This window comes from Runella sp. CRIBMP, from assembly GCF_009905605.1.
Lineage (GTDB): Bacteria > Bacteroidota > Bacteroidia > Cytophagales > Spirosomataceae > Runella.
This window is the reverse complement of the sequence record NZ_JAAAKZ010000002.1, coordinates 345,284-402,954: the sequence shown is the minus strand read 5'-3', so window position 1 is coordinate 402,954 and position 57,671 is coordinate 345,284. Positions and strand designations below refer to the sequence as shown.

The 57,671-nt window shown below is 45.5% G+C and carries 42 protein-coding genes (2 of these 42 running past the window's edge); 18 read left to right on the top strand and 24 right to left on the bottom strand.

What is annotated here, in order from left to right:
- Together GVN20_RS06840 and GVN20_RS06835 are read right to left on the bottom strand one after the other, a co-directional pair.
- On the bottom strand, positions 1-934 hold the 5' portion of the coding sequence (locus tag GVN20_RS06840) for a sodium:solute symporter (protein WP_166557616.1). Its footprint begins 764 nt before the window's first position; only the first 934 of its 1,698 coding nucleotides appear in the window; the start codon lies at positions 932-934; its stop codon lies beyond the left edge, outside the window.
- Positions 935-1,022: 88 nt separating this feature from the next.
- A complete protein-coding gene (locus tag GVN20_RS06835) occupies positions 1,023-1,187 on the bottom strand; it encodes a hypothetical protein (protein ID WP_166557615.1) in 165 nt (54 codons plus the stop codon).
- Positions 1,188-1,403: 216 nt separating this feature from the next.
- Between GVN20_RS06835 and GVN20_RS06830 the strand changes: the two genes are divergently transcribed.
- The 3 genes from GVN20_RS06830 to GVN20_RS06820 all read left to right on the top strand — a co-directional run bounded on the left by GVN20_RS06830 (position 1,404) and on the right by GVN20_RS06820 (position 3,568).
- Complete coding sequence (locus GVN20_RS06830) at positions 1,404-2,162, top strand: SDR family NAD(P)-dependent oxidoreductase (protein ID WP_229598991.1); 759 nt, start codon at positions 1,404-1,406, stop codon at positions 2,160-2,162.
- 112 nt (positions 2,163-2,274) lie between these two features.
- Positions 2,275-2,751, top strand: a complete 477-nt coding sequence (locus tag GVN20_RS06825; protein WP_166557614.1) for a nuclear transport factor 2 family protein — start codon at positions 2,275-2,277, stop codon at positions 2,749-2,751.
- A 40-nt stretch (positions 2,752-2,791) separates the two neighbouring features.
- Positions 2,792-3,568, top strand: a complete 777-nt coding sequence (locus GVN20_RS06820) for an SDR family NAD(P)-dependent oxidoreductase (RefSeq protein WP_166557613.1) — start codon at positions 2,792-2,794, stop codon at positions 3,566-3,568.
- Between the two features lie 49 nt (positions 3,569-3,617).
- Here GVN20_RS06820 and GVN20_RS06815 read toward each other — a convergent pair whose 3' ends face one another.
- The 5 genes from GVN20_RS06815 to GVN20_RS06795 all read right to left on the bottom strand — a co-directional run bounded on the left by GVN20_RS06815 (position 3,618) and on the right by GVN20_RS06795 (position 13,013).
- Positions 3,618-4,118, bottom strand: a complete 501-nt coding sequence (locus GVN20_RS06815) for a dihydrofolate reductase (RefSeq protein WP_166557612.1) — start codon at positions 4,116-4,118, stop codon at positions 3,618-3,620.
- Between the two features lie 146 nt (positions 4,119-4,264).
- A complete protein-coding gene (locus tag GVN20_RS06810) occupies positions 4,265-6,592 on the bottom strand; it encodes an OmpA family protein (protein ID WP_166557611.1) in 2,328 nt (775 codons plus the stop codon).
- Positions 6,593-6,733: 141 nt separating this feature from the next.
- The gene (gene tilS, locus GVN20_RS06805; RefSeq protein WP_166557610.1) at positions 6,734-8,149 is read right to left on the bottom strand and encodes a tRNA lysidine(34) synthetase TilS; all 1,416 of its coding nucleotides are present in this window, start codon (positions 8,147-8,149) and stop codon (positions 6,734-6,736) included.
- Between the two features lie 42 nt (positions 8,150-8,191).
- Positions 8,192-9,187 (bottom strand): sugar phosphate isomerase/epimerase, encoded by a 996-nt coding sequence (locus tag GVN20_RS06800; protein WP_166557609.1) that lies wholly within the window; start codon positions 9,185-9,187, stop codon positions 8,192-8,194.
- Between the two features lie 76 nt (positions 9,188-9,263).
- Complete coding sequence (locus GVN20_RS06795) at positions 9,264-13,013, bottom strand: ThuA domain-containing protein (protein ID WP_166557608.1); 3,750 nt, start codon at positions 13,011-13,013, stop codon at positions 9,264-9,266.
- Between the two features lie 155 nt (positions 13,014-13,168).
- On the opposite strand from GVN20_RS06795, the gene GVN20_RS06790 reads away from it, so the two are divergent.
- The 3 genes from GVN20_RS06790 to GVN20_RS06780 all read left to right on the top strand — a co-directional run bounded on the left by GVN20_RS06790 (position 13,169) and on the right by GVN20_RS06780 (position 17,790).
- The gene (locus GVN20_RS06790; protein ID WP_166557607.1) at positions 13,169-13,897 is read left to right on the top strand and encodes an NrtR DNA-binding winged helix domain-containing protein; all 729 of its coding nucleotides are present in this window, start codon (positions 13,169-13,171) and stop codon (positions 13,895-13,897) included.
- A 112-nt stretch (positions 13,898-14,009) separates the two neighbouring features.
- Positions 14,010-15,257, top strand: coding sequence for a peptidase T (gene pepT, locus GVN20_RS06785; protein ID WP_166557606.1), 1,248 nt, complete (start codon positions 14,010-14,012; stop codon positions 15,255-15,257).
- A gap of 64 nt (positions 15,258-15,321) precedes the next feature.
- Positions 15,322-17,790: a TonB-dependent receptor plug domain-containing protein gene (locus tag GVN20_RS06780; RefSeq protein ID WP_166557605.1), complete on the top strand. Its 2,469-nt coding sequence runs from the start codon at positions 15,322-15,324 to the stop codon at positions 17,788-17,790.
- Between the two features lie 64 nt (positions 17,791-17,854).
- Here the strand turns inward: GVN20_RS06780 and GVN20_RS06775 are convergent, their stop codons facing one another.
- Entirely contained in the window at positions 17,855-18,835 is a 981-nt protein-coding gene (locus GVN20_RS06775; RefSeq protein ID WP_166557604.1) for a phytanoyl-CoA dioxygenase family protein, read from the bottom strand.
- Between the two features lie 228 nt (positions 18,836-19,063).
- Between GVN20_RS06775 and GVN20_RS06770 the strand changes: the two genes are divergently transcribed.
- Positions 19,064-19,915: an AraC family transcriptional regulator gene (locus GVN20_RS06770; protein ID WP_166557603.1), complete on the top strand. Its 852-nt coding sequence runs from the start codon at positions 19,064-19,066 to the stop codon at positions 19,913-19,915.
- 38 nt (positions 19,916-19,953) lie between these two features.
- Here the strand turns inward: GVN20_RS06770 and GVN20_RS06765 are convergent, their stop codons facing one another.
- The 6 genes from GVN20_RS06765 to GVN20_RS06740 form a co-directional block, all read right to left on the bottom strand.
- On the bottom strand, positions 19,954-22,551 hold the full coding sequence (locus tag GVN20_RS06765) for a penicillin-binding protein 1A (RefSeq protein ID WP_166557602.1): 2,598 nt from the start codon (positions 22,549-22,551) through the stop codon (positions 19,954-19,956).
- Between the two features lie 211 nt (positions 22,552-22,762).
- On the bottom strand, positions 22,763-23,641 hold the full coding sequence (locus tag GVN20_RS06760; protein WP_166557601.1) for a transglutaminase family protein: 879 nt from the start codon (positions 23,639-23,641) through the stop codon (positions 22,763-22,765).
- Positions 23,631-26,198 carry a circularly permuted type 2 ATP-grasp protein gene (locus GVN20_RS06755; RefSeq protein WP_166557600.1) on the bottom strand — a complete coding sequence of 856 codons (2,568 nt, stop codon included), beginning with the start codon at positions 26,196-26,198 and terminating at the stop codon, positions 23,631-23,633. The genes GVN20_RS06760 and GVN20_RS06755 overlap by 11 nt, the downstream gene beginning before the upstream one ends.
- Positions 26,199-26,247: 49 nt before the next feature.
- On the bottom strand, positions 26,248-29,661 hold the full coding sequence (locus tag GVN20_RS06750; RefSeq protein ID WP_166557599.1) for a DUF2126 domain-containing protein: 3,414 nt from the start codon (positions 29,659-29,661) through the stop codon (positions 26,248-26,250).
- Between the two features lie 172 nt (positions 29,662-29,833).
- Positions 29,834-30,538, bottom strand: coding sequence for a LytTR family DNA-binding domain-containing protein (locus tag GVN20_RS06745; protein WP_166557598.1), 705 nt, complete (start codon positions 30,536-30,538; stop codon positions 29,834-29,836).
- A 123-nt stretch (positions 30,539-30,661) separates the two neighbouring features.
- Positions 30,662-31,597, bottom strand: coding sequence for a sensor histidine kinase (locus GVN20_RS06740; RefSeq protein ID WP_166557597.1), 936 nt, complete (start codon positions 31,595-31,597; stop codon positions 30,662-30,664).
- A gap of 355 nt (positions 31,598-31,952) precedes the next feature.
- Between GVN20_RS06740 and GVN20_RS06735 the strand changes: the two genes are divergently transcribed.
- The 6 genes from GVN20_RS06735 to GVN20_RS06710 all read left to right on the top strand — a co-directional run bounded on the left by GVN20_RS06735 (position 31,953) and on the right by GVN20_RS06710 (position 40,959).
- Positions 31,953-34,388, top strand: coding sequence for a TonB-dependent receptor (locus GVN20_RS06735; protein WP_166557596.1), 2,436 nt, complete (start codon positions 31,953-31,955; stop codon positions 34,386-34,388).
- 60 nt (positions 34,389-34,448) lie between these two features.
- Positions 34,449-35,963 (top strand): glycoside hydrolase, encoded by a 1,515-nt coding sequence (locus tag GVN20_RS06730; RefSeq protein WP_166557595.1) that lies wholly within the window; start codon positions 34,449-34,451, stop codon positions 35,961-35,963.
- Positions 35,964-36,158: 195 nt separating this feature from the next.
- Positions 36,159-36,893 carry a hypothetical protein gene (locus tag GVN20_RS06725; protein ID WP_166557594.1) on the top strand — a complete coding sequence of 245 codons (735 nt, stop codon included), beginning with the start codon at positions 36,159-36,161 and terminating at the stop codon, positions 36,891-36,893.
- Positions 36,894-36,992: 99 nt separating this feature from the next.
- On the top strand, positions 36,993-37,499 hold the full coding sequence (locus GVN20_RS06720) for a DUF2911 domain-containing protein (RefSeq protein ID WP_114463142.1): 507 nt from the start codon (positions 36,993-36,995) through the stop codon (positions 37,497-37,499).
- Positions 37,500-37,741: 242 nt separating this feature from the next.
- Positions 37,742-38,677, top strand: coding sequence for a sugar phosphate isomerase/epimerase (locus GVN20_RS06715; RefSeq protein ID WP_166557593.1), 936 nt, complete (start codon positions 37,742-37,744; stop codon positions 38,675-38,677).
- A 224-nt stretch (positions 38,678-38,901) separates the two neighbouring features.
- Positions 38,902-40,959 carry a BatA domain-containing protein gene (locus GVN20_RS06710; protein ID WP_166557592.1) on the top strand — a complete coding sequence of 686 codons (2,058 nt, stop codon included), beginning with the start codon at positions 38,902-38,904 and terminating at the stop codon, positions 40,957-40,959.
- 102 nt (positions 40,960-41,061) lie between these two features.
- Here the strand turns inward: GVN20_RS06710 and GVN20_RS06705 are convergent, their stop codons facing one another.
- Together GVN20_RS06705 and GVN20_RS29660 are read right to left on the bottom strand one after the other, a co-directional pair.
- Positions 41,062-42,306 carry a hypothetical protein gene (locus tag GVN20_RS06705; protein WP_166557591.1) on the bottom strand — a complete coding sequence of 415 codons (1,245 nt, stop codon included), beginning with the start codon at positions 42,304-42,306 and terminating at the stop codon, positions 41,062-41,064.
- Positions 42,307-42,478: 172 nt separating this feature from the next.
- Complete coding sequence (locus GVN20_RS29660; protein ID WP_229598990.1) at positions 42,479-42,847, bottom strand: hypothetical protein; 369 nt, start codon at positions 42,845-42,847, stop codon at positions 42,479-42,481.
- A 127-nt stretch (positions 42,848-42,974) separates the two neighbouring features.
- On the opposite strand from GVN20_RS29660, the gene GVN20_RS06695 reads away from it, so the two are divergent.
- Positions 42,975-43,820, top strand: coding sequence for an MBL fold metallo-hydrolase (locus tag GVN20_RS06695; protein WP_166557590.1), 846 nt, complete (start codon positions 42,975-42,977; stop codon positions 43,818-43,820).
- A gap of 95 nt (positions 43,821-43,915) precedes the next feature.
- Here the strand turns inward: GVN20_RS06695 and GVN20_RS06690 are convergent, their stop codons facing one another.
- From GVN20_RS06690 to GVN20_RS06670, 5 genes are all read right to left on the bottom strand, one after another.
- Positions 43,916-44,251 (bottom strand): DUF2185 domain-containing protein, encoded by a 336-nt coding sequence (locus GVN20_RS06690; RefSeq protein WP_166557589.1) that lies wholly within the window; start codon positions 44,249-44,251, stop codon positions 43,916-43,918.
- A gap of 180 nt (positions 44,252-44,431) precedes the next feature.
- On the bottom strand, positions 44,432-45,055 hold the full coding sequence (locus GVN20_RS06685; RefSeq protein ID WP_166557588.1) for a CatB-related O-acetyltransferase: 624 nt from the start codon (positions 45,053-45,055) through the stop codon (positions 44,432-44,434).
- A gap of 63 nt (positions 45,056-45,118) precedes the next feature.
- A complete protein-coding gene (locus GVN20_RS06680) occupies positions 45,119-47,524 on the bottom strand; it encodes an outer membrane beta-barrel protein (RefSeq protein WP_166557587.1) in 2,406 nt (801 codons plus the stop codon).
- A 23-nt stretch (positions 47,525-47,547) separates the two neighbouring features.
- Positions 47,548-49,062, bottom strand: a complete 1,515-nt coding sequence (locus GVN20_RS06675; RefSeq protein WP_166557586.1) for a malate:quinone oxidoreductase — start codon at positions 49,060-49,062, stop codon at positions 47,548-47,550.
- Positions 49,063-49,141: 79 nt separating this feature from the next.
- Positions 49,142-51,265: a tetratricopeptide repeat protein gene (locus GVN20_RS06670; protein WP_166557585.1), complete on the bottom strand. Its 2,124-nt coding sequence runs from the start codon at positions 51,263-51,265 to the stop codon at positions 49,142-49,144.
- A 138-nt stretch (positions 51,266-51,403) separates the two neighbouring features.
- Here GVN20_RS06670 and GVN20_RS06665 point away from each other — a divergent pair, with 138 nt between their 5' ends.
- The 4 genes from GVN20_RS06665 to GVN20_RS06650 all read left to right on the top strand — a co-directional run bounded on the left by GVN20_RS06665 (position 51,404) and on the right by GVN20_RS06650 (position 54,516).
- Positions 51,404-52,084: a lipopolysaccharide assembly protein LapB gene (locus GVN20_RS06665; RefSeq protein WP_166557584.1), complete on the top strand. Its 681-nt coding sequence runs from the start codon at positions 51,404-51,406 to the stop codon at positions 52,082-52,084.
- A gap of 45 nt (positions 52,085-52,129) precedes the next feature.
- On the top strand, positions 52,130-53,071 hold the full coding sequence (locus GVN20_RS06660) for a phosphoribosylaminoimidazolesuccinocarboxamide synthase (protein ID WP_166557583.1): 942 nt from the start codon (positions 52,130-52,132) through the stop codon (positions 53,069-53,071).
- Between the two features lie 96 nt (positions 53,072-53,167).
- Positions 53,168-53,596, top strand: a complete 429-nt coding sequence (locus GVN20_RS06655; RefSeq protein ID WP_114065531.1) for an STAS domain-containing protein — start codon at positions 53,168-53,170, stop codon at positions 53,594-53,596.
- Entirely contained in the window at positions 53,596-54,516 is a 921-nt protein-coding gene (locus tag GVN20_RS06650; RefSeq protein ID WP_166557582.1) for a ribonuclease Z, read from the top strand. Before GVN20_RS06655 ends, GVN20_RS06650 begins: the two co-directional genes overlap by 1 nt.
- 241 nt (positions 54,517-54,757) lie before the next feature.
- On the opposite strand, the gene GVN20_RS06645 is transcribed toward GVN20_RS06650, so the two are convergent.
- The 3 genes from GVN20_RS06645 to GVN20_RS06635 all read right to left on the bottom strand — a co-directional run.
- Complete coding sequence (locus GVN20_RS06645) at positions 54,758-55,279, bottom strand: CHRD domain-containing protein (RefSeq protein ID WP_229598989.1); 522 nt, start codon at positions 55,277-55,279, stop codon at positions 54,758-54,760.
- A gap of 256 nt (positions 55,280-55,535) precedes the next feature.
- Complete coding sequence (locus tag GVN20_RS06640) at positions 55,536-56,129, bottom strand: hypothetical protein (RefSeq protein WP_166557581.1); 594 nt, start codon at positions 56,127-56,129, stop codon at positions 55,536-55,538.
- Between the two features lie 196 nt (positions 56,130-56,325).
- Positions 56,326-57,671, bottom strand: partial view of a glutamate synthase subunit beta gene (locus GVN20_RS06635; RefSeq protein ID WP_166557580.1) — the 3' portion only. It continues 190 nt past the right edge of the window; 1,346 of the gene's 1,536 nt are visible here — the last part of the coding sequence; its start codon lies beyond the right edge, outside the window; the stop codon is at positions 56,326-56,328.

The window sequence follows — 57,671 nt, the reverse complement described above, 5'->3', positions numbered from 1 at the left end:
TGTCGGTTTCTACTTTGTTGAAAAATAAAGGGGCAGGATTGTATTGGTAATACACAAAAACCAGCACGCCTACCAACAAAATCAGGAACTGCATTGGGATTTTGAGCAAACCATTCATCATCAGACCCAAGCGGCTTTGGCCGATGGATTCACCCGTCAGATAACGCCCTACCTGCGATTGATCGGTGCCGAAATAGGAAAGCTGTAAGAAAAAACCACCGATAATCCCTGACCAGATATTGTAGCGGCTATTGGGGTCAAAATGAAAATCAATGGTGTTGAGTCGGCCCGCTTTACCCGCTATTTTGAGGGCATCTACAAAACCTACATCGGCGGGTAGTAAATGCACCACCATGTAACCCGCCACGCACATTGCAATGGTTACAATCATCATCTGTTGTACGTGCGTGTGTGAAATGGCCTTCGTACCGCCCGAAACGGTGTAGATTAACACCACAGTTCCCATAAAAATATTGGTCCACATAATATCCCAACCCAAAATAGTGGCTAAAATGATGGAAGGGGCATAAATGGAAAGTCCAGTAGAAAGGCCTCGGGAGAGCAAAAATAGCGTTACGGTAAACATCCGTACGCGCATATCAAACCGCTTTTCTAAAAACTCGTAGGCGGTAAATACCTTGAGGCGGTGAAAAATAGGAATGAAAGTAATACTCAAAACGACCATGGCGAGCGGTAAGCCGAAGTAAAATTGAACGAAGCGCATTCCATCCGAAAATCCCTGCCCGGGCGCTGACAAAAATGTAATGGCGCTGGCTTGGGTTGCCATTACCGAAAAACAGACATGATACCACGGAAGCGACTGATTGGCAATGAGGTAATCTTCCATGTTTTGTGTGCCTCGGCTGCGATAAACTCCGTATAAAACGATAAAGCCAAGCGTACCAATCAGTACAATCCAGTCAATAGAACTCATTGAGAAAGTGGTGTTAAGACATGGCCCGAAAGCCCGTGCGGTTAAGAGTTAGGAACTATAAATGTTGGAATTTTATTCGGCAGAAAAATCAGTCAAAATAGTGCATCATTGCGTAAAATAATACGATGAGTACAATTAAAGTCCCAATCACAATCCCGTACATTTGGGGCCAAGTTTTTATGAAAGGCGGAAGGCCTTCGTACTTATTTTCGGGAGGGGGCGAGGAGTGCGGCGTTTGGTCAGTTATTTTCATAGGGGGTGGTTAGAGGTAATAGTCGATCAACTTTCGGGTATATTTGTTTTACAACGGAAAATTAACCAAAATGCGTGCCGTAAAATTAGTTCTAATCTACTGGTTTCGATTTTTTATGGTGTAGAAAGTCAAAAAATTAGACTAAATCGTAGTAAAAATGGATTCAATTGCATTTTTTTAGTTTTGAATATACGCATTCATTCATTTTCAACCCTCATGATGTTTAAAAACCAAGTAGTAATTATTACCGGCGGTTGCTCCGGAATCGGGCGGGCAGCGGCTTTTCGTTTTGCACAAGAAGGTGCGAAATTATTCATTGCCGACCTGTCTGAAAAAGCGGGCGATGTTTTGATGGAAGAACTTGAAAAAGTGGGAGCAGAAGCGGCTTTTGCCCGCATTGATGTGACGGATGCCGAAGATGTAGAGCGCATGATTACGGACTGTATTCAGCGTTTTGGGGGGATTCATGTGCTCGTCAACAGTGCGGGGATTTTGGGGCCGCGCGCCCGGACCGAACGGTATCCTGTTGAAGACTTTAAAAACGTAATGGAAATTAATGTTTTCGGCTTGTTTAATTGTATGCAGGCGGTTTTACCCCACTTTTTGGCGAAGAAAAGCGGGAATATCGTCAATCTCGCTTCGGTGGCAGGTTTGGGGGGCTTTGCGGGGCACGTGGGTTATTCGGCGAGCAAACACGCCGTGGTGGGCATGACCCGTACCGCCGCCCTTGAATACGCCAAACATGGGATTCGCATCAATGCCGTTTGCCCCTCGTTTACGATGACGCCCATGCTCGAAAACGCCATGACCAACGACGATACCAATTACCTGGATGCGCTTCAAAATGCCATTCCTATGAAACGATTCGGAAAGCCCGAAGAAATTGCCGACGCCATTATTTACGCGGCTTCTTCGGCGGCTTCTTTTATGACTGGGCACACGCTTGTGATGGACGGAGGGCTGCTGATAGCGTAGGGCCGTTGGTAATGTGTCGTTGGGTTCTCAAACCCAACAACCAACGATAGCGGTTTCTTAAAACCCTGAAATACGAGTACATCCTTTTTTTGCAAAATCCTATTTTAATACAATGCACCCAAATCAAGCCCTCATTGAACGTTTTTATACGGCTTTTCAGCAGAAAGATTTCCGTACCATGCAGGCCTGTTATCATCCAGATGTTCGTTTTTCTGATCCTGTTTTTCCTAAATTAAAGGGCGCAGAAGCAGGACTGATGTGGGAAATGCTCCTGACCAGAAGCGCTGATTTAACGATTACATTTGGGAATGTTCAGGCCGATTACCGAAGCGGAAGTTGCGACTGGGAAGCTACGTACACTTTTTCTGCTACGGGTCGTACCGTTCATAACGTAATACACGCCGAATTTTTATTCAAAAATGACCTCATTTCGCGCCACGACGACCGCTTTAGCTTTTATGAATGGTCGTCGCAAGCGTTGGGACTGACGGGAAAATTATTGGGCTGGAGCCGATTTTTGGAGAAAAAAATACAACGAAAAGCGGCGGATGGCCTCCGAAATTTTATCCAGAAAAAAGCCAAAAACTAAAAGTCGGATTTTATACCTTCATCTTACCTAAACCAAAGTTATGAACAGCGAATCAGCAAACAATCTATTTGATTTAACGGGCAAAGTTGCCGTTATCACGGGGGCCAGCAAAGGCATTGGCGAGCAAATTGCGCGTTATTTTGCCCAGTTTGGCGCAAAAGTCATCATCAGTAGTCGTAAACTCGCTGATTTGGAACTGCTCGCTGAAGAAATTCGCCAAACGGGTGCCGATGTCACTGCCGTTGAGGCAAACATGGGCGACGAAGCCCACATCAAACATCTGTGTGATAAAGCCGTTGAAATCTACGGGGGAATTGATATTTTAGTCAATAATGCAGCCTCCAATCCCTATTACGGGCCCACCGTTGACTGTCCAGATGCGGCTTTCGACAAAATCATGGACATCAACGTAAAAGCGCCTTTTCAACTCAGTAAATGGGTTCATCCAGTCATGAAACTTCGGGGGGGAGGCAGTATTATAAACATCAGTAGTATTGCGGGAGAAACACCTGACCCCGGTTTGGGGATATACAGTGTCAGCAAGTCAGCCTTGAATATGTTGACTAAAGTTTTTGCCAAAGAGTGGGGTGACGACGGCATACGGGTCAACGCGGTCTGTCCGGGACTGATTAAAACGAAATTCAGTAAAGCCTTGTGGGAAAACGAAAAGACGCTGAATCATTTTACCAAACGGATTCCTATTTCTCGTATGGGAACGGTCGAAGAAGTAGCCTCTCTGGTGCTTTATCTTGCTTCTGATGCCTCTGGATATTGTACGGGCGGAATCTACACCGTAGACGGTGGCACGACCATTTGATTGAGCCCTGGCATGTTTTGTTAGGCTAAGAAAATCACCCCTCTAGATTTTATGGATTCTTCGTTTTTTCGTACACTAAAAAAGAATAAGCATAGGCATGTTGCGCGTCGGCGGGGAAATCCTGCCGACTTTTTAGTTTAAATTCGGATTCGGAAAATTCAGGAAAAAAAGCGTCTCCTTCAAATATGCCGTGTACAACTGTTAAATGGATGATGTCGGCCAAGGGCAATGCCTGACGGTAGATTTCCGCCCCGCCAATGACAAACACCTCTTTGTCATTTTTGCAGGCTTCAAGGGCTTCTTGTAGACTTCCCGCCCGGGTAAAACCTTCTTCCAATACATAATCTTCTTGACGCGTTATGACAAAGTTACCAACTTCTGATGCTAAACGGTCGGGAGTATCGTAGCTTTTTCGGCCCATGATCATTCGGCTATCTTTGGTGACAGCAAAAAAATTGGCCCAGTCGTTGGGTAAATGAGGCCAAGGTAAGCGCCCTTGCAAGCCAATGGCACGGTTTTCCGACATGGCACTGATTAATGAAAGTTGCATGAGTTGTTAGGTTAAGACATTGCTTAAATTTAAACCTCAAAGTTAGAAATAGGTTTTAAAAAGGCTTGTTTGTTATCCCAAAACAAAACAGCGAAGCTTAATAGCCTCGCCGTTTGTTCCCTATCCTTACTATACTGCTATTACTTTTACTTTCCAGTTAGTGCTTCACCAACTCCTCCTTTGACCGAAAGAATCTTGAATTCTGTTCGGCGATTGAGGCGGTGTTCGGCATCTTCACAATTTGCCCCATCAACACAATCGTTGACCAATTCAGACTCTCCATATCCACGGGCTACCAGACGTGATGGGGTGATTCCTTTGCGGACCAGATAATCAAAGGCGGCGCGAGCGCGGCGCTCTGAGAGGCGCAGATTATACACGTCGCTGGCGCGGCTATCGGTAAATGACCTCAATTCAATTTGCATCGTAGGATACTTCTTCATCAGGCTTACTACTTTATCCAATTCTTTAGCGGCTTCAGGACGAATGAAAAACTTATCCAAATCGTAATAAATATTATCGAGAGTAAACACGTCGCCTGTGCCGTACATGCTCAGGTCGCTTTCTACGATTTTCTTCTTCGTTTTCTTATTCTTGTTGATGGTTTGTTCGTTGGTCGCCAACTCGTCGCCTTCGGCCCGCAAATCGTAGTTGCGGCTTGGGTCAACTTCAAACTCATATCCTCCATCGGGGCCCGTTACTACGGTGCGTTCGGCACCCGTTTTCTGGTCTTTTAAGGTTACTTTTACGCCTTCTTGTGGCGCTTGATTTACCTCACGTTTTACCGTTCCGCGCAAAATCGTGTTCTCGCTCTTATTAAGGTAAATCGACACGCTCATCTGTGGATTGGCTGACTGGGTCATCGTTGAGAAACGAACATTGTTGGTGGCGTATCCTTCTTTGATGGCCTTAAAGTCGTAATCGGTTTGTGCTTCCAAGCAAATCTTTGTGGCTCCATCGATTCCCGTTTGTTGAATGTCTTGGTTAGAACCATTTTTTACGATTCTAACGTCGGCTCCTTCGATGGGAGTGTTGGTTTTGGCATCAAGTACCAAGATTTCAAGGGGGCGGCAGGTGCGAGTAAAGCGGTAAATATTATCGTCAGATACGCCTTTGCTGCGGTTGGAGCTGAAGTAGCCAGTACCCAATTCTTTGTCGCTGATTAGTCCAAAGTCATCCTTTTCGGAGTTAATGGGTGCGCCCAAATTTTTTACGCCTTTGTAGGCAATTCCTTCCTTAAGCTCTGCATAAAAAATATCCAGACCGCCCATTCCTTCGTGACCGTCGGAGGCAAAGTAGAGATTGCCGCCCGCGTCGATAAACGGAAACATTTCATTGCCCTCGGTATTAATTTCTTTGCCTAAATTGACAGGCGTGCCCCATTGTCCATTGTTGTATTCCACCACGTAAACGTCCGTGCCGCCAAATCCACCGGGCATATCCGAGACAAAATAGAGTTTGGTGTCGTCGGGTGAAAGCGCGGGGTGGCCCGTAGAATAATCGTCGCTATTAAAGGGGAGTTCTTTGACGCCGCCCCAATCTTTGCCTTTTTGGTCGGCAATGTATAATTTTAATTTGTTGATTCCGTCGTTGCTTTTCTTGCTTTTTCCACCGTTGTAGTTGTTACGGGTAAAGACAACTTTGGTGTAATCTTTGAAGAAAGTAGCGGGGCCTTCGTGGTACTTGGTGTTGAGCGTGCGGCTAAATTTCTCGGCTTTGGTGACGGGCATCGGCAAATCGGGGGTGGGGGTAGCCTCTGCGAGTGTGCCTGTGTTGCCATTGGTGGCAGAGGCACCGCCTAAGGTTCCCGCCGAGTTGAAGTAGGTGTCGCGTACGCCTTTGAGTGCCGAGGTATCAGGGGTGAAATAGAGATCAAGAAACGGCGTTTGGTTCCAGTTAAAAACCCGTTTGATGATTCCTGATTCGGCTCGTGAGGAAACAAAGACCAACCCACCTTTGAAATACATCGGGCTAAAATCGGCCTGTTTGGAGTTGACTGGCAAATACTCTACGCGATACATGGCCGAATCTTTGTAAAAACGATTCATGTCCATGTACGTAACTGCAAACTTTCGACCGCGTAAATCGGACGATTGTAGGTCGGCGTACTTTCCGTACATTTTTTGCGACTCGCGGTGTTTGCCATTGCTTGCCAGCGCTTGGGCGTAATAGAGATAGTTGCGGCTGTCGGCATCGGCAAAACTTTCTACCAATTGTCCGTAAACTCTTTCCGCATTGCGGGTGTCTTGGAGGCGCCGGTAGCTGTAAGCCAATTTTTCTAGCGCCTCTTTGCGTTCGACAGGGTCAGACTTTTTGTCAACGCGAAGGAATTCTTCGTAGCCCCGCACAGCATCGGCATAGCTGTATTCGTCAAAAGCCCGATTGGCCGAACGGAGTCTGGCGTTTTGGGCGAATGCGTTGAGTGTCATCAGGGCCAGAACAAATCCCAACGCGATTTTACCTACGGTTTTCATAATTGCAAAAGTGTTACAGTAGCAGGAAAATAGGATTCTATCTGTTAGGTGTCAATTACTGTGCCAAAAAATAAAAGTAAGTTTTTTTTGGAATAAAAACTATTGGGATGAAGTTAGGTGTGTGAAATAACTATCTGTTTTTCAGTTAGATATATCATGTGAAAATTTTAAAATTCTCACAGTTGTTTCGCTAATTTTAAAACGTTCATCCAATCGAAAGCCTACCAGCCAAGCTATTTCGCCGTCTGATTCGAGTACGTAGACTTGGTTTTTTTGATTTCGGGGCACCTTGGCATCGACCAAAAAGTCACTGATTTTCTTCCTTTTTCCCTTCATGCCCAACGGACAGAACCAATCGCCTGGCTGCCAAAGACGCAGCTTGAGCGGATATGTTATCGCATCTGCATCTATATAAGCGACTTCATTTTTATTTTCTGTAACGGTGGTTTCACCAGTTGACCACGTCAAATGCCCTCCAGCATAGTTAATTTCACCGCTAGGTTCATTCAATTCGTAGGACGCTGAGCTAGGTTTTTGGGTAGGAGCGACGAGCCACTTACCCCGGTTCATAACCAATGTATGCGTTGGTGAAAAATACCTTTTGCCCGTTTGTCCTTTTCGGTTAAGCCAAATGAGTTTTGATTGTTGGTACGTAAAACCAAAGCCTGTGAGCCACTGAGCTAGCAGTTCTACGGGAGCAACTTGCTCTTCTAATGGCGCAATAGCAATCCATATTGTGCTACCTTCGGGGCTAATGATTTCAGCCTCAATGGTTTTTCGGTTTGCTGCCAGCAGGTTTTCGGTGGCTTTGACGCGCTCGGCCAACGTGGCAACGGAGGCCGCTACGTTTGGGTTAAGTTCCCTTAAAATAGGAACTACGTGGTGGCGTAGCCGATTGCGGGCATAATCTACGGAAGCGTTGGAACTGTCTTCCCGCCAAGGCAATTGATTTTGCGTTAGAAAAGCCTGTATGTTGTTTCGTGGGGCAAAAAGTAGCGGACGAACCAATCGGTCTTTTTTTGGCAAAATCCCGTGCAAGCCCGCCAAGCCCGTACCCCGCGTCAGGTTAAGCAGGACGGTTTCGAGGAGGTCATCTTGGTGGTGAGCGGTGAGAATATAGTCATAGCGAAATTGCTGACGGATCTCTTCAAACCAAGGATAACGTAATTCGCGGGCGGCCATTTGGGTAGAAATGCCCTTTTTTTTGGCAAATATCTTGGTCTCAAACCGCTCAATGTGACAGTCAACTCCGTATTTTTGGGCCAGTTGTTGTACAAATAATTGGTCGCCATCCGAATCTTCGCCCCTTAATTGGAAGTTGCAATGCGCAATTCCGAATGAAAACCCCGCCTCATGGCATAGCTGCGTCAAAACGACCGAATCAATGCCCCCGCTTACCGTCAGTAGTAATCGGTCGGCGGGCGTAAATAGTTGGTTTTCCGTAATAAATCGTAAGAAAGCTTGCAGCATTGGTCGGTTATTGGCTTGGCAAAGATACGTATAAAAAAAGAACGTCGTCGAGGCAGACTTCTCGACGACGTTGATAAGAATATACATTGGTAAAGGCTAGATGCTTACCGATGTTAAGAACTTGAATGGTTAACTTAATAAGGCTTTTTCCAACAGCGCCTTGGTGGCCTTTATGCCTGCGTCTTCGTCTAAATAATTTTCTTTGGAACCCATCATTTTCATCACGCCGCCTTCGTACTCAATTCCGATGTAGCCTTTGAAGCTTTTAGGAAGATTGGCTTTAACAATCGGCATCATTTTTTCAAAATCTACGTCCGTACAATTGCCATTTGCGTCGAATTTGTGCGTTTTGGCGCTGACGCCTTTGGCAAAAGGCATCAACTTTTTAACGCCTTCATATTTGTCAAAGTCATTGAGTATTTTGGCATTCATAAAGCCTTCCATCGTCATGACTTTGGGTTTTTCGCGCTCAGTAAAATTGCCAAAATCGGGCAGTGAGCCTGCATAAGGGTTTTTCACTTGTTTGAGAAGGCTAACTAGCCAGTCGGGGTTGGTCGAGACGTTGATGTGATTTTCGATGATGACGCCGATGCCCGCTTTTTCTCCGAATTCTACCAATTTTCCGTACCCTTCAACGCCCGCTTTCATTAATTCCTCGGGAGTGCCGTCGCCCGTCATGTTTACCCTGATGGAATGACAACCCAAAAATTTGGCGGCTTCAATCCATTTGTAGTGATTTTCAACAGCCTGCTGGCGTTTAGCTGCGTCGTTAGCGCCCAAATCTCCTTCGTTATCGACCATGATAAGCACGTTGGTGACCCCCAAATCAGCGGTTCGTTGTTTGAGTTCGCTGAGGTAGGCTTGGTCTTTGGCTTTGTCTTGCCAGAACATAGAAACGTATTCTACGGCGCTGATGCCAAATTCGTTTTTGGCCTTGGCGGGAAAATCCATGTTTTTGAGTTTACCACTGAACAACGAACCCGCCAACGAAAACTCGGCCAACGAAATGGTAAACCAAGGCATGGCATCAGCAAAGGTAGATTCGGCCACAAAACTTGCGGCAGTAACCATCCCCAATTGATTCAGGAATTGGCGACGATTGAGGTTATTGTCTTGAAATGTCATTTTTGTAAATGGTTACAGTTTAACGTCGGCAAGCGGTTCCATTGTGGGTTCTAAACCTTGCCGACGTTAATGCGTTTTATTCTTTTTTTCCTTCAAACACCATTCCCATGGCTTCCAGCTTGATTTTGGAAATATGAGCGCTTTCGTCACGGACGAAATAAACGGTGGCTTTGCCATCGGCGTCAAATTTATCGGGGGTGCCCGTGGCACTGATTTCGCCGCCTTGGCCGCCAGCATCCATGATTACCTTGCCATCTTTCACCTTCACCTCGATATATTCAAAAGGTAATCCTGTCATTTTGTATTTACCAGCGTAGGCACTAATATCATTTTTGGGGGCAGCATCGACCGCAGGCACATTGCCCAATGCGGGAGTATCGGTTTTGAATTCGATTCCCATCACGACCATGAGCGAGCCCTCCGCTTTTGGATTTTGGAAAACCAGATAAACATCATGAATGCCTTCGGTGGGGGTAAGGTTGATTTTGGCGGCATTTCCTCCAAAACCTCCTTTGTCGGTGGCTTCAATAAATCCAGATTCGCCGATGAGTTTACCCGTAGGTGAGCCTAAACGAAGCTCAATGTTACCGCCTTGTGCATTTAACTGGGCTTTGGGGGTAGCAACGACTAATTCTACTCGCTGAATACCTGTTAAATCAGCCTGGTTGAGTCCGATGTAAGCGCCAGATTTGCTGGGAATCACGAGGTCATTTCCACCAAACGACATTTTGTTGACCGACTCATATTTGTCAAAACCGTGCGGACTTATTTTAGCATTCCGAAGGGTATAGGTTTGTTCTGAGGCAAGCGAGGGTAGTCCTTTGTTACCTTGGTCTTCGTAAGACGCCCGTAGAATGAAAACCCCTTGTCCTTTATCCCCAGCTGGTACTTTGGTCGTGTATGAACCCGCCACTGGCAATGAATTTGTATTGGCTTTTTGGTTAGAAAGACTCAAAATATATTTCACCATGTCGCCTGCATCAGCGGCTGAAAGTTGCGGGTGGCCCGCCATGGGCGTTTCGCCCCAAACGCCGCTACCGCCTGAGATGACTTTTTTTGCGAGTTTTTCGATGGCACTGGCATCACCTTTGTATTTTTGGGCAATGGCGCTGTACATGGGCCCGATGGATTTTTTGTCAATGCTATGACAGGCCTGGCAGTCGCTGGCGGCAATGAGTTTTTTGCCAGTGGCAAAACCCGCACTCGCATCCGCAGAGCGGTGGCCTTGGGCAATGGCTATTTTGTCATATCCTTCGGCCAAATAGTCAATGCTTACGGCTACTTGTTCGGGTTTGATTTTTCCGTTGGCGAGGCTTCCGTCTTCTTTGTCACTTACTTTTACCTCATAATCAAACGATTTGTTGGCGAAAAAGAAAGTCTTGTTGCTTTTGGGTAAGTCAAAGGTCAATACTGGCGGCTCGTTGCCAGCGGTCAATTCCAACGATTGAGAATTAGAAGCGCCTTTTGCATCGGTCACGGTTAACGTGGCTTTATAAACTCCCGCTTTGGCCAGCGCCAACGTTGGATTTGCTTCGTTTACAACTTTGTTAAAACCGTCTTTGGAGGTAATTTTCCAAGAATACTTCAGCGCATCACCATCTGCATCGGTTGTTCCTTTTGATGAGAGGTTTACTTTGAAGGGAACCGAGCCTCCCATTTTGTCGGTGGCTACCTGTACAATGGGTTTTCTGTTTCCGCCGTTGTATTCAATTCGTATCAAACGCGCGTCATCGTTGGCCGTAAACCAGCCCGAGCCGTATTCGAGCATGTACAAATCGCCATTGGCATCAAACTCCATGTCCATCGGATTGCTGAATTTATAGCTTGGCATAAAGCGGTCCATCGAAACATAGTTGCCGTCTTTATCCATCGTAACGGCCATAATCCAGCCGCGCATCCAGTCGTAGGTCAGGATTTTGCCATCATAATACTTGGGGAAAGCACGAGCGGCATTTTTGAAATCTTCGCTGTAAAATACGGGACCCGCCATGGCATTGCGACCGCCGCTTCCCACCATCGGAAACTCGGGAGATTCGCCGTAAGGATACCAAATAAAAGCTTTTTGGGCGGGTGGTAGTTCTTTTAAGCCAGTGTTGTTGGGAGAGGTATTGATGGGCTTGGTCGCGTCCCATTTTTCACCCGATTTATTATTTACAAAATCAAATCTGTTGTAGGCTTTGTTGTCGCCCACGAAGTGTGGCCATCCAAAGTTACCTGCTTTGCGGGCCTGACCCACTTCGTCGTGCCCTGCAGGGCCTCGGTCGTCGGCGGGTTTGTTGGCGTCAGGACCAACTTCGCCCCAATACACAAAACCTGTTTTTTGGTCTACTGAAATGCGGAATGGGTTACGGTGGCCCATGGTATAGATTTCGGGGCGGGTTTGCGGTGTCCCTTTGGGGAATAAATTTCCTTCGGGAATGGTGTAGCTACCGTCAGGTTGTGGTTTGATGCGAATGATTTTTCCACGTAAATCATTGGTATTGGCCGATGATTTTTGGGCGTCCCAAGATTCACGGCCTGGGCGCTCGTCGCTAGGGCTGAAACCGTTGGAGCCATGGGGGTTGGTATTGTCGCCCGTTGATAAGTATAGATTCCCCGCTTTATCCCAAGCGATGGAGCCACCTGTGTGGCAACATTCTTCGCGTTGGGTGGCTACTTCTAAGATTACTTTTTTTGAACTCATAACCAACTCGTCACCACGTAATTCGTAACGGGTTAAGATGTTTTTGGGCTCACCACCCGCGGGAGAATAATAGAGGTAAATCCAGTGATTTTGGGCGAAATTAGGGTCTTTACTCAATCCCAAAACGCCATCTTCGCCTTCCGAAACTTTTCCTTCTTTGCTGGTATACTTAGTGTTTACGTCGAGCTTGGCAATGGTTTTGAGTTGCTTTGTTTTGGTGTTATAAAGTCGAATTTCTCCTTTACGTTGGATGAATAAAATGCGCCCGTCGCCCAACACGGAAAGTTCCATGGGTTCGTCCAGTTTTTCTTCCAAAACCACTTTTGTAAAACGGTTTTCGTCGGGACGTGCTTTGGTATAATCCAAAGGTTTGGGCGCATCGCCTCCCATCACGTAGTTCAAACCAGCCCAGATATGATTAAGAAAAAGAGGTTCCGAGAAGGTCTCATCGGTATGCCCCATGGCGGTATAAAATGCCCTTCCTCCGTCAAATTCTTGGTACCAACTCATGGGGTGATTGTCCCCATTTTTGCCTCCTTGGTAGGTTTTTTCATCAATTTTTAGGAGTACATTAATACTTGGACTGATGTTTTTAAAGGCATAAAATTCATCGGTGCGTTCAAACTCATCAGGCATTCCCTTGGTAGCCCAATGGTTTTTCATGGCTACGATAAATTTCCCTTTTTGAACGTTGCTTGGAACAGAAGGATGGTCTAAAAAATAGGCCCCCGCCAAGCGTCCGTACCACGGCCAGTCGTATTCGGTATCGGTTGCGGCATGAATGCCTAAATATCCGCCGCCAGCTTGGATATAGTGCTCAAAATTAGTCTGTTGGTTGGCGTTCAGTACGTCGCCAGTTGTATTTAGAAATACTACCGCACGATAACGTTTTAGGTTTTCTGGGTTGAATTGCGTGGCATCTTCGGTCAAATCAACGGTGAACCCTTTTTCTTGGGCCATTTTTTGAAAAGCGACTTTTCCTGCCTCAATCGAAGCGTGCCGGAAGGCTGCTGTCTTGCTGAAAATCAACACGCGGCGTTCGGGCGATTGCCCAAAAACCATTGCTGCGCCACATATCAGCAATTTCCAACTGAGAAGCAGGAAACGGACTGATTTTCGGGTGTTTACGTTTACTTTTTTCATGAATAAAACGAGTTGAAACTGATAGGTTAACTTGGTAATGTTTTAATTTTAGTAGAGATAATTTTGTTATTATCTCATTATGGGACAATAATAACTGATTTTATTATATTACTCAAATTTTTACGTATTTTTGCCTAAACCCTTATGCTGCATGTATGCCCATTATGAATGAACTTGAAGATTTTTTAGCGTTAAAACACCGTTTTATCCCCCAACTTTCAGTCGACTGCGTGATTTTTGGTTTTCATAATCAACAACTCAAAGTATTGTTACTGAAATTAAAAAACTTGGATTTATGGGCGTTGCCCGGCGGCTATGTAGAGCAGAGTGAGGGAATTGACGATGCTGCTCAGCGAATTTTGGAAGAGCGGACGGGCCTGAGAGATATTTATTTGGAACAATTTCGGGTATTTGGTTCGGCAGACCGCTCCACCAAGGAATTTATCCAAAAAATCATGGAAGTACACCACCCAGAATCGATGAACGAACCTTGGGTGTTGCAGCGATATGTGTCCATTGGTTATTACGCTTTGGTAGACTTTTCAAAAGTAAACCCCACGCCAGATTTTTTGTCAGAATACTGTGAGTGGTTTGAGATGAAGCAATTGCCCAAATTGGCCTTTGATCACCGCGAAATCATTCAAAAAGCGTTGGAAACCCTGCGAATAACGCTGGATTCTAAATTGATAGGCTCCAATCTTTTGCCCGAAACATTCACGATGATGGAACTGCAAAGCCTTTACGAGACTATTTTGGAGACGCCCCTTCGTCGGAATAATTTTCAGCGAAAAATGCTGAGTTTGGATATTTTGGAACGAATCGAAAAGCTGTACACAGGAGCGGCCAACAAAGCGCCGTACCTGTATCGATTTAAAAAATCGTAGTTAATTTCCATTCAAAACCTTTCATTGACCGTCAATATTTAAAGGTTTGGTAAATTGAAAACCGTTTAGCATCTTGCTATTCGGTTTTTTTATTCACTCAGCCCACCAACTCATGTCATCAACTCCCTCTACTGTGCTTGATCGCTTCCTGCGATATGTTCAAATTGATACGCAATCCGACCCTAATTCCACCACGCAGCCTTCCACCGAAAAACAAAAAGATTTGAGCCGATTGTTGGTCACTGAACTTTTTGAAATGGGTGTTTTAGACGCGCACCTCGATGAGCATGGCTATGTGTATGCCACGCTCCCCGCCAACACGACCAAATACAACGTGCCAGTAATTTGTTTTTCTTCGCACGTTGATACCTCACCCGATTGCTCGGGGGCGGGTGTAAAGCCAATCGTGCATACGAAGTGGGACGGCTCTGACATTGTACTTCCCGATGATTCATCGCAGGTGCTACGTCAATCAGAACATCCTGATTTAACCGCCCAAATTGGCAATGACATTGTAACCGCCAGCGGTAAAACGCTGCTCGGAGCCGACAACAAGGCGGGCGTGGCGGAAATTATGGATGCAGTTTATTTTTTGATAAATAATCCTGACATCAAACACGGAACCGTCAAAATCCTTTTTACCCCCGATGAGGAAATCGGTCGTGGTACTGCCAAGGTAGATTTAGAAAAACTGGGGGCGGATTTTGGTTATACTATTGATGGTGAGAGTGTTGGAACATTGGAAGACGAAACTTTTAGCGCGGATGCGGTCAAAATTACGATTTCAGGCGTAAGTACGCACCCAGGTTTTGCGAAAGGAAAACTCGAAAATGCGCTTAAAATTGCGGCAGATGTGCTGGCCGCTTTGCCAAAAGATACTTTGTCGCCCGAAACTACCGAAGACATGGAGGGGTTTATTCACCCGACCCATATCGAAGGAATTTTGGAAAAAGTAACCCTCGGATTTATCATTCGTGATTTTACATTGGCAGGATTGCACGAAAAAGAAACGTATTTGAAGGATATTTTGGATCATGTTTTGACGAATTATCCCTATTCTACCGCCCATTTTGAGGTGATAGAGCAATACAGAAATATGAAGGAAGTGCTGGACCAACATCCACAGGTGAGTGACTTTGCGCTAGAAGCGATTCGGCGCAGCGGTCTTACTGCCAAGCGTAGGAGTATTCGTGGGGGGACCGACGGGTCGCGGCTTTCGTTTATGGGATTGCCGTGTCCAAACATTTTTGCGGGCGAACACGCGTTTCACTCAAAATTGGAATGGGTTTCGGTGCAAGATATGCAAAAGGCCGTCGAAGTGATTGTAAATCTTTGTCAAATTTGGGAAGAAAAAGCGTAGTCATTTGCGCTAGAACTGATACTTTATTAACTGCCATTTTACAAACTAAACCGTTAAAATACCGATGTTCCGTAACAGCCTGTTTACACTTTTCGCGGCGTCTTGCATTGCGTTGAGCGCTTTTCGTTTCGACGATAATTGGTTAGACAAAATTGTGGCAAAATTTGAAGCCTACCAACGAAACTCTCCTCAGGAAAAAGCTTATCTGCACTTGGATCGGCCGTATTATTCGGCTGGTGAAACGATTTGGTTTAAGGCCTACTTAATCAACAGCGGCAGTCACACGGCCGACTCGGTCAGCCAAGTTTTGTACGTGGATTTGGTCGATAAATCGACTGGGAAAGTGGTTTTGTTAAAGAAAATTGAAATGATTGGCGGATTGGGCGAAGGCGATTTAGCCCTTAAAGATTCCCTCAAAGCGGGTGACTATATGGTCAGGGCCTACACAAACTGGATGCGTAATTTTTCGGAAGATTTCTTTTTTCACCGTGACTTGCTCATTTTTCGGGCAGAGGCATCACCGACTGTTTATCCTTCCAACGCCGACGACATCGACGTGCAGTTTATGCCCGAAGGCGGTCAATTGGTGCTGGGAATGGAGGGAAGAGTGGCTTTTAAAGCAACCAATATTTTGGGGAAAGGCGCTGACATTACGGGGGCGGTGCTCAATCAGGCCAATGATACGCTGGTGGGATTTTCAACGCTCAAATTTGGCATGGGTTTTTTTACCATCACGCCCGAGCCAGGAGAGAAATACCGCATTGAGGTGCGTAAGCCAGACGGTAAATATGTGAGTTACGCTTTTCCTGAACCGCAAAAAGAAGGAATCGTGATGATGGTGGACAATGTTTCTAACAAAGAAAATGTAAGGGTTATTCTTAAACACAACAAGGTTGTTTCGGCAACGAGCGAACTCGCACTGATTGCCCAAACGAGGGGAGAAATAATGTACGCCGCCAGAACGTCGATGGCCAAAAAGATGTCCCTTTTCAGTATTCCAAGGGCCAATCTTCCCGAGGGAATTACGCAATTGACGGTTTTTGACGAAAAAGGTTTGCCCGTTTGTGAACGCCTGGTTTTTGTCAACAAAAATCACCCTTTGTCGCTAGAATTGAAGGCTGACAAAGCGGTTTATAAAAGCCGTGAAAAGGTAGAGTTGGAACTGACGGCAAAAGATGCGGCGGGTAATCCCGTCAGCGGGAGTTTTTCTTTAGCCGTGACCGATGCGAGGCAAGTGCTTGAAAAAGAGATGTATGGCGTAAATATTCGTTCGTATACGTTGCTTACATCCGACTTAAAGGGCGCGGTTGAGCAGCCTTCTTATTATTTTGACACTAAAAACCCCAATAACGTGCGTGACCTAGAAGTGTTGATGATGACGCAGGGGTGGCGGAGATTTTCTTGGAAAAACGCGTTGGAAGATTCGCTTGTTGCCAATAAATATTTTGTGGAAGAAGGGATTTCATTAATGGGAAAGGTAGTGCGCAGCAACAAAAAACAGCCCGGAAAAGTGAAGTTGACTTATATGTTGCAATCCAATGGGAAGGACAGCACCCGTGCGGTTTTTATGGGCGAAACGGCAGAAACGGGCGAATTTGCCGCCCTAAATTTGGACGTTCGCGACACCACAAATCTCTTGATTCAAGCCGTGTCGGAGCGCGGAAATCGTAATTTTAATATCTTGCTGGATGCTTTCCAACCCGCTACCGTGACGGTCACTAAAGTGCCTTTTAACAGTATTCAGTTTGACGCCAATGAGTTGGCCGAGTATTTGAAGCGAGCAGATGAATATTTGCAAATAGAGCGCAAAATCCGAGAAAGCCGCGAAAAAATGTTGCAGGAAGTGGTAGTCAGAGCCCGAAAAAGCGACCAAATAAAAAAAGACAGCCGCCGTGCTATTTACGGCACACCCGATGCCACGATCAAATTTGACCAAATTAATTCCTCGGGGGCAATGACCATCTTTGACGTTATTCAGGGGCGTGTAGCGGGTGTCACCGTGACGGGTAGCGGGTTTAACCGCACGGTGCAGATTCGAGGCTCGGCCAATTTCAGCGGCGTGGTAGAACCACTGTTTGTCCTCGATGGAATGCCCGTCGATAAAGCCTCCATTATGAATATTCCACCCGTGGATGTAGAAGCCGTTGATATTCTGAAAGGAGCGTCGGCGGCCATTTATGGCAGTCGAGGTGGAGGCGGTGTTATTGCAATTTTGACCAAAAGAGGCGGTGAAAATTATGATTGGTCCAAAGACAAAGAGCCCGTGCCTGGTACGCTAGTAACCAAATTGCTGGGTTACAGTCCTGTCCGTGAATTCTACGCACCGCGCTATGATAAAGCGGCTCCTGAGCACGTAAGGCCCGATTTTCGTCCAACGGTATTTTGGGCACCGATGGTACAGACCGATAAAGAAGGTAAAGCCAAGATGACATTTTTTACGTCAGATGCTCAAACACAACTCAATCTTCGGGTAGAAGGGATGACCCCTAAGGGGCAATTTGGGGCCGCTACGACGCAGCTGAAAGCGCAATAAATGCAATTATAACAAGAACCGTTTTGAGCATATATAAAGCTAAGAACGGTTCTTGCTTCATCGCCTACCAGTTTTCTAACCCAAGCAGTTTCTTACCTAGTTCATTCAGTTCAGCGACGCCGTACTTGGTTTGCTCCCAGTTGCGCGGGTCGCCTGGAAAGGCGTATCCTTCGGGAGAAATGCGGTTTTTCCACGAATTAATCCGCCACTGTCGCATCGACTCATTGTCTTCCTCGGCGGGCATCATGGAGATGTACTGCGCAATGCGTACTTTGTTGCCCGATAAATTTGGCCGGATGCCGTGCGGCTGCGAGCTGTTAAAAATCAACAAATCGCCTGCTTCCAGTTTGACTTTGACTAAGTATTGTTCTAGTCCCGTAATGTCGGGTTGGAATCGGTTACGATCGGCGGGTTGGGTCAATTTCCACGTATCATACGTCCGGAAAAGTTCAGGAATGCATTGGAATCCGCCCATGTTTTCGTCGGTTTGGTCCGCCAAAGCCAATACGCCCTGCACATTTTGAGGTTTGGTTTCGGGGTCATAGTCCCAGTGAATAAAACCTTTGTATTCAAACCCAGGCCGAATCGGGAAGTTCAGATTGGCGCGGTCGATGGTTACCCACAGTTTTTCGGTGCCCCAAATATCCACAAATGCATCATAAACCCGCGGCATCTGGCGGTTATTCCAGAGGTGTTGGTTGTTATATACTTCCACCATTCCTGTTCCCGTCAATTCTTTCATTTTCATTTCTGCACGGGGAGGGGCGTACCATGTTTCAGGGTTTGTAGGGTCTTTTTCTTCAAATTCCCACAAGAACTGTGCAGTGCGCTCGGCTTGTTCTTTCGGAACGGCATTTTTAATGACAATGTAGCCATTGTGAATCCAAAATGCCCAATCTTCTTCGCTCAAAACCCGAAGGGGTTGGCCGTTGGAACGGTCGCTCAACTTGATATGACTGCTGGTAGCCGTTGACGGATTGCCAGGAATATCTTTATGGTTTTGGTTGGGGGTGGCCATTGTGGGGGCCATAGTTTGCGCTTCCATGTTATGTCTTATTTTGGATTGAAATAATGATACAAAGATAATGGCTTTCGATGGCCGATTTCTACCCCGATTATTGCTAAAATTTGAACAATATTGATTTATTAATCATAAATTTATGGCTAATTTGTAAATATAAACTAATTTATCTCCGTGAATCTCCGTTTCTCCGTGGTTTAAAATAACAATCACAGAGAAACGGAGGAACACAGAGAAAAAACTCAACGAAGGATGAAAATACAATTTGAAGAATTAAATATAGCCTCCGACAGTTCGTTTAAGGTCATGCTCAACCCGAGGATGAATGACTTCTTTTTTTGGCACTTCCACCCCGAATTTGAGCTGGTCTATATCGAAGGCGTAAATGGAAATCGGCACGTTGGAGAGCACATTTCTCGCTACCAAGGCAGTGATTTGGTATTTATTGGGTCCAATATTCCCCATTTGAATTTTGATTATGGTGTGAAGGAAGAATACGAAAAAATAGTGATTCACCTTCGCCCCGATTTTTTGGGGGAATCATTTGTTGCTATTCCTGAGTTGGCAAGCGTATTCCAACTTTTTGAGAAAGCCCAATTGGGAATAGGATTTGGAAAAGAAACGACTAGAAAAATAAGCGAACGCCTAAAAAAAATCTACTATCTACCTCATTTTGAACAGTTTTTGGAAGTGTTAAGCATTTTTCAACTCTTGGCCTCTGCAACGGATATTGAATTGCTGCATGCCAAACCCGTTGAAAATCAGTACACTAAAAAAGACCAAGAGCGCCTCAAACGCCTGTATCGGTTTATGGATGAAAACTATCAGCGCAAAATCGAAATCGACGAAGTAGCCGAGCTGAGCCATCTGAGCAATGCCGCTTTTTGTCGTTATTTTAAGAAAATGACGCGGCTGACCTTTACCGAATTTCTCAACCATTACCGCGTCAACCAAGCCAAGAAGCTGTTGTTGATGGACAAAAACGTGACCGAAAGCTGCTTTGAGTGCGGCTTTGAAAGTCTGTCATATTTTAACCGCACGTTCAAAAAAGTAACGGGTGAAAACCCGTTGACTTTTAAAAAACGATATTTGAATAGGGGATGAATTCGTAAGAATTGAACCGAAAAGACCATATAATACTTCTACGAATTTATCGTATCCACTGGCACATCCGGAATCTCAATGTCGGGGTCAATCGACGGAGGTAGCATAAAGAGAGAGTCTTTAATGGCGTTGGTTGAGTCAGGTACTTGCTCGATTGGCGACGAAGGTGCGCAACCTTTATAGGGCTTGATGATGGTGATTGTGGGTTTGGGAAAAGGCCCGCGTTTATAACCGATGCTTGCATCATCGTACACTTTTTCCAGAAAACGCCCCACCAAAGGCAAGGCTGTTTTGGCTCCCTCGCCCAGATTTGTACTTCTGAAGTGGATACTGCGGTCGTCGCCGCCCACCCAGCCGCCTACCACGAGGTCTTTGGTGACACCCATGAACCAGCCGTCGGAGTTGTTGGAAGTGGTGCCCGTTTTTCCGCCAATCTCAAAACCATTTTTAAACAAACTGCCAAACGTCCAGATGTTTTGCGAAGTCCCTCCGGGTTCTTCGATACCCCCTTTGAGCATGTGAACCATCAAAAACGCGGATTCTTCGCTGATGACCTGTTTGCTTTGCGGGGCAAATTCCTCAATCACGCTCCCGTTGGCATCTTCGATGCGCGCCACCACTACGGGGTCGGTATGACGGCCGCCGTTGGGGAATACCGCGTAAGCCGCTACCATATCAAACAACGACACATCAAACGGCCCCAATCCGATGGACGGAACGGCTTTCAGCGTGGTCGTAATGCCAAGTTTATGGGCGTAATTCACCACCGATTGCGCGCCAATTTTGTTTGTTAGATGTGCCGTAACGGAGTTGATGGAGCGCGCTAAAGCCCGTCTTAGGGTTAGTTCCTGATAAGTAAAACCACCCGTGGAGTTTTTGGGTCGCCAGATTCGGGTTGTATCGCGTCCGCGAACTTTTTCCCGAACTTCAATCTGAAACGGCTCATCGACCATTTTATCGCAGGGGCTCATGTTAAACGCTGAGCTGTCGATAGCGGCGCAATAAACAAAGGGCTTAAAGGTAGAGCCGGGCTGGCGTTTTCCTTGCTGAACGGCGTCGTATTTAAAGAATTTATAGTTCAAACCACCCACCCAAGCTTTTATTTGCCCCGTATAAGGGTCCATGGCCATCATACCCGCGCGCAGAATGCGCTTGTAATAATTGAGGGAATCTATCGAGCTCATCATGACTTTTTTCTCACGACCCGTTTTCCAGTCGTAAATGGTCATGGTGTCTCTTTTGTTCATATAATACCAAACGGAATCCTGCCGGGCGGCTGAATCCAATTTTGCAAATTGCTTTGATAAAAACTTGTAACGGTCGGTGCGTTTGGCCACATCGTTCAAAAAGTTCGGGATTTCGTTGCCCTGCTCGTCGCGCCACGGATTTTGATTCAACCAATGATTTTCGAAGCTTTGCTGGAGCATCCGCATCCGCTCAGCTACGGCGGCTACGGCGTGTCGTTGCATCCGAGAGTCAATCGTTGTCCGAATTTTTAGGCCATCCGTATAAGGGTCATAATCGTTCTCTTCGCCCCATTTTTCCATAAATGCTTCCACACTTCCGTTAAAATACTGATAAATGGCGTATTCATCGTCTTCTTCGTTGAAGCGCTCTGGTGTCAGGCGAAGTTCGATGGGAAGTTTACTGAGAGAATCGGCTTGGCTTTGTTTCAAATAGTTGTATTTCACCATTTGCGACAACACCGTATTACGACGTACCAGCGATTTGTCGTAGTTTTTGGTCGGGTTGTAGGTGTTGGTGGCTTTCTGGAGACCCACCAATACCGCCGCTTCTTGTATGTTAAGTTCGTAAGGTGATTTGTTGAAATAATACCGAGCAGCCGTCTTGATGCCGTAGGTATTGTTGGAATAGTCGACGGTATTGAAGTACATCGTCAGAATTTCTTCCTTCGAAAAGTTCCGTTCTAACCGAATCGCCGTGAGCCATTCTTTTGTTTTGTAGACAATGGTACGAACGAGCGGAATATAACCAAGCAACCCCCTTGCGGAGCGTTTACGGGTTTTGAACAGTTTCTTTGCCAATTGTTGTGTAATGGTACTTCCGCCGCCGCGCTCGCCGCCTTTTAAAATACCGACGGCTACTCCCATCAATGCCCGTGAGTCAATGCCTGAGTGCTCATAGAAACGGGCGTCTTCGGTCGCAATGAGGGCTTTTACAAGATTGGGAGAAAGGCTATCGTAGTCAATGGGAGTACGATTTTCGGTATAAAATTTCCCAATCAATTGCCCGTCAGAAGAATAAATTTCGGAGGCTTGGGCCACCTTGGGGTTTTGTAAATCTTCGACGCTGGGCATACTGCCACACAACCATAAAAAGTTGGTTTCGACACAAAAGATGTAAAAAGCAAACGCGGCGGTCCCGTACACAAATGCTTTCCAAGTCAGGATTACGGGGCGGTAGTAGGGGGAGTTAACATCAACACGAGAATAAAAACTTCTTTTTAACGAGGTACGGTACGCCTGTAAGGTATGAGTCCAGTTTTGTAGCCGTTCCTTGCCCACTATTTTACCCAATAAATTGTAAAATAACGACAGCAACAGACCGAATGCCCGTTTTACAGGAGCAATGAGTTTTTGCCAAATCACGTTCAGTTTCTCCAAAAATTCACGCATAAATCAATGCATAATGGGTTTGAGCGTCAAAGATAGCTTTTTTGATAGATACCAAAAAACGAAGTGGTTTTACGAATTGTCATTATGTAGTCTGGAATTCGTATAATACAGCGGTTATAACTATTTCTATACAAACGATGACAAACACAAACTCATGATCAATTAACGACCACAAATGACTAATGCGTGACAATCCATGACTCCAAAACTTCTACCCAAGTTCGAGCGGGACTAAATTGACTGCGACAGATAAGGTATGCTTGCCAGAACTGAAAATGATTCCCTTCAGCGGGGCTATGTCGCCGTAATCCCGTCCGTAGGCCGTGATAATGTGCCTTTCTTGCGGAATCATGTCGTTGGTGGGGTCAAATTCGCACCAACCCATGTTAGGAATATAAACCGACAACCATGCGTGGGAAGCATCCGAACCTTGCAATTTTTTCTTGCCGGGTGGCGGCAAAGTCTCTATATAGCCGCTTACGTAACGGGCTGGAAACCCCAAACTTCGCAGGCAAGCAATGGCCAGATGAGAAAAATCTTGACAAACGCCTTTGCGCTCTTTCAAGACGGTTTTGAGGGGTGTATTAAGGCTAGTGAAGTCGGAAACAAAAGCAAATTCAGTAAATATTTTATGGCACAACCTTCGCACGCAGTCATATAAAGGAAGGGTATCGGCAAAACAATCGCGGGCAAAATCCTTGATTTCATCGTCCCAAGTAATAAACGGACTCGGCAACATATATTGCAACAGTTCCGCTTTCAATAAATGGGTATTCCAAACGTAGTGACGGGCTTCCTGACAGGTCATGGAGAGGCTTTCCGACAAAATGGTTTTGGGGAAACTTTCTACGGCACTTTCGGCTATGACTTCCAATTCTTTGTGCGAAACATCAATGGAAAAATAATGCAATGTATTACCAAAAAAATCGGTTCTCGGAACCACTTCAACGGGAAGGGGCGTGATGTGGAGCGAAAAAGAATGACAAAGTTGTCCCTTCATGGTTTGGGGTTTCAAACAAACCAAACTGTGGTAGGTATTTACTGGTACCACATATTTATAGTGCGTTCGATGCGTTAGCTTATACTTCATGAATGTCGTTGTTATCCGTACCCTCCAGCAAAACATTTTGAATGACGGTATGCATGAAATACAAATGGGTTAAGCTAAGGGTAACTGAAGAAATTAAATCGGTTACCTCCGATAACAAGCCATCTAATTTTTCCCGAAACAAGGTGCTGGGCTGACATGCGCTTAGTTTGGAAATATCGGCCAGTTTGATTTTGGCAGACGCCTCCAAAACGGCTTTTTCGGCTTGATTTAAACGGTCTGATTGGGCATTTTTGGGAAGTTGACTTAGACAGTTCGACAACATATCTAGTTGATACACCAGCGAATAAGGGAGCTTATTGTCCAATAAAACCATGTCGAGGGTAGCTTCTAAATTAAAGCTGGTTTTGTAAATCTGACGGTAATGAACCAGCAGGTGTTGGTTGGTCAACAAGGCTTCAATAAGTTCACTCTCAATGTTTTCGTCATTTTTGAAGCTAAAAAAAGAACGAATAATACTGATGCGAGATAGTACCCGCTCTACGAGTTTGCCCGCTTCCAACAGATAGTAGCCGTTGTCGCGCGGCATGGATTCAGAAATGATGCCGTAGAAAGTAAACAGGCGAATGTGCAGTTTGTCCAACACTTTTTGAAAACCGTTGGGGTTTTGAATGTCGGCGTTGACGACCTTTTTCTGACTGTTTTCAATCAGGTTAATAATCCGGCGGGTGTCGTTGTTCCATTTGTCGCTGACGCTAATGACCGCCATCAGAAATGAGCCCAAATGTGAGGCCACCGAGCCTGATTTTTGAGCGTTCCGTATCAATTCAATGATTTCTACGTACGGATTCTCGCGAATTTCTTCATTCTTTTCGTCGGTAAAGCCTGGATACGTAAAGGTCAGGTGGGTAATGGATTGCAACAAAATGTCGATGTACTCTGATTTATATGAACCCCTGAAAGCCACGTTTTCGTTGAGTGCGTTGATGACGATGGTCAAAAATTTGGTCAGCGCCATGGTGCGTTCGCTGTAACGGCCCACCCAAAACAGGTTTTCGGCGGTACGGCTCGGCAGCGAAGTATGGTGAATAACGGGCAGGGATTTAGGAACAATAATTTTGGTCTTGACCTCGGGCATCGTGTCCGAAACAATCCAAGTGTCTTTGGAAATTCCGCCGTATTGATTTGAAATGATGTACCGGTCTTTTTCGGCCGAGCTGCGGGTCAAACCGCCCTGCATCACCTGATAGTCATTGCCATCAGAGACCAAAAAAGCCCGGAGCGAGGCCAAGCGAGGCTCGATTTTCCCATCAATCAGCGAGGGTGTGGTTGAAAGGCTCACCTCTTCCTGCGCCACATATTCATGTGGATTTTGGAGAATGGCGTTTCTGAGGTCGCTGAGCTGTTCGTTGGTCAACAGTCGCCCGTACATGGACCGGAATTTTTGCTTTCGATTGGCTTTTTTGATGATTAAACGGTGAAGGTTGGCCAACACGAAATTGCGCTCTTTGGGTTGCCCGCACCACCAAGTCGCAATCGACGGCATGATGAGCTCTTCCCCCAAAAAATAGCGGCACGTAATGTTCATAAAGGCCAGAAAGGCACTGTTTTCGAGTACACTTGCGCCGGGCGGGTTTAGCACCGTAACATTGCCCGAGCGAATAACGTGCAACAGCCCGGGTACACCCAGGCGCGAATCTTCCCGCAGTTCGAGCGGGTCGCACCAATCGTCGTCAACGCGGCGCACGATGACATCCACGCGTTCCAAACCGTCGATGGATTTTAACCAAACGTAGCCGTTGCGGACCAATAAATCGTCGCCTTGGGCCAGCGTATAGCCTAAATAAGAGGCCAAATAAGCGTGCTCAAAATAGGTTTCGTTGTTGGAGCCAGGCGTAAGATAAACAATGTTAGGATTTTCTTTGCCCCGATTGGCAAATCCTGCGACGGTTTGACTAAAATGATTGAAAAAAGGAGAAAGCCGATTCACAAACATACCTTCGGTCAGCTCAGGCAGCAATTTGCTCATGATGCGGCGGTTTTCGAGCGTATAGCCTGCCCCTGAAGGAACTTGGGTACGGTTATCGACGAGCCACATTCGGCCATCGGGTCCCCGCGCCATGTCGGCGGCGTACAAAATCAATTGATTTTGGGAAGGGATTTTGATGTCAAAACAAGGTCTACAAAAACCCGTATTGTCAAACACCAATTCGGGAGGTAAGATGTCATCTTTGACCAGTTTTTGGGGGCCATAGATGTCTTTCAGCATCAAGTCGAGCACCAATGCCCGTTGTTTGAGGCCTCTTGAAATATGATCCCATTCCTTTTGCTCAATGAGAAAAGGAATGGGATCGAGTTGCCAAGGACGGTTCAGGCCATCCGAGCTGTCATAAATATTGTACGTAACACCGTTTTCTCGTAATCTATTGATAATCTCCTGATTACGCACTTCTAGCTCTTTGATTCCTAGTCGTTCGAGCGACGCAAATAGCGTTTGCCAGTGGGGCTTAACGCGACCATCGGGGCCGATGGTTTCGTCGTAGGAATTGATTTCCTGTCGATACGATTGGAATAAATCAAGAGCGGTGCCTGTGTGCATTAGGGATTGGTTACAAATAATATCAAAACGGTATTATGGCCCTAAATTACTACTTTGCGCGCCAAAATCTTCGTAAATCCAGCGTATTTGGATATTCTGGATTGACTAACTCAATCGGCGTATCAATTTTTAGGTCTTTTTTGCTTTCGGCCACAAACCGCGAAATGGTAGAAGTAGCCTGCTGAACGGGTATTGATGCCTCCTGATTTTCGTTGGATGGCGTGTGTCCAAAGCCCCAAAAACGACTTATTTTTCGGGATTCGGCTTCATAACTATTGACGGGATAAGTGTCAAAACTGCGGCCTCCAGGGTGCGATACAAAATAGGTGCAGCCGCCCAATACGCGGTTGTTCCAAGTGTCTACCACGTCGAATACCAGCGGTGCATCTACCCCGACCGTTGGGTGAAGTGCCGATGGTGGGTTCCAGGCTTTGTAGCGTATACCGGCCACAAATTCACTTTTGACGGCGGTACTGCGAAGCGGAACCCGGCAGCCGTTACAAACCAAAATGTGCCGGTCTTGCACAAAACCGCTTACTTTTACCTGTAAACGCTCAAGCGAAGAGTCGACAAAACGCGCTGTTCCTGAGCTAGATAGCTCTTCGCCAAGTACGTGCCAAGGCTCAATACCAAGACGTATTTCGAGTTGCATATTGTCGACCGTGATGTTGCCGTAATGCGGAAAACGGAATTCAAAGAAAGGGTCAAACCACGAAATATCGAAGGCATAACCTGCATCTTTGAGGTCGTTGACCACATCTATCATGTCGAGATAGGCAAAGTGTGGCAACAAAAAGCGGTCGTGCAATTCGGTACCCCAACGAATCAGTTTTTTCTTGTAAGGTTGTTTCCAGAATTTGGCAATCAATGCCCGTACCAACAAGGTCTGCACCAAGTTCATGTGCTTATGAGGCGGCATGTCAAACGCCCGGAATTCCAAAATCCCCAATCGCCCCGTGGAAGAATCGGGGGAATACAGTTTGTCAATGCAGAATTCCGTGCGGTGGGTGTTGCCCGTCACATCCACCAATAGATTGCGGAATATTCGGTCGACCATCCAAAACGGCACTTCTCCTTCATCGGGTATTTGGTCAAAGGCAATTTCGGCTTCGTACAGGCGCTCGTCGCGGCCTTCGTCGATGCGAGGTGCTTGACTCGTTGGGCCAATGAATGAACCCGCAAACAAATAACTGAGCGCGGGGTGGTGCTGCCAATAGGTAATCAAACTGCGCAGTAAATCGGGCCGACGAAGTACGGGACTGTCGGAAGGAGTAGCTCCGCCAATGGTGACGTGGTTGCCGCCGCCCGTGCCCGTATGTCGCCCATCCACCATAAACTTGTCGGTGCCCAAACGGGCAAAAAAGGCCTCTTCATACAGGGCACTTATGTTGTCAACTAATTCTCCCCACGATTTGGAAGGATGAATGTTGACTTCGATAACGCCCGGGTCGGGAGAGACAATCAGTTTTTGTAAACGATAATCCGACGGCGGCGTATAGCCTTCAATCCGTACAGGAATTTGGAGTTTTTCGGCCGTGGCTTCGATAGAAGCCATCAAATCCAAGTAATGTTCTAAATATTCGGTAGGAGGAAGAAACACGTACACAATGCCATCGCGCTCTTCCACCGAAAGGGCTGTTTTGAAGGTGTCGACTTCATAGGCCACCGTTTTCTCGGCTTCTTTCTCGTCAGTTTTTTCTTTTTTTACCGTCGAAACAGGGGCTTTATAATCGGGAGCAATGGTGCCATAGCGTTTTTCAACCACGCCTCCGTATACGCCCAACGGCGGCAAATCTTCAAACGGACTCCGCTCTATGGGGTCTTCGCGCTTGTCTTTGGTTACCTCAGGCAGTGATTCCAAAGGCAAACGTAATCCAACGGGAGAATTGCCTGGAATCAGGAAACAATGATTACGTCTAAACTGCCACACACAGCTTGTCCAAGCCTGCGTCCGCCAATCCCATTTGATGGGCAAAACGTAGCCTGCTGGGTTATTTAAGCCTTTTTCCAATAGTTTTGCCAACGTCTGACGCTCAACCGAATCTTTCAGATTGACGGCCAACGGGTCGATATTGACAGGGAGTTTTCCTTCCTCCAAGGCCCAATAAATGGGGTCTTCGTAGGTGGACGTTAAATTGTTAGGATTGATTCCGAGATATTTGGTCAGTTCAGACGCAAATAACTCAGCATCTCTAAACGTAAATTTTGGACCATCTTCTTTGGCCACCAACGCGTCGTTTTTCCACAACGTTTGGCCGTCTTTGCGCCAGTATAGTGCGTATTGCCAGCGCGGAAACAACTCCCCAGGATACCATTTCCCTTGTCCAAAATGAAGCAAGCCTCCATGTGCAAACCGATTTTTGAGGCGCAGGGCCAAGTCATAGGCTAGTTTACGTTTCAGCGGGCCGTCGGCGGTGGAATTCCATTCGGGAGATTCAAAATCATCAATTGAAACAAAAGTCGGCTCGCCGCCCATCGTGAGCCGTACGTCGCCTTCATGCAAATCCTTTTCTACGTCATTGCCTACTTGCATGATGTTTGCCCACTGTTCTTCGGTGTAGGGCTTGGTGACGCGGGGGTCTTCGTGGATGCGGTAGACGCGGTTGTCGAATTCAAAACTTACTTCACAAATGTCGGTCGCACCCGTTACGGGGGCAGCGCTGGCGTAGTCTGGGGTACAGCATAACGGAATGTGTCCCTCACTCGCAAAAAGCCCCGAAGTAGGGTCAAGTCCAATCCAGCCGGCGCCAGGCACGTAGGCCTCGGCCCACGCGTGCAAATCCGTAAAGTCGGCTTCGGGTCCAGAAGGGCCATCGAGCGATTTTACGTCGGAGGTCAGCTGAACCAAATAGCCCGACACGAAGCGCGACGCTATCCCCAAATGCCGAAGAATCTGCACCAACAGCCAAGCCGAATCTCGGCATGAGCCGCTCAGACTGCTAAGGGTTTGTTCGCAGGTCTGGACACCGGGTTCCATACGAACATTATAAAAGATGTCTTTGAAAAGTTTTTGGTTGAGATAGACCAGATAATCAACGGTTTTGATGTCGGTCGTAATCTTGTTTTTCTCAATCCAATCCATCAACATCGGTCCCGCCTCGCGAGCCTCCAGATAGGGGGTTAGTTCATTTTTGAGGAGTTTGTCGTACTGAAAAGGGAATTTTTCGGCGTATTCTTCCACAAAAAAGTCAAACGGATTGATGACTTGCATTTTGGCAATGACTTCCACTTCTATGCTCAGCTCGGTCGTTTTTTCGGGAAAAACCACCCGTGCCTGATAATTGCCGAAAGGGTCCTGTTGCCAGTTGATAAAATGATTTTTGGGTGAAATCTTAAACGAATATCCTTCAATCGGCGTGCGCGAGTGAGGGGCAGGGCGCAACCGAAAAATGTGCGGTGAAAGGCTGACACTTCGGTCAAAGATGTATTTAGTTTTGTGGGAAATAGCAACTTTTATCGACATATACAATCAATTTGATACGAACTTTGGACGATTTATGTAAAAAAAATCAAAAATGCGGTTAAAAGTAAATTAACCAATAAAAAATCATAGATTCTCTTGAAAGGTGTATAAATTCTTGATTTTTTGTATCTAAAAGTAATTGTATATATTGTTACACAGGTGTCTTTGGTTGTTAAATTCCCAAATTTTTCAAGAAGTCTTCGCGATAACTGCTCCCGATGGGGATTTCGTGGTTTTGAATAAAAACACGATTGCCTTCAATGTGCGTAATTTTGGCTTTGTTGATAATAAAAGAGCGATGCACACGCAAAAACAATGATTTTGGCAATAAGTCCTCAAAACCCGAAAATGTCATGCTTGGAAGTAATGAATTTTGGGTGGTGACAATTTTAATGTAATTGCCCTGCGCTTCGGCAAAAAGCAACTCTTCGTGCATGATTTTGTAAATCTTTCCGTCAAATTTCAGAAACAGATAATTCTCCGTTTTTCCGTTTTCCATTCCTCCCTGTTCTGGAAGTATCAACCTTTCCAACGCTTTGTCAACGGCCACGATGAAGCGCTCAAGCGAGAACGGTTTTAGCAGGTAATCAATGGCCGCCAAATCGAAGGCATCCACCGCATATTCTTTATAAGCTGTGGTAAAAATAACTTGAGGTTGATTTCTGAGGGTTTTAAGAAACGCGATGCCGTTGAGCACGGGCATATTTATGTCCAAAAAAAGAATATCAATCTTTTGAGTTTGCAAGATCGTTTTGGCCTCTAACGCATTGCCAACCGAAGCCACAATGTGAAGCATGGGCAAATGACCACAGTAGGCTTTGACGATTTCGCGGGCGATGGGTTCGTCATCAACGATCAGGCAATTGATTTGGGACATAGGGGTTTTTGCAAAAAGTTACCGAAATTAAGATTTAGGAAGTAGGAGGTCTGAAATTGCAAAGTAATGACAATTCATCCTATTTCATACCTCTTACTTCTCCTGCCTCTTACTTCCAATTTCTTACTTCATTTTAAGCTGAAGCATGACCTGATAAGAACCGTCTTTCTCTTCAATCATCAAATCGTGTTGATTAGGGTAAAGCAACTCCAATCGTTTTTTTACACTGGCAAGGCCAAAACCACTGTGTTTTTCAGGCGTACTTTCGGGTTCCTTCGCTGGGTTATAAGAATTTTTTACGGAAAATAGAATGGAGTCCGACCAGGTTTTGAGCGTCAAGTCCACAAAAATGGTTTCGTCTACCGTGTTTTTGGAATGTTTAAAAGCATTTTCAATGAAGACAATCAACAACATCGGGGCAATTTTGATGTCGGGTTTAGGAAGGGGTTCAATGGCTGTTCGTAGCAGCAACCGCTCTCCGATACGTATTTTTTCAAAGTCAATATAATTGTTAATGTATGCCAACTCGTCTTGTAACGGTACAAACACTTCTTTGGCATCATAAACCGAATACCGCAATAAATCAGCCAATTTTAATAACAATGGCGGGATTTTTTCGTGTTGCGTAATCGATAATCCGTAAAGGTTATTGAGCGTGTTGAACAAAAAATGCGGACTCAATTGCGACTGCAACAATTGCAACTCGCTTTTGCTTTGCGAGGCGAGCTGCTGAGCTTCGCGCAGTTGTTGCTGGACATTGTTCCGAATCATTTTAATCAAAGTACCCAAGGCCAAAGGGACGATAATGAACGGAATCCAAAACAAAAGCTGCACTAATTTATTCCCCTGAAAAGGCAAGGCAAACAGCCCAACTGCGCAACCTATAATCAGAAGAATCATTCCAATAATATACTCATTGGAGATCGTTTTCGTAGGCAAAATCCAAAGTTGAGAAATATACCTACCCGCGAAGATTCCTACAATAAATAAGAACGTGATTGTCGTGGCAACGGCCTCGTCTTCGTGGATTCCTATGGCCCTGACGTACGTTTCAATCATAAAGAAGAGAGGTACACTGAAAAGAAACGATAAATAAATATAGAGATTCTTTCCGAAAAAAGAGGTTAGCCAATGATTGTTTGAACTACTCATAAGCGTACTATTTGCATGTGTTTTATTGAATCGGTGGACAAAGTTGAGGAATTTAGTAAATGTGCGGCCATTTTCAGGACGAATACGCTCAAATCAATGACGGAAACCTTACGAAAACGCACCAACTGGTTTGTCACCCAAAAATGAGTTTCTGTCAGTTTCTTCGCAAGCTTCGACATGATTTTTTCGGGGGTTGACCAACGGCTTTAATCTTTGTCCAGCAATTAGTAAGCCGATTCTCATCACTAACACACACACGTCAATGAAAACATCAGCCATTTTACTTTTAACCCTTTTGTCATTATCTATTTACGCCCAAAAAACAATTTCTGGTACGGTCAAAGATACGCAGAATGAAACCGTTCCAGGCGCTACCGTGAAGTTACTTAAAGCTACGGATTCGACGATTATTTCGGGAGAAATTACCAACGCAAACGGGAAATTTCAATTCATTAATCTGCAAAACGGAATGTATCTCCTGGCAATCACCGCCATGAGCCAAAAAAATTACATTAGCGCGGTGCTTACAATTGATGATGAACACAGTAGTATAGTTTTGCCCGTCATCGTGCTGTTACCCGTCAAAAACATTGAATTGAAAGAAGTGATAGTCAAAGCGAAACGTCCGCTGATTGAGCAGGATATTGACAAAACCATCGTAAATGTAGAATCCATGATTAGCAGCGCAACGAGCAATACTCTGGAAGTATTGGAAAAAACGCCTGGCGTAACCGTTGGGATGAACGGTGAAATCAGTCTCAACGGCAGAAGTGGCATCTTGGTGCTGATTGACGGACGTGCCACGTATATGTCGGGGCCCGATTTGGCCGCGTACCTGAAATCACTTCCGGGCGGATTGTTGGATAAAATCGAGTTGATGGATAATCCCTCGGCCAAGTACGATGCGGGCGGGAATGCCATCATCAATATTCGTCTGAAAAAAAATAGGGTAGGAGGGTTTACGGGCAATATTTCCATGGGTTCCAGCCAAGGCGTTTATGGAAGACACAACGGCTCCATGAACCTAAATTACAACCATAAAAAGCTCAACGTATTTGCTAACTTAGGTTTAAACAAAGAAAAAAATTACAACAAAGATATTTTTGACCGACGCTTTTATGACACCGAAGGCCAACAAATTTCAAACGTGCTGCTCCTCAATGACAATATCACCCGCAATAAAGGTGTGAATGCCATTTTGGGGGTGGATTATGCCGCTACCCCAAAAACAACTTATGGTTTGTTGATTAACATGAATGGTGGCGTCCGAAACACAAGGATTGATTACAACAGCAATAACTTTAATGCCGACCGTTTGCTTGATGCCAGAGGAGATGGAAATACTGTAGTAAATGATAGAAGAAGGAATTTCGGCAGTAACCTGAACCTCCAGCATAAATTCAACCAGGCAGGACGGGAGTTAATGGCGGACATAAACTATCTCAATTACCGAGGCGATGGGAATCAGGGGGTGCAAAATTTTCGATACTTGCCCGAAGGTAGTTTAATTGATGGCGACGAGTTCTTATACTTGGTTCCTGGCAATATTAATATTTATACGGCCAAAGCAGACTATGTTCATCCTTTGAAAAATAAGGCAAGTTGGGAAGCGGGACTCAAATCCAGTGTCATAGATAACGATAACAAATCTAATTATTTTGATGTAAAAGGCTCGACACAGCTCATCGACAATCGAAAGTCCAATCATTTTAAGTACCATGAAAACATTAATGCGGCCTATATTAACACCCGAAAAGAGTGGAAACGGGTGGGAATGCAGTTGGGACTACGAGCCGAAACGACACAAGCCCGAGGCAATCAATTAGGCAATGAAGCCGTAATCGGAAGTAAATTTACTAAAAATTATACCAAGCTATTTCCAAGCGTATTTATCAATTATAAGCTGGATAGTTTAAATAAGAATTCTTTGAATTTAAGCTTCATACGTAGAATAAATCGCCCTGATTATCAGTCGCTTAATCCATTTGTCTTTTTTCGTGACCAATATTCTTATACGGCTGGCAATCCCTTGTTACTTCCTCAGTACCAGAATCGGATTGAATTGAAATTTCAACACAAACAATGGTTGCAAATGGGCTTGAGTTATAACCGTTTTACCAACGTGATTTTTCAAACTACCGAAGCCATTGATACCATTTTTATCACGCGTCCCAACAACGTAGCCAAAGGCTTTATGCTATTGCTCAACACATCGGTATCTGGTTCGCCGACCAAATGGTGGAATCTGATTTATACCTTACGATTATCGCACATGGGGCTCAACGGCGTGAGTTATACCGAAAAATTGAACCCGAGCGCCTATGTAGCAAGGTTTGAATTATACAATCAGTTTCAATTGAATAAAGGCTGGAGTGCCGATTTGTCAGGATATTATGCCAGTTCAGACCTCAACGGACAGGCTTATACGGGCATGATGTATCGGGTGGGCGGAGCCTTGCAAAAGAAAATTTGGAACGATAAAGCAAGTATACGCGTCTCGGTAGAAGATGTTTTTCATTCGTGGATTCGACACAACCGCTCGGTCAGTATCAAACAGGCGCAATTTTTTCAAACCAACGAATCGGATACCCAGCGGATAGGCGTGGCGTTTACGTATCGTTTTGGTAAAGACACCTTTGCCCGCAAGCGCCGCCACAACGACAACGCCGCCGATGATGAAAAAGGAAGGATAAACTAAGAGTAATCGTTGGATTTTTGGTACTTTACTTATCAAAAGTAAGCAAATATAAAAACTCTCATGAAGCAGCTGTTCTTTCTACTGATACTCGGTTTTCACGTCAGTATAGCCCAAAAACTCAGCATCGACCCCAGCGTTACGTACCAAACCATGCACAGTTTTGGGGCTTCGGATTGTTGGTCTATGCAGATGGTGGGCCGATATTATCCGATTGAAAAACGCAACAGGATTGCAGAACTGCTTTTCAGTAAGGAGTTTGACACCGCTGGAAATCCCAAAGGGATTGGGCTGTCGATGTGGCGCTTTAATATCGGTGCCGGAAGTACCGAACAGGGCATGGGCAGCAAAATCACCAACGAATGGCGCCGAGCGGAGTGTTTTTTAGAAAATGGGAAATATGATTGGACTAAACAACAAGGACAACAATGGTTTTTGGAAGCGGCCAAGCGCCATGGTGTTGATTTTACGCTTGGGTTTCTCAATTCTGCGCCCGTTTCGATGACCAAAAACGGGCTGTCGATTGGCAGTGGCACCTTGGGAGAATGGAATTTTGACAAATCAAAAATGAATGATTTTGCTGATTTTCTGGCCCAAGTTTCGACTAGATTCAACTTCGATTACCTGAGTCCGTTCAACGAGCCACAATGGGATTGGGGCCCGAAATCAAAATCGGGCTTTGGCTCGCAGGAAGGCACGCCCATCAACAACGAAGACATCGCCTGGGCCACCCGAAAGATTGACGAAACATTTGGGCAGAAAAAGCTAAAAACGCGCATCGTGTTGACCGAAGCGGCCCAAATTGATTATTTGTACAAATCCAAAACCAACCGTTCGGAGGTGCATCAGGACAATCAAATTGAGGCTTTTTTTGACAAATCGAGCCCCAATTACGTAGGAAACCTAAAATCGGTTGAAAGTCTAATGTGCGGTCACAGTTATTTTACAACTTCGCCGACCGCCGAGCTCATCAAAAAAAGACAGGATTTAGGTGAGAAAATAAAGCAACAAAACATCTCGTATTGGCAATCAGAATATTGTATTTTGGGAGATAATGCGGGCGAAATCAAAGGAAACGGGGTAGATTTAGGCATGAAAACGGCCCTGTACGTTGCCAAAGTGATTCATGCCGACCTCATGCACGCCCATGCTTCGGCTTGGCATTGGTGGCTTTCGGTGAGTGCCAATGATTTTAAAGACGGTTTGATTTACGTCTTTAACAACGGTGCAAAAGGAGAAAATGACAAAAATAAATTTGATGGAGAAGTGCTGGATTCCAAATTGTTGTGGGCATTGGGTAATTATAGCCGATTTATTAGACCCAATATGAAACGAATTAAAGTGGATATGGCAGCTGAAAACGTGCTGGTCTCGGGATATACCTCCAAGAATCAAGTTGTCGTGGTTTTTGTAAACAATAGTGGCAGTCAACGGGTTGAATTACCAAAAATGCGTAGAAAACAAAAAATAGACGCCTATGTCACCTCCCAAACCGAAAATTTGACGCACCGAAAAGTCAATAAAAATATTCTCGAACTACCCGCTGAATCGGTAGTAACGCTAGTAATTACGTATTAAAAATGTTTAAGCGGGGTTATTTCGCTTAGTAATATAATTTATTTAAAGCTTAGGTTTTGAAGGAATTTGGAGAAAATAAATTTCCTTTTAAACTGCATTTTATCAGAAATTCACTGTATTTTAGTTGCATTTCCGCCCATTATTGTCATTGATTTTATCAAATTGACTACGTTCATTCATTTTTTTATTCATCTCATGGAAAAGACACTCTACTTCGCTTCCCTGTTTTTTCTGTGTTTTTGGGCGAAAGCACAGGAAAACAAACCGTATAACTACATTGTGCCTGAATCAAAAATTGCCGATTCTGACCATACCATCGAAGTCAATAAGAAAGGAGATACCGTTTTTATTGCCCATTACAAAGGGCAGGATCTCATCAACCGCAGCAATCAGGATTTTGTCAGAACCTACAAAGGAACTCCTTTTTTTAAGAATGGTTGGTACCGTGGTAAAGTCCAAACGGGTACTGGAATGGAATGGGAGTTTGTAATGGCCTATAACATCCAGAAAGAGGAGGTTTATTTGTCAAACAACCCTAATATGGAAGCTACCGTGATGAGACCCGTCTCGTTTACAATGGCAGGACACACATTCCGACAGTACAAAAACCAATATTACGAGGTTATTTACGAAGGGGGGAGTCAGATTTGGAAAGAATACGGATGCACATTGGTTTTTAGTAAATCGGGTCAACGAACGGGCTATGAAGCTGAGGGCGGCGTCAATGAATACGATGGTGAGTTTGTAAAAACGGTCAAGTATTACCTGAAAGAGGGGGATAAATTACGAGAAATCCCTTCTAAAAATCGACTATTTAAACTTTTTGGCGCCAAATCCAATGATGTGAAAAACTACGCAAAAACCAAAGGGCTCAATCTTTCTAAGGAAACTAATTTGGTCTCATTATTTAGATATTACGACTCTTTGTAGGTAAAGATCAGGAAAAAACATAGTTTCTTTGGTTAATTCACAACTTTTTAAACCTAAAAACGTTTCACTGTAAGTTCATTAAACAAATAACAAACAAACATGAGAAATTCAATTTTTGCCTTATTCCTTTCGCTTATTGCGCTTAATTTCGCCTGTAGTCAAAATCCCCCTAAAAGTCCGCTCATTACGGTAGATGGTAAAGACGTGAAAGTGGTCTTTGGACAGCCTTCCAAGCGCGGTCGGGTTATTTTTGGGGCTGAAGGTAGCCAAAGCCTTGAAAAATACGGCAAAGTATGGCGTACTGGTGCCAACGAAGCAACCGTGATTACCTTCAAAAAAGATGGACAATTTGGTGGCAAACCCGTAAAAGCGGGTGACTATGGATTGTTTTCAATTCCTGGTGAAAAAGAATGGGTCGTCATCCTCAACAGTGAACCAAAACAATGGGGAGCCTATAACTATAAGCAAGATAAAGACGTGTTGCGCATCACCGTGCCAACCATCGCATTGAAAGAACCCGTTGAAAAACTGAATTTCGAAGTAAAAGACAACGCTCTGATTTTTATGTGGGATACGTCGAGTTTCTCGGTGCCATTGAAATTTTAGTGACTTGCTAATAATATTTTCTAAAGCCTGACCTTAGGGTCGGGCTTTTTTATGGGAAAGAGAATTAATCAAAAGTTTAGCAAACCGAGTGTACTGTCTTCACAACATTCGCATAAGTGGTGCCCTTTTCTGATTTGAAGCGAAAAGGAATTTTAAGAAACCACGACAAATACGCCCGATGGACTATTAAATTCCTGCTTAAAAAGTCTTTTCTTACCAAACCTCTTATTTTGTTAACCCCTATGTCTGTCCTAAACCGTCGCCAAACCCTTGCCGTTCTGGCTTCTACCGCTGGAGCGGGTCTATTGCCCGAGACTGTCACCGCCGCCGTTGCTAAAAAGCCCGCGTTCATTCCTTGCCTCAATATGAGCACAATTCGGGGGCAAAAATTGGGATTTGTCAAGGAACTGGAAACGGCCTCAAAGGCTGGTTTTCGTTCGGTAGAAATCTGGATGGATACGCTCCAAAATTTTATAAAAGAAGGAAATACGCCCGCTCAGGCCCGCAAAATAGTGGGAGATTTGGGCATAACCATCGAAAATGCCATTGGTTTTGCCCCTTGGATTGTAGACGATGAAGCAGCCCGCGCCAAAGGCCTCGCCCAACTTAAAACAGAAATGGAGCTGTTGGCGGAAGTGGGCTGTATGCGTGTAGCCACGCCCTCCGTAGGGGCCCAAACGCCGCAATCGGCCAAAATAGATTTACAAAAAGCCGCCGAGCGCTACCGCGCCATTCTCGAAATCAGCGACCAAACCAAGGTGATTCCGCACTTGGAACTGTGGGGTTTTTCAAAAAACCTGAACAAATTGAGCGAAGTAATGTACGTAGCGACCGAAAGCGGCCACCCGTCGGCGCGTTTGTTATTGGATGTGTACCATTTATACAAGGGCGGTTCTAGCCTTGACACGCTCAAACTGGTGGGAAAACCTGGTGTTGAAATTTTCCATATCAACGATTATCCCGCTTCGTTGCCCCGTGAGACCATCGTCGATGCCGACCGCATTTATCCGGGCGACGGCGTGGCACCCATTGCCCAAATCCTGAAAACCATCAAAAATCCAGATCGCCCCATTGTACTTTCGTTGGAGGTTTTCAACAAAACATACTACGCCCAGGACGCACTTGTTGTGGCCAAAACGGGATTGGATAAAATCAATAAAGTCATTGCGGGGATTTAGGGTGTTTTGCGTGGTGGCGTCGGGTTCTCAAACCCGACGCCACGGTTTATACTTTTTTATCCCGAAAATAATCGTAATTTGGAAGATAATACGGATTGGCGTTTAGAGCACAAACGTTTTGCACGATATTTGCGTTAGTTATATATTTAAAATTAACGTATGCTCCGGCCGCTAATTTTAAGCCATGCCGTGACTATATAACACCGATAATACCCAAAACCCGAATGCAGTTTATTTTTCCGACCTTTTTATGGAGTTTGTTGGCGGTAGGCATTCCCATTGCCATCCATTTATTCAACTTCCGCCGCACTCGGCGCGTTTTCTTCTCCAATGTCTCGCTTTTGAAAAACGTCGAAATGGAAACGAGTTCGTTTCGACGCCTGAAACAATACCTCATTCTAGCCACCCGGGTTTTGGCCATCTCTGCCTTGGTTTTTGCGTTTGCCCAGCCTTATTTGCCCAGCAAAAACAAAGCAGGCACCAATGCTCAAAGCGTAACGAGCGCCTACATCGATAATTCGTTTTCGATGCAAAATGAGGACAATAATCAGCGGTATCTGGACGTAGCCACGGGAAAATTAGACCAATTGCTGACGCTTTTTCGTAACGCAACGCGCCTGCAACTGATTACCAATGATTTCAGTCCCGAAGAGCAACAATTGACGACCACCGACCGCATCAAAGACCGCTTGACGACCCTGAAATTGGCCCATACTCCGCGCAATTTTGCGAGCATATACAAACGTCAGGCCAATTTATTGGGGCGGTACGCGGGCAGTGGCAAAAATCAGTTGTTCTGGTTCTCTGATTTTCAAAAAAGCACCGCTGGCGACCTGTCCAATCTTAAGGTAGATTCGCTTAATCGGCTGTATATCATTCCCGTACAAACGACTGCCTCCCAAAATGTCTATGTTGATTCGGTGTGGCTCAATACGCCTTTTGTGCGTGAGTTTCAAAACAATGTGCTCTATGTGCGGGTGAGCAATGCAGGCAATGACGACGTGCGGAATCTGGTCGTAAAGCTGTATTTAGACGATGTTCAGGTGTCTACGGCTCCCGTCAATTTAGCTCCCAAAGGAGCGGCCACCACGGCTTTTAACTTCAACGTTCGGGGTAAAGGCTTTAAACGCGGTCGCGTAACGTTCGACGATTTACCGATTACGTTTGATAATGAATACTTTTTTGTGCTCAATGCCTCGCCGCTCATTCGCGTGCTACATGTGGCAGGCCAACCTAATCCTGCCCGCTCGGTAGAGAAGGTATTTGCTAACGATAGCCTCTTTACCCTGCGTACCGTCAGCGCCAACAACGCTGATATTGGTCTTTTGAAACAGTCTGATTTGGTGGTTCTTGAAAGTGTAGAGCGCGTGGAAGGTGCGATGCGCAGCGAAATTGAGAATTTCACGAAGCGCGGCGGAAGCGTGTTGGTGATTCCGCCATCCAACCCTGATATCGTTTCGTACGGCGGGTTTTTGTCGTCGTTGGGTGTGGGTGGATTGCAGGAACGTCCTTCCGACGAAGCCATTCCTTTGGCCAATCCTGAAAGAGGTAGTCCTTTTTTTAGTGATGTTTTTGAACAATCGGTTCGGCAAGAAAACCTTGAATTGCCCGTTTCAAAGCCTGTTTGGCAGTGGCAACCGGGTGGAGCAAAATTGCTTTCCTTGCGCAGTGGTGACGTATTTTTGAGTCAATCGGCCATTCAGCGCGGTAAAGTGTACGTGATGGCCAATCCTTTGTCGGAGTCATTCGGGAGTTTTGCCCAAAATGCCTTGTTTGTACCAGTGATGTACAAGATTGCAGCGCAGAGCGTACGAGAGCAGCGCACCGCCTACTCTTTCGACGAAAATACCGTCTCGCTTACGGTGCCTGAATCATCTCAAAACACCATTTTCAAACTCAAAAAGGACAAAATTGAGTTGATTCCTGTTCAACGGCTCAACGGCAATCAATTGACATTGGAGTTGCCTAAAAGCAACCAATTGAATGCCAATCAAGACTTGGATGCGGGCTATTATGAACTTCAGAAAGACGGCCAAACGGTTCAACTGTTGGCTTTCAACCACGATAATCTGGAATCACAGTTGGATTATTATACCCCCGCCGAACTGCGCAAACTGTTTGCCAATCAGCCCAATGTGCAGGTTTTTGACAATGTAGCCGATGGTGATTTTGTGAAAGAATTTCAAAAACAAAACCTCGGCGTCAGCCTTTGGAGTTATTTCCTTTGGGCCGCGCTGCTCTTCTTATTACTGGAAATTCTGGTGATTCGGTTTGTGAAGTAGAGGTATTAGCCTATTTTCATCTATGTATTAAAATTTCACCCTTACGCTTTGATAACCAAATTGTAAGGGTGAGAAATAAATTCAAATCTGCGACTCATTCCTTTATTTAAAGCCGAAGATTAACGGAAAGATAAAGGTCACGACGATCGTCCATAAGACATAAATTGGCAGATAAAGTGCCATGGTTTTGCCAATTTCGTTGATGTTGGTTTTCTTCGAAAATACCTTGTAGAGCTGCGCCGTGACCAGCAAAAGGTTGATGAGTATCAGTACATTACTTCCCAAAACTGCGGCCCTATTTGGTGTGATTCCCCATTCTGAAATCCTGAACAGGATGGCCGATAGAGCAATGCCATTTACAATGATGGTTACTACGGATAACAGAAAAAGCACCAGAATTTCTGCCTTACTTTTCGTAGCCGTCGAAGTTTCGGCAACAGAAAAGAAAATGATGGCCATCACGCCAATTAATAACGCATTGAAAATCAATAAAAACTCCCGGTCGTTATAAGGGTCTTTGCCCGAATAAACCATTGCCCCCAGATAAATAACCAGCATCACTAAGACCAAGGGACTGAAAATTTTAGCAATTACGGGCGAAACTTTACCCACCAATTGAGGATTGGTCTGGGTAAGGTAGGTGCCAATAATTGGGGCAGCAGGTAGACCGAAGAAAACAACATTTTCGAAATAAAACTTTTCAATATCAATGCCAATCAGCTTGAAAAGGCCCACTGTTATAGCCGTCATGATGCCGCCCGCTATCAGGATGAGGGTGGTCATTACTACCAAATCGCCGTTGTATTTTAAATAGCTAAGACGTTTTTCATCGTTGTTGCGTGCCTCACCCACAAAAGCAAAGCTTAATATTGACCACAGAAACAACAGTAAATGAATACACGATAAAACCAATGTATCGCTTTGCTTCACGTTGGGAAGGGAATTGATAAAAATCAAACCCACAAGGGTGGTGCCAACGATAATAGCGATTTTAGGAATTGATAATTGATTCTTCCAAGCAAAGTACGCCGACAGCGCGGGAAAAATAATAAAACCGATGTTTCTGGAAAAGAAAAACTCTTCGTCGATGGATAAAAGCGCGGGGAGCTTAGCGATAAGACCTGCCACCAACGTCGCAATTATCACAAAAAGTAGCTCACCGCGAGTACCCCAGTTAATCTCGTCAGTTTCGTAATTCAGCCTTTCATTCCAGAAATCAGCGAGTGAGTTGCCCTTAAGTTCTGGATATAAGGCACTAAAGGCTCGCTTAAAATTTACCTTATTGGTTCGGTACAACTTTTCAAGTTGCCCAGGGTCGTTTAGATGGGTCAGTATTTCGGCTTTCATGAGTAAATATTTTTAAATTTATTAGTCAATATCATTCATTCAAATGCTTGAAAGCAGCTTAGTCCCACAATGTGCCGTCCAATCCCAACACAATCCCAATCCACAGCACAAAGAGGAATCCAATCAGGCCCAATAGATAAGTCAATATTTTTGACCAATTGCCCTGCTTACGCTAATAATCCATGAAGAAGACAAAAGCTCCACCCATGGCACCCGCTAGCGGAACGATAATGAGTGGTCTAAGCATCCATAGCTTTCCCCATGCTGGGTTAGGCTCTCTGACTCCAACCAGAAAGATAGTGATCACAGTGAGGGCAATCCCTGCACCTATCAACGTGGGTTTCACCAAAGATGCTGGATGGATGGGCGGTGTTGTTAAATGGTTTCTCTTGGTCATGGTAAATGGTTTTTTGGTAGTGTATTTTAAAAAAAAGTAATGCTGTATGACTAAAAGTACTTTGTAATGCAAAGTAAATGATTTATAAAAATAATATCCAAATAAATGACCGTTTTTTTTATTAGCAAGGCTACAATTAAACATAGGATGAGGCGGCTTTTCGAGTGCTGGATTTTGCCTAATTAGGGGGAAAAGAGATATTTTTACCCCAAAAACAGTAAAGTTGGATACCTAACCCGTTTATTAAATATAACCCAATACCGTTGAGCCTATGTCCCTGATTGCCGCTTTCCAAAAAGACCAAGTTCTTCTTCACGATATTGAACAGCACCGCCAAAATACCGAAGGCTTCCGAATTTGGTGGCTGGGCCAAAGTGGTTTTTTGATTCAGTGGCAAAACAAACACTTGCTTTTTGACCCTTATTTGTCGGATTCGTTATCGGTAAAATATGCCGCAACCGATAAACCCCACACGCGCATGAGTGAGCGGGCCATAGCCCCTGCGTTGCTTACCATGATTGATGTAGTGACTTCTTCGCACAACCACACCGACCATTTGGATGCCGAGACCCTCATCCCACTGTTTGCCGCTAACCCTGATCTTCAATTGGTAATTCCTGAAGCAAATCGCGCGTTTGTGGGCGAGCGCCTGAAGTGCGCGGTGGATTGGCCAATTGGATTGAATGACGGCGAAAGCGTCGTCGTGGGTGGATTTAAAATCTACGGCGTTCCGTCGGCGCACAATGCCTTGGAGCGAGATGCCGAAGGGCGTTGCAAATTCATGGGATTTGTGGCCGAGTTTGGTGGCTATCGGGTGTATCACTCGGGCGACACGCTCTGGTACGATGGCATCGTAGACGTGCTGAAACCTTTTGCGGTCGATGTGGCTTTTTTACCCATCAACGGCAACAAACCCGAACGCCGCGTGGCGGGAAACCTTTCGGCCGAAGAAGCCGCGCGTTTGGGCGTGGAAATTGGCGCAAAACTCGTCATTCCGCACCATTATGATTTGTTTACGTTCAACACCGAAGACCCGCAGGAATTTATAAAACAAGCAAAATTATACGGCACGCCGCATCGAGTCTTGAATATTGGGGAAGGGGTGAGGGTTGAATAGTAGGGGAATGCAAAGGGTGGGCTTTTTATATGCGGCCAGAAGCCTGAAAATAGTTGTCACTCGCGTCCTGCGAGCGACTGCGGGGAAAAGCCATATTATTGCGTAAGTAGTTTAAAAATGTCTGTCCCCTCAACCCTTTCTAATTCACTGCCGTATGGGTAGTCTAAATATGGAATTATTGCTCTGTCGTAGTTAGCAATGGTATTTACATTATAAATCATTAAGTTGTCTGGGTTGTCAACATATTCTTGGTCTTCTGTCCCTGAAAAAAAACTCCAACCACTATCCATTTGCTCGTCTGATTCTTCACGATACATATAACCAACTTTCATTCCCTCCACAGTTATTTTGTTTGTTGCAAAACAGCCTCCCATAGCAGGAACTAATTCAACGATTTCTTCTGCTTTTAATTTAAAGTCCTTCGTGGTCATTTTTCTTGATTGGATTATATATTGTTTTATAATGCTCTCTAAATGAGTTGATTATTATTGTCTATCCGTTAATTGAGTAGACTTTCATTATACTTTTATATACAGCGGCCACCTATAAATAATCATTCCCGCAGGGGCGGACTCGACGTGTTGTACAAACGATAGCTGAGCCTTCGTTTTTTATTCGATTAATTGGGTGATATTGTTATCGGTCAGATTTTGAATGTTTTTTGTTATTTTCTCAATGTCCCAATCCCACCATTTCAGCGCTAAGAGTTTGGCAATTGTATCGTCAGAAAAGCGTTTTTTGATTTCGGTGGCAGGGTTTCCGCCAACAATTGAATAAGGTTCAACATCTTTTATGACGGTCGAGTTTGTGGCAATAATGGCCCCATCTCCAATGGTTACCCCTGCCATGATGGTCGCATTGTAGCCAATCCAAACATCATTGCCAATGCGGATGTCGCCTTTTTGAGGGTAGGTTTTTCCGTCCATCGCTTTCTCCCAACCATTCCCAAAAATCGCAAAAGGATAGGTCGTCAAGGCATTGGTTAGGTGATTTGCCCCGTTCATGATGAATGTTACATTGGAAGCAATCATGCAAAATTTCCCAATGACCAATTGGTCGCCAATGAAGTCAAAATGATATTTTACGTTCTTTTCAAAGTTTTCAACATTGTCAAAATCATCATAGTAAGTATAGTCGCCCACAATAATGTTGGGATTTTTGACAATGTTTTTCAAAAAGCAAAGCCTGTCATAATGAGCAAGTGGAAATATTTTGTCTTTATCTGGTCCTGTCATGCTGTTGTCAAAGGTATATTTTGTTTATAAGGACGCAAAACCCGTGAACTAATCATTCGCTACTCAATTCACGCTTTTCTCCAAACTCTCGAAATTCATCATGTTGGTTTTTTCTTCTTTTTTGCGAATGCCGAAGTTATAGACCACCGTACACCCAAAACGTCGCGTGTCGCTTTGGCGGATTCCGGAGGCCGAAACACTGCCTTGTTTCAGCGTAAATTGATTGTTGGAAGTGAAGAAAACGTCATTGGCCGAGAGCGTCACGGTGAGTTTACGGTCCAGAAAACGACGATTAACGTTTATGTTCAACGCCCCGAAATTGCTCAACTCATAAAACTGCAATTGGCCTTTCATCCGGAGGTAGCCGTTGAGACTGAGCGTAGAGCGCGGGTCGATTTTGAGTTGGTGGAAGGTGAAAATAGACCACGAACCGCGCTGAAACGTGAGCGGACGTCCTTCATAAAGCCCGTCGTATTTGTTGTGATTGTATTGCGTTCCTACCACAAAGAAGTATTTCCCGCCTGGCGGAATAGCGCCCATCAATCGAAAATAGGTTTCTTGATTTTTGCCTAGGTTGTCGTACGTACGGTAGGCGAGGCTAGGATTTTTAACGTCCTGATACACCACATTCGTGAAAATATCGCTCGTATAGTTGCGGCCAATGGCAAATATCGGACGGTCCTGCACGCTGATGTTGGCCTCGATGTTTTGGGTAAACTGCGGCCGAAGCGTCGGGTTTCCCGTTTCGTACAAGTATTGGTCGAGGTAGCGTGGAAAAGGATTCAGATATTCATAAACGGGCCGCGTGATTGAACGACGGTACACCAAATAACCGCGCATTTCGTAGCCTGCGATTTTGGCAACGCGCCGGCTGAGAAAAACATAAGGGAACAAATCCACACGACGAAGCTGAAAAGAGGTGTCGCTCGGAACGCGCTGCTGACCGTTCATGACGGTGCTTTCGAGGCGCGTTCCCACTTTGATGACGAAGGCGTCAATGGTTTTTGACGCCTGTACGTAAGCCGCGCTGATGTTTTCGTCGTATTCAAACGTACGGGTGCGGAACGTATCGGGCTTACGGAGGCTACCGTTGACGCTGAAATATTCGGACTCGTTGGTGAAACGCTGAATAGCGGTTTTTAAACCTGCTTCAACCACCAGTTTTTGAGGTAACTGAAATTTTAGATCTGTACGGGCGGAGAATGAATGACGTCGATTGCCAATGGTCCCGTCACCGCCAATCGCTGCTTTGGCGGGTTTTAAATAGGCCGTACTAAAAAGCTGTGTCCCGTCATATTTTGAAAAACCGTAGGTAACATCGGCCGTGAGTTCTGATCCAATCGTGTCCAATTTATATTTGGCCGAAATATCCTGATTGAACCCAAACGTCTGGGTGTTGTTACGGAGCGTATTGGTGTTTTCGGTCACAATGATGGGCTCGCTAATGCGGCTGATTTGATTGTGATTATCGGCAAACGATTCATAACTATTGTAGGAAATACGGTCGTCAAAATTAATTTCCCACTTTTTTGAAGGCGTAAATCCAAAACCAAAACCGCTGTAATACGTTTGACTTGGGGTAGTGGTAAAAGAGCGCTGGCTCAGTAGTGAGTCGGCCGAAAAAGGGCGGTCCGTTTGGACTTGGTCGTAGGTATTGCGGCGGTTGTAGTTGAGGGTCAGGTAGGTAGTTCTGTTTCCGACGTTGTTGTTGAGGGTGCCGCTGACAAACTGATTTCCATAACGTCCCTGGTTCATGCCCACGTTTACACTGCCCGTGATGCCAATTTTTACCCCTTTTTTTAGGATTACATTGACCATACCACCGCTACCGCTGGCGTCAAACTTAGCCGAAGGGGTGCGCAGAATCTCAATTTTTGAAATGCTGTTGGGCGGTAGGTTTTTTAGCATGGAGGCAATGTCGGCGGTGCTCATTTTTTGTTCGCGCCCGTTGATTAAAATCGTGGCGGGCGTGGTGCTGTTGAGGTAAATATTGCCATCCTGATCCACAAAAAGCCCCGGTATTTTCTCCATGATTTCCATGCCATTGGTGCTCGTGGCGGCAATCGGCTCGGGGTCAACCACGGTTTTGTCGTCTTCCTGAATCATCAAGGGCTTAGGGGCCGTCACCACCACCTCGTTTAAGGTGCGCTTGTCGACTTCCATCACAAACGTAAAAACCGTCGCGTTGGGGGTAGGAGAGAGGTTTTTTTGCAGAGGTTTAAATCCGATGGAGGTGGCCTCCAGCCGGTATTGTTTTTCGTATTTAATGTTAAATTTCGCCAATCCCGAGGTGTCGGTTACGTTGAATAATCGCTTGGTAGAATCGGCACGCTCGATTAGCCGGAGCGTGGCGCCAATGACGGGACTATTGGAGGTATCGGTTAGTCTGATGGTTAGGGATTGAGCAAAAGTGGATTGGGTCAGTACGAAACAAATAAAAAAGATGAAGTGGCGGTGGAGTAATTTCATGTTTGGTGTTAGAAGCCTGAAAATCAGAGAATATTGATGTGGTTTAATTGTAATACTTCGTGGGTCCATTTGCGGACACGATGCGTGAGTTCGGGGTCATCCGCCAAATGTTTACCATACGACGGAATCATTTCATTGAGTTTTGCGGTCCATGCTTCGGAGGCCATTTGGTCTTTAAAGCACTTGTGGAGGAGTTCGAGCATGATGCTGACGGAGGTAGAAGCCCCCGGCGAGGCACCCAATAACGCGGCCAGTGTGCCGTCGGCCGAGGCGATGACTTCGGTGCCAAACTCAAGGACACCGCCTTCTTCTTCGTCTTTTTTAATGACTTGCACGCGTTGCCCCGCCACGGCCAACTCCCAATCGCTTTCGGTGGCATTCGGTATAAATTCTCGCAAAGCCTCGATTTTGTCTTCAAAACTCAGCATCACCTGTTCAATCAAATACTTGGTCAACGGCAGATTGTGAATACCAGCGCTAAGCATAGGCAGGATGTTGTGGGGGGTGAGCGAGAAGGCCAAGTCAAAAAACGAACCCTGCTTCAAGAATTTCGTTGAAAAACCCGCAAAAGGCCCGAAAAGTAGCTCTTTTTTTCCGTCAATGATGCGCGTATCTAAGTGAGGAACCGACATAGGAGGCGCCCCTACTTTGGCTTTCCCATAGACTTTGGCGTGATGTTGCGCGATTAACGTCTCATTTTTACACACCAACCACTGCCCACTTACGGGAAATCCCCCAAACCCTTCACCTTCCTGAATGTCCGACTTTTCTAGGAGCCGGAGCGCACCGCCACCTGCTCCGATAAACACAAATTTGGCCCGTACTGTTTTGTTTATATCGTTGGTTTCGTCTTCCACTTTGACGAACCAATGTCTCATTTCGTCTTGCTCAAGCGACTTAACCTCGTGATTCAGAAAGACTTCAATTTCGTGGCCCTCTTTCAAGTGATTAAACAGACTCCGGGTTAGCTCACCAAAATTAACATCTGTACCCAATTCAATGCGGGTGGCCGCTATTTTTTCAGATTCGGTGCGGTGTTGCATCACCAGGGGCATCCAAGATGCTAGAATTTCAGTTTGGTCGCTGAATTCCATACCTTTAAACAAATGACTCGTTTGGAGCGCTTCGTGTCTCTTTCGCAGATAGTCAACATCTTCTTTTCCCCATACAAAACTCATGTGAGGAATACTGTTGATGAAGGATTTTGGACTACTGAAATAGCCGTGCCCGACCAAATACGACCAAAATTGCTTCGAGACCTCAAAGGATTCAATGATTTTCAGGGCTTTAGAAATATCAATGCTGCCGTCTTCCTGCTGCGGCGTGTAGTTCAACTCACACAGCGCCGAGTGGCCCGTTCCTGCATTGTTCCAAGCGTCGGAGCTTTCGGCAGCTACTCGGTCGAGGCGTTCAAAAATGGCAATTTCCAAGTCGGGTTGCAGTTCCTTCAAAAACACCGCCAAGGTGGCGCTCATAATACCCGCCCCAATCAAAACTACATCATAATCTACGGAAGCATTGTTTTCGTGGCTAAGCATAATGTTTGATTTAGGGGTTTAGGGTGTTTTTTATTGAGAATGTAATTGGGGAACCGATAGACTCCCAGCCTCTTCCTCCTTACTTCCGTTGCTGCAACTGCGCCCGGATTTGGTTGGCGCTGGCCATATCTCCTTTTCGTTCGTACGCAAGGGCCAAATATTGGGCCGCGTCGCGGTTGGTGGGATCTTGGGACAGCACTTCGCTGAGCATGAAAATGGCGTTTTCGATTTGGTTTACGTTGATGTAGGCAATCGCCATAGTCGTCATGGCACCCAAATAGTCAGGGAATATTTCCAAGGCTTTCTGGCATTCCTGCAAGGCTTCGTTGAAGCGGCCCACGTTGATGTAAGCGTTGGCCAAATATAGTTTCACAACTTCATTGTTGGGGTCTAATTGTTTTGCCCTTTCCAGATACGGGATGGATTCCTCAATTTTTCCTTGTTTGATAAAGTTGATTCCAATGAAATCGTCTTTGGAAATGCGTTTTACAATAATCCCAATCGGTGCGCCATTGACCTCTATTTTGTGAATGGTACCCGCTGGTGGAAAAACGTTAGGATTACGGAAGTGGCTGGGTGTCAGGTGTCCAGTTAAAAATACGGCATAATCCCAATCGTGCTCAGAGCGCTGATAATAGCGCCGATAGGCCATCTTGAGTTTAGGGTAATCCGTAAAATAATCCTTGAGTGGTACAAAATAATCGCTCGCAATGATGACGCTGTCTTTCTCAATATTTGGAATATTTTTCTTCATCCAATCCGCGATTTCACGCGTACTTGAACCAAAATAGTCGGTTTCATACTTGCCAAAAGCACCTTTCACCCCGCCCGTAAATTCGTTGTAATAAGTATATTGGTAGGGGTGGTTTTTGACCATGAACCACAATGGTAGCGCCACCAAAACGGCCACAATCCCTAAGAATACCTTTTGGCCAATCCCCGCAAAACGACGCAGCAGGTACTCAACTCCTACGGCCGACAGAACCACCAACGGTGGGTAAATAAAGGTGGTATGACGCCAGCCGTTATAAAAAGCGGAGTTTTTGGAAATACCGTAGATAAGCGGAAAAAGGGCCACAAAAAGCACCATCAACAGATAGCGACGATTGAAATGCTTACGAACAAACGGAAATATCAACACAAATATCAGCAGCCCAAGCAAGAAATACAGCGGAGTAGAAACCAACATGTACTTGGGCACATAATACCAAGGCAGTGACGTAGAATAAATCTTGGTGCCGTCGAAAAGTGTTTTGATACTTATCGGAAAATTGGTGAGGGTTTGGAGCGCCACCAACGGATTTTTGAGGGGATTGGCCAAAGCAAAGGGCCAAAATGCAATGCCCAACGCGTAGCCGCCCAACGTGGCTACGGTGGTTTTAAGGGCCACATCGCGAATGAAGAGCTTGTCGCTGAAAATGGTTTTTCTCAGGCCATTCCGAATAAATACCTCCATCAACACAAAGAAAGGTACGTAGCCCACCAACGCCAAGCCCGGCGCACGACTCCCCAACCCGATGCCGATACCTGCAATCAAGAGCAGCGTAGAGCGCCACGAAGGACTGGGTAACTCCTGCAAGAACTTGATAAGAAAGCAAATCGTCACGATATAACCCGCCGCAAACGTAATGTCCTTGGGGTTGTTCATTGAATCACCGAAGATGCGCGGAGAAAACAGCGCAAACAACAGGGCTATCAAACCCACGCGCCAGTTGCCGCCCACTAGGCGTCCAGTAAGTCCACTGAAGACGATGATGAGAACCCCCATAAGCGAAAGCATGATGTGCCGGATGGTGTAGGGGTCGGCACCCGTTGTGCGGTAAATAGCGGCCGAAATAAGGTCGAGCGTAGGTCCGTAGCAGTACATAACTTCTCCACCGCGCGGAGCGTACGAAAGGGCTTCTTTCTTTTCGCCGAGACTGGTAAAATAATCAAGGCATAATTCTCCGTAGGCTTTATTTCCCCACTCATCGGCCGTAATTCCGTATTGGGTACTCAAAAGAGGCATCCCAATCAGCAAAGCCAGTGCTATTCCCCAAAATATTTTACGAAATAACCCATCGTTCACCGGAGGCGTTTGGGGAACGGGAGGGAGGTCTAAGGCGGGTTTAAAAACAGAAGGGGAAGGGGGTGTTTCACCTGCAATGTTCTGTTTATGAGGTGGTTTTGGGGGGGGCGTAGTTCCTTTTTTAGCTTTAGACATCTTTACTGTTATTGTATAACATTCCAAAATAAAGCGATATACCCAAATTCACCAAAACTGTGCCAAAATTTAAAAACGTGTATCTTTGCAGCGCTGTTCACAAAAGGCCATAACTATACGACTTTGCTGCCATCGGTTTTGATATATATTCTTCTCTGGATTTGGGATAACCGGTCGTTTGATACCATCTCGCGAAGCAATCGTGCCAAATTGGAAGCCCGAGAAGCCTACATGGAAGCTGATTTTGAAAAGGCAATGGAGGCGTATCGAAATGTGTCGAGCAACTCACTGTTTACCGAACCATCGGCGCGGTTTAATTTAGCGCATTCGTATTTTCAATTAAAACAGTTGCAAAATGCGCGTCGCTATTATAAACGATTAACGCAAGTCGATGATGCATGGTTGGCATCGCGGGCTTATTCCCAACTGGGGGTCATTGAGGCCACTGAAAAAGATACCGTGGAAGCGCTACGGTATTTTAAAGAAGGGATGCGCAAAAATCCTGAGAATCAGATTGCGCGTTTTAATTACGAATTTTTAAAAAAACGATACAGTGGTAAAGTTGAAGCTGAGCCGCTGAAATCCAACGTTCAGAAAAAAGAGCAGACGGCCCAGACGCCGCCTTCGCCTAACTTAGGGCAGGAGGTCTTGAAAACGGAAGAAAAAAAGGATTTGCTGACGCAGTTGCAAAATATGAAAATGAGCGAAGCGCAGGCAATGATGATATTGGACGCCCTCAAAGCCTCCGAAATTCAATATTTACAACAACAAAAACACCGTTCCCGCAAGCCTAACGACAACAGCAAAGGGAAATGGTAACCGCAGACAAACGAATTTATCCATCAAAAAAGTAACTATTCAACGGTGCAAACACTTACCCAAACCAATTTTAACTTTCCTGGCCAGACGAGTTTCTACCGTGGCAAGGTCCGCGATGTGTACAGTTTCGAAAAGGTAGTGGTCATGGTCGCAAGTGACCGAATCTCGGCCTTTGATGTGATTTTGCCGCGGGCTATTCCGTTTAAAGGTCAGGTACTCAATCAAATAGCAGCCCATTTTCTAACCGCAACCGCTGATATAGTGCCCAATTGGTTGCTTGAAGTGCCCGACCCGAACGTAAGTATTGGAAAAAAGTGTGAAACCTATCCCGTCGAAATGGTGGTACGCGGCTATTTGGCGGGCCACGCCGCGCGTGAATACAAAGCAGGTAAGCGTAGCGTTTGCGGGGTGACCTTGCCTGAAGGATTAAAAGAAAACGACAAACTGCCTACGCCCATCATTACCCCCACTACCAAAGCCCACGAAGGCCACGACGAGGATATTTCGCGCGAGCAGATTTTGGCCCGTGGGATTGTGTCAGAAGCGGAATATAGCCAATTGGAGCATTACGCTTTGGCGCTTTTTGCACGAGGTACCCAAATGGCAGCCGAACAGGGGTTGATTCTGGTGGATACCAAGTACGAATTTGGCCACGACGAAGGGAAAATTTACCTGATTGACGAAATCCATACGCCCGATTCTTCACGGTATTTCTATGCGGATGTCTACGAAGAAAACCAGCGCCTTGGGCTGCCACAGAAGCAATTGTCAAAAGAGTTTGTAAGAGAGTGGCTGATTGCAAACGGTTTTCAGGGAAAAGAAGGACAAATCATCCCCGAAATGTCGGATGAATGGGTGGAACAAATCTCGGCACGTTACATCGAATTGTTTGAGAAAGTAACTGGAAAAACCTTTATAAAAGCCAATACGGAAGATATTTTGGGCAGAATTGAAGAAAATGTGCTCCGTTCATTAACTTCGCACTAATATTTAGAATTCGTTGATTGTTAACCGTTAATTATTACCTGCGTTTCTGAACCGCCTAATCTTTAACTTTTAACCATTGACCTTTAGACCACATCTATGAACCACCTCATTCAAAAACATGAGCAATACGCCCTCATCAATGTTAAAGAAAATGACTTTGGGGGAGAATTTGCCACTGATTTAGAAACTATTTCCCGCGATTTGTTTCGGGAGGGGTTTCACAACTTGATTGTTGATTTTACGCCAACAAACACCATTGACTCAGCAGGTATCAGTATCCTGAAAAAAATTAATATGCTTTGCTCACGTGAGCTTGGGCTGATGGTCTTGGTATCTGACAACGATGACTTTGTTGATCAATTGATTGACGGTAAAATTCGTGACGTTACCATTTTGCCAACCGTTGAAGAAGGGATTGACGCGGTTTTTATGAATGATTTGGAAAATGAATTCGGCGCTGAAAGCGACGACTTCGACGATGAAGATTTCGGCGAAGATGGCTTTACTAAGAGCGAACAACCCTGATGCATTTTTCGGTGATGATTTTGGGAGCGGGGTCGGCCAAGCCCGTAGCAAATAAGTACCCCTCGGCGCAGTTGCTTACGTACGATAACGAATGTTTTCTGATTGACTGCGGCGAGGGCACGCAATACCGTCTGCTCGAACATAAAATTCGGCCTGGGCGACTGCGTGGCGTATTTATTAGCCACCTCCACGGCGACCATTATTTTGGGCTCATTGGCCTGCTCTCCAGCCTCAATTTGGGCGGGCGGACCGAGGAGTTTTTCTTGGTGGGGCCGCGTGGTTTGGATGAAATTATCACCATGCACTTCAAATACTCCCAAACCCCCCTGCATTTCCCGATTATTTATACCATTACAGATACAGAGTCGAGTTATCAGGTCTTTGAAAATCAGAATTTTACGGTAACTACGATTCCCCTTGATCACCGTATTCCCTGCGCGGGGTATCTTTTTCGGGAAAAACCCCAAAAGCGTAAACTTATCAAAGAAAAATTGTTCGATGATATGCCCCATGAGTATCTTCGAAAACTAAAAAACGGCGAAGACGTGGTCGATGAGGCGGGTAATGTGCTTTTTAAGTGTCTCGAATTTACAACTCCCGCGCCGCCGCCCCGGAGCTATGCTTACTGTTCAGACACCCGTTACAATGAAAGCATCATTGAAATAATCCAAGGCGTAAATTTGCTCTACCACGAAGCCACTTTTCGGGATGAATTGGAGCAGCAGGCTTTTGAACGTTACCATGCAACGGCCAAGCAAGCGGGAATTATCGCGGCCAAAAGTCACGTTAAAAAATTATTGATTGGTCATTTTTCGTCCCGTTATAAGGAGTTTAGCGGGTTTCTAGAAGATGCACAATCTGTTTTTAAGGCTACTGAAATTGCCGAGGAAGGAAAAGTATTTGCGATTGAGCATTCCTGATGACGTGTTTTCGGTTTCTCAAAACCCAAAGAAAAATGTAGCTGCTTAAAATGTAGGTATTCTGATAGCCTATTTTTTCATTGTAAATATTTCTTAAACAGCGCCAAGACCCTTGTTTAAAACTACCTGATTTGTCTGTCTGGTGGAAAGGTCGGGACAATTTGCTCCAGTATGATTCTGTCGGCTTTCCAACATTAACCGTCATGCGCAATTATCCCGCCCTGCTTAGACCAGCCACTTATTAGCGTACTTGCCCCCTGATTTCTCCTCCTGGAAATTTGTCGGAGTGAACATTAACATACACTCCCTGATTTTCCATCGCATTAATTAAATCCGACAAAGGTTTACCCAACAAAGCTCCCTTCAGTGAAGCACTAGTGATGGTGCCTTCCGCTATAACTCCTTGCGGGCTGGGTTCGGTGCGGCCTACCAAATCGACAACAACACCTCCGTTGGCTCCCTTGGCACCCAAATGTAGGTGGCCGAATCGAACAGACTCAATGTTGGCTACAATGAGTTTGTAGGTTAAGGCGGTACCATCTTTGCTCAATTTAAACGTGGCTTGCCCAGTGGCATTCGTAACGACTGGAACAGGTACTTCCTCGTCCCCCGTCAGGTGGGCACTAAAGTTGCCGTTAGCCTTTCTAGCACCAGCTTCTCGGTTGTTACTCGCCCCCGAAATTGATTCAATAGACTCTTTTTGACAGCCGTTCAACATTAGCCCAATGGCCAATAGAGCACAAATACCAATTGAATTTTTCATGAGAAAATGGATTAAGGTTTAGTTACTCATTATTAAGTAACGACTACCTAACTTTCCGTTCTTCTATAATGTTTTGATAGAAAGCACTTTAAAATCAAAAAAAATCTCCAAAAAAGCATAAATTGTGGAATGCATATTGGCCTTAAAAATTAGCAATGTCAGACTCACAGCGAAGGGATTTTTGCTGACAAAAGTCGTTTGAACGTGGTATTTTGGAAGGCGGTCTCCAAACGGAAAGCCATATTGAGGATTAGCCTTACTTTACCCTCAATACATGGAGCCGATGGCGATTCCCCACGCGATAGGTTGGGAAACTAAGTCGTTTACATAGAATGCCTAAAGAAGCAATGCCACCCCCAATCAGGGCTGATTCTGGGGTAAATTGAAGCCCGAATTCTAGGCCGCCTCGGTAAATAAAGGTGTCGCTGATTAAAAAAATCCCACCCGCTACGGGCAGCATATACGCTCCCTGCGTGACCCACGGAATTCGGCGGTAAATCTTGATTTTTCGAACATCCCTCAGTTTAACTTCGGTATGAATATGCTCATTGAGGATTTCGTTAAATTGGGTAAACGTAAAAGAACTGTCAGAAACAGATATAATATTCTCCCTGATTTTTTTTCGTTGTCCTTTAATTTTAAAGAGAAGTTCGTCACCCGCGTAGAAACGATGGCGCTTGATTTTTCCCATTCCATATACATCCAGCACCAAATATCGCCCCTCCGTTTGGAGATAGGTTTGGTAGTGGGGGTTTTGTTTTAAAAACAACTCTCTGTCGCTCAGGATTTCCTGCGCGTACGAAGCCCAAAATGTGGTAGAAAGAAAAAGCAATAAGTAGAGAGAACGCATATCCTACGGCTATTTTGAATAGAACGTAAAAGAAATACTTTTCTTGCAAAGTGGGGAATTCAAGGCTTAACGAAATAGTCTAAAAATCAGGAAGACATTGAAAATGAGGTAAAACCGTTAGATAATTTTGATAAAAAATCATAAAAAAAGCCCTGCGTTTGGCAGGGCTTAACTATTAGAAAGACGTTTTTATGCTTTATGCATGGGCAAAGGCTGGGTTAAACATCCCGATTTCCTTGGCTTCCAATAGGGACTCACCCATCAGGAATTCATCCACTTTACGGGCGGCTTCGCGTCCTTCTGAGATGGCCCATACGACCAAAGATTGTCCACGGCGACAGTCGCCAGCGGCAAACACTTTTTCAACCGAAGTTGCATAGCTGTTTTCGGCCGCTTTGATGTTTTTGCGAATATCGGTTTCGACACCAAACTGCTCCAAAAGGCTTTGTTGAGGATGCACAAAACCTGCAGCAATCAAGGCTAAGTCACACGGAATCAGGCGCTCATTTTCGGTGATAGGTGCTTTGCGGCCATCTTCAAGGGTACGCTCACCCGTAATGTCGGCAATGCGCAGATGCGTTAGTTTCTCACCGTCGCCCACAAATTCTTGTACGGCAATGGCCCAAAAACGCTCGCATCCTTCTTCATGCGAGGTAGAAGTACGCTTGGTCAGCGGCCACAGCGGCCAAGGGGTTTTTTCGTCCCGAACTTTATAAAAGGGTTCGTTTTTATCGTCGTATTTAGGGGCGGGCATTACTTCAACCTGTGTGATGGTTGCCGCTTTATGGCGGTTGGAAGTGCCCACGCAGTCGGAGCCCGTATCGCCGCCGCCAATGACCACTACGTGTTTGTCGGTGGCTAGAAGTTCACCGTTGCCGTATTTTTCGCCCCGATGGTCTACCACGCGCTCAATATTGGAAACCCGCTTGTTTTGCTGACTCAAAAATTCCATGGCTGGATGAACCCCTTTGCCGAGGTACGCCTGCCAACCTGGAATCGTGATGGAGCGCGGTTCGGTCGAACCGATAGCCAGTACGATGGCGTCAAAGTCGCGCATCAATTCTTCTGACTTAACCGTTACGCCCACGTGTTCGTTGGTTTTGAAGGTTATACCTTCGGCTTCCATTACCGCCACTCGGCGCGCTACCACAGTTTTTTCCAATTTGAAATCAGGAATGCCGTAGCGGAGGAGTCCGCCAATTTGGTCGGCGCGTTCAAAAACGGTTACCCAATGACCCGCGTAATTCAACTGCGCCGCTGCGGCCAACCCCGCAGGGCCAGAACCGATAACGGCGACGTGTTTGCCTGTCCGCTTTGATGGAATACGGGGTTTAACATAGCCTTTTTCGTAGGCAGTTTCGATGATTGATTTTTCAATAAATTCAATGGCCACGGGTGGCTTGTTGATGCCCAACACGCAGGAGGCTTCGCAAGGGGCGGGGCAAATGCGTCCCGTAAATTCGGGGAAGTTGTTGGTGCTGCTCAAAATTTGGTAAGCATATTCCCAGTTGCCTTCGTAGACGGCATCGTTGAATTCAGGAA

What these genes read in the sequence shown, in the direction of transcription:
- GVN20_RS06715 (WP_166557593.1), top strand. Translation starts at nt 37,742, where the DNA reads ATGTCTGTCCTAAACCGTCGCCAAACCCTTGCCGTTCTGGCTTCTACC.
- GVN20_RS06730 (WP_166557595.1), top strand. Translation starts at nt 34,449, where the DNA reads ATGAAGCAGCTGTTCTTTCTACTGATACTCGGTTTTCACGTCAGTATA.
- GVN20_RS06825 (WP_166557614.1), top strand. Translation starts at nt 2,275, where the DNA reads ATGCACCCAAATCAAGCCCTCATTGAACGTTTTTATACGGCTTTTCAG.
- GVN20_RS06830 (WP_229598991.1), top strand. Translation starts at nt 1,404, where the DNA reads ATGATGTTTAAAAACCAAGTAGTAATTATTACCGGCGGTTGCTCCGGA.
- GVN20_RS06705 (WP_166557591.1), bottom strand. Translation starts at nt 42,306, where the DNA reads ATGAAAGCCGAAATACTGACCCATCTAAACGACCCTGGGCAACTTGAA.
- GVN20_RS06790 (WP_166557607.1), top strand. Translation starts at nt 13,169, where the DNA reads ATGCCCATTATGAATGAACTTGAAGATTTTTTAGCGTTAAAACACCGT.
- GVN20_RS06680 (WP_166557587.1), bottom strand. Translation starts at nt 47,524, where the DNA reads ATGAAATTACTCCACCGCCACTTCATCTTTTTTATTTGTTTCGTACTG.
- GVN20_RS06735 (WP_166557596.1), top strand. Translation starts at nt 31,953, where the DNA reads ATGAAAACATCAGCCATTTTACTTTTAACCCTTTTGTCATTATCTATT.
- GVN20_RS06690 (WP_166557589.1), bottom strand. Translation starts at nt 44,251, where the DNA reads ATGACCACGAAGGACTTTAAATTAAAAGCAGAAGAAATCGTTGAATTA.
- GVN20_RS06815 (WP_166557612.1), bottom strand. Translation starts at nt 4,118, where the DNA reads ATGCAACTTTCATTAATCAGTGCCATGTCGGAAAACCGTGCCATTGGC.
- GVN20_RS06740 (WP_166557597.1), bottom strand. Translation starts at nt 31,597, where the DNA reads ATGATTGAAACGTACGTCAGGGCCATAGGAATCCACGAAGACGAGGCC.
- GVN20_RS06650 (WP_166557582.1), top strand. Translation starts at nt 53,596, where the DNA reads ATGCATTTTTCGGTGATGATTTTGGGAGCGGGGTCGGCCAAGCCCGTA.
- GVN20_RS06800 (WP_166557609.1), bottom strand. Translation starts at nt 9,187, where the DNA reads ATGACATTTCAAGACAATAACCTCAATCGTCGCCAATTCCTGAATCAA.
- GVN20_RS06720 (WP_114463142.1), top strand. Translation starts at nt 36,993, where the DNA reads ATGAGAAATTCAATTTTTGCCTTATTCCTTTCGCTTATTGCGCTTAAT.
- GVN20_RS06835 (WP_166557615.1), bottom strand. Translation starts at nt 1,187, where the DNA reads ATGAAAATAACTGACCAAACGCCGCACTCCTCGCCCCCTCCCGAAAAT.
- pepT (WP_166557606.1), top strand. Translation starts at nt 14,010, where the DNA reads ATGTCATCAACTCCCTCTACTGTGCTTGATCGCTTCCTGCGATATGTT.
- GVN20_RS06725 (WP_166557594.1), top strand. Translation starts at nt 36,159, where the DNA reads ATGGAAAAGACACTCTACTTCGCTTCCCTGTTTTTTCTGTGTTTTTGG.
- GVN20_RS06770 (WP_166557603.1), top strand. Translation starts at nt 19,064, where the DNA reads ATGAAAATACAATTTGAAGAATTAAATATAGCCTCCGACAGTTCGTTT.
- GVN20_RS06670 (WP_166557585.1), bottom strand. Translation starts at nt 51,265, where the DNA reads ATGTCTAAAGCTAAAAAAGGAACTACGCCCCCCCCAAAACCACCTCAT.
- GVN20_RS06780 (WP_166557605.1), top strand. Translation starts at nt 15,322, where the DNA reads ATGTTCCGTAACAGCCTGTTTACACTTTTCGCGGCGTCTTGCATTGCG.
- GVN20_RS06675 (WP_166557586.1), bottom strand. Translation starts at nt 49,062, where the DNA reads ATGCTTAGCCACGAAAACAATGCTTCCGTAGATTATGATGTAGTTTTG.
- GVN20_RS06710 (WP_166557592.1), top strand. Translation starts at nt 38,902, where the DNA reads ATGCAGTTTATTTTTCCGACCTTTTTATGGAGTTTGTTGGCGGTAGGC.
- GVN20_RS06685 (WP_166557588.1), bottom strand. Translation starts at nt 45,055, where the DNA reads ATGACAGGACCAGATAAAGACAAAATATTTCCACTTGCTCATTATGAC.
- tilS (WP_166557610.1), bottom strand. Translation starts at nt 8,149, where the DNA reads ATGTATATTCTTATCAACGTCGTCGAGAAGTCTGCCTCGACGACGTTC.
- GVN20_RS06810 (WP_166557611.1), bottom strand. Translation starts at nt 6,592, where the DNA reads ATGAAAACCGTAGGTAAAATCGCGTTGGGATTTGTTCTGGCCCTGATG.
- GVN20_RS06775 (WP_166557604.1), bottom strand. Translation starts at nt 18,835, where the DNA reads ATGGAAGCGCAAACTATGGCCCCCACAATGGCCACCCCCAACCAAAAC.
- GVN20_RS06820 (WP_166557613.1), top strand. Translation starts at nt 2,792, where the DNA reads ATGAACAGCGAATCAGCAAACAATCTATTTGATTTAACGGGCAAAGTT.
- GVN20_RS29660 (WP_229598990.1), bottom strand. Translation starts at nt 42,847, where the DNA reads ATGTTTAATTGTAGCCTTGCTAATAAAAAAAACGGTCATTTATTTGGA.
- GVN20_RS06755 (WP_166557600.1), bottom strand. Translation starts at nt 26,198, where the DNA reads ATGCACACAGGCACCGCTCTTGATTTATTCCAATCGTATCGACAGGAA.
- GVN20_RS06750 (WP_166557599.1), bottom strand. Translation starts at nt 29,661, where the DNA reads ATGTCGATAAAAGTTGCTATTTCCCACAAAACTAAATACATCTTTGAC.
- GVN20_RS06640 (WP_166557581.1), bottom strand. Translation starts at nt 56,129, where the DNA reads ATGCGTTCTCTCTACTTATTGCTTTTTCTTTCTACCACATTTTGGGCT.
- GVN20_RS06695 (WP_166557590.1), top strand. Translation starts at nt 42,975, where the DNA reads ATGTCCCTGATTGCCGCTTTCCAAAAAGACCAAGTTCTTCTTCACGAT.
- GVN20_RS06760 (WP_166557601.1), bottom strand. Translation starts at nt 23,641, where the DNA reads ATGAAGTATAAGCTAACGCATCGAACGCACTATAAATATGTGGTACCA.
- GVN20_RS06655 (WP_114065531.1), top strand. Translation starts at nt 53,168, where the DNA reads ATGAACCACCTCATTCAAAAACATGAGCAATACGCCCTCATCAATGTT.
- GVN20_RS06645 (WP_229598989.1), bottom strand. Translation starts at nt 55,279, where the DNA reads ATGAAAAATTCAATTGGTATTTGTGCTCTATTGGCCATTGGGCTAATG.
- GVN20_RS06745 (WP_166557598.1), bottom strand. Translation starts at nt 30,538, where the DNA reads ATGTCCCAAATCAATTGCCTGATCGTTGATGACGAACCCATCGCCCGC.
- GVN20_RS06765 (WP_166557602.1), bottom strand. Translation starts at nt 22,551, where the DNA reads ATGCGTGAATTTTTGGAGAAACTGAACGTGATTTGGCAAAAACTCATT.
- GVN20_RS06795 (WP_166557608.1), bottom strand. Translation starts at nt 13,013, where the DNA reads ATGAAAAAAGTAAACGTAAACACCCGAAAATCAGTCCGTTTCCTGCTT.